Source organism: Comamonas avium, from assembly GCF_014836675.1.
Classification (GTDB): Bacteria; Pseudomonadota; Gammaproteobacteria; order Burkholderiales; family Burkholderiaceae_C; genus Comamonas; species Comamonas avium.
In genome coordinates, this window is sequence record NZ_JACSQK010000001.1 from 323,677 (window position 1) to 368,619 (window position 44,943).

Sequence of the window (44,943 nt, forward strand, 5' to 3'; positions counted from 1 at the left end):
TGCATCCTTGCGGTCCATTTCATCTTCCAATTCTTTGGACACGTCGTTCGGGCCCTTGGTGATGTAATGGAACAGGCTGCCGACAGCGGCTGCGCCCAAAGCTGCCATGGCCAGAGGCTTGGCAACACCCTTCCACAGAGAAACCATGGGGCTGATCTTGGGATCATCCGGCAGGCCCTTGTAGAGCGATGGCTTGTCAGCGTGGTGCAACACGTACATGACATGTGTACCGCCGACTGCAGCTGGGTCATACAAACCAGCATTGGCATAACCACGGTTTTGCAAATCGCCAATGCGGCGTTCTGCTTGCTCATGCATTGCTTTCTTGGTGCCAAACATGATGGCACCCGTTGGACAAGTCTTGACGCAAGCAGGCTCGCGGCCCACAGCCACGCGGTCAGAACACAAGGTGCACTTGTACGCCTTGTGGTCCTTCTTGGAGATGCGTGGAATGTTGAACGGACAGCCTGTTATGCAGTAACCGCAACCCACACACTGGTCTTGTTGAAAGTCCACGATGCCGTTGGCGTACTGCACGATCGCACCAGGCGATGGGCAGGCCTTCAGGCAACCGGGGTCTTCACAGTGCATACAGCCGTCCTTGCGGATCAGCCATTCCAGATTGCCTGTTGCTTCGTTTTCGTACTCGGCAAAGCGCATGACAGTCCAGGACTCGGCCGTGAGGTCGGTAGGATTGTCATAAACGCCAGCAGCCAAAGTGCCGACTTCGTCGCGCAGGTCGTTCCATTCCATGCACGCTGTTTGGCAAGCCTTGCAGCCAATGCATTTGGAGACGTCAATCAGCTTGGCCACTTCTCCACCATGCGCACCGCGTGCGCTGGGGGAAGGGGTAGTGGTCGCGGAGCGACGCTTGATATCGAGGGACATGGTTGAAGACATCAGCTATTTCTCCTTATGCCTTCTCGACCTTGACCAGGAAGGTCTTGGACTCAGGGGTGTAGCTGTTGCCGTCACCAATCGAGGCGGTCAGATTGTTCGCCAGGTAGCCCTTGCGTCCAGTTGACGAGAAGCCCCAGTGAATGGGCACACCCACGTGGTGGATGGTCTTGCCGTCAATCTGCATGGGCTTGATGCGCTTGGTAACTACAGCAGCGGCCTTTACAAAACCGCGTTTTGAGGAAACCTTGACCTTCTGACCCGTCTCGATGCCCAGCTCCTTGGCCAGCGCTTCACCAATTTCGACAAACTGCTCAGGCTGAACAATGTTGTTCAACTGAACGTGCTTGGTCCAATAGTGGAAGTGCTCAGTCAGGCGGTAAGTGGTGCCTACGTGTGGGTACTCCTTTGGATCGCCTGCAGTGCCCTTGGTTGATTCCAAGATACGTGCAGCAGGATTGATGACCGCCAGTTTGTTTTCTGGATACATCGGGTTGTAGCCCAATGGATTGTCAAACGCTTCGTAGTGCGTTGGGAACGGACCTTCGTTCATTCCCTTGCGAGCGAAGAAGCGGGCCACGCCTTCCGGATTCATCGTGAACGGGTTGCAGCTAGGCGGCAGTGTTGCACCAATGTCTGGTACGTCGGCGCCTGCCCACTTTGCACCATCCCACTTGACGAGCACGCGGTTCGGGTCGAAAGGCTTGCCTTGCGTGTCGCACGATGCACGGTTGTACAAAATGCGGCGGTTTGCAGGCCATGCCCATGCCCAGTTCAGCGTATTGCCGATGCCGGTTGGGTCGCTGTTGTCGCGGCGAGCCATCTGGTTGCCCGAAGACGTCCAGCAGCCCGACCAGACCCAGCATCCGCCCATGGTGGTGCCGTCTGCACGCATTTCACCAAAGCCTGCCAGCTGTTCACCCGCCTTGCGAATGACCTTGCCGTCAGCATCGGTCAAATCAACCAGTGCCTTGCCGTTGTATTCCTTGGCAATTTCCTCGGAAGTGGGGTGTGCAGCTTGCGCGTAAGGCCACCACAGGTTGACGATGGGGTCGGGGAACTTGCCGCCGTCCGTTTCGTACAACTTTTTCATGCGCAGGTGCAGCCCGGACATGATGGCGATGTCAGTCTTTGCTTCACCAGGGGCATCAGCCGCTTTCCAGTGCCACTGCAGTACACGCGAAGAGCTCACTACTGCGCCATCTTCTTCGGCAAAGCAGGTGGTGGGCAAGCGGAATACTTCAGTCTGGATAGACGCGGTATCTACATCATTGAACTCGCCGTGGTTCTTCCAGAACTCGGAGGTTTCAGTGACCAGCGGGTCCATGATCACCAAGAACTTCAGCTTCTTCAAGCCTTCACGTACGTTGTTCGAGTTCGCCAGCGCAGCCAATGGGTTAAAGCCCTGGGCAATGTAACCATTGACCTTGCCTTGCACCATCATGTCTGTGATCTGCAGCATGTCGTACTGCTTGTCCAGCTTGGGCAGGTAATCGAACGCCCAGTTGTTTTCAGCAGTTGCAGCAGGGCCGAACCATGCCTTCATCAGGTTGACGTGGAACTTGGGCGTGTTCTGCCAGAAGTTCATCTGACCCGGACGCAGCGTCTTGGGTGTGCGAGCACCGATGTACTTCTCGTACTCTTGTTCGCTTTCGTTGGGTAGCGTCAGGTAACCCGGCAACGAAGCAGACAAGATACCCAGGTCAGTCAGACCTTGGATGTTGGAGTGACCACGCAGCGCATTCATACCGCCGCCAGCAACCCCAATGTTGCCGCACAGCAGCTGAATCATGGCGCCGGTACGCAGCATCTGTGCACCGGTGGTGTGCTGTGTCCAGCCCAGGGCGTACATGATGGTGGCGACACGGCCTGCTTCAGCAGTCGATGCAAACTTCTCCGCTACGTGCAGGAACTTTGCCTTGGGTGTACCGCAGATGCTTTCCACTTTTTCAGGTGTATAGCCTGCGTAGTGGCGTTTGAGCCACTGGTACACGCAGCGTGGGTGCTGCAGTGAAGGATCGACCTTTACAAAGCCGTCTTCACCCATCTCGTAGTCCCACGACGATTTGTCGTAAGTACGAGTTTCGGGGTTGTAACCCGAGAAGATGCCTTCGTCGAACGCAAAGTCCTCACGCACGATAAACGAGAAGTCTGTGTAGTTCTTCACGTACTCGTGGTGGATCTTGTCGTTGGTCAACAAGTAATTAATGATGCCGCCGAGGAAAACGATGTCCGAACCCGAACGGATAGGGGCATAGAAATCGGCAACCGAGGCAGAGCGGTTAAAGCGCGGGTCGACCACCATGAAGTGGGCACCGTTGTGCTCTTTCGCTTCTGTAACCCATTTGAATCCGCAAGGGTGTGCTTCTGCTGCGTTACCACCCATCACCAAGATGACATCAGCATTTTTGATGTCTTCCCAATGATTGGTCATGGCTCCACGGCCAAACGTCGGGGCAAGACCTGCCACCGTCGGGCCGTGTCAGACACGTGCTTGGTTATCGAGCGCCAGCAGACCCCAGGAACGGGCTACCTTGTGTGTGACGTAACCGGCTTCATTGCTGGAGGCCGAGGCGGCCAGCATGCCAGTGGTGAGCCAGCGGTTAACCGTCTGACCCTTTTCGTTCTTCTCAACGAAGTTGGCATCGCGGTCATCTTTCAGATGCTTGGCGATGCGGTTCAGTGCTTCGTCCCAGGACATGCGCTTCCACTCATTGGAGCCTGGAGCGCGGTACTCGGGGTACTGAAGGCGGTGGGGACTGTGCACGAAGTCGAGCAGCGAAGCACCCTTGGGGCACAGTGTGCCGCGGTTGACAGGGTGATCGGGATCACCTTCAACGTGCATGACGGACAGCTTGGCATTTTTCACGCCGTCGCTGTACGAATACATCAATAGACCACAACCGACCGAGCAGTACGTACATGTCTGCCGTGTAACGGTGGCTGCGGCCAGCTTGAACTGGCGAACTTCAGCTAGTGCAGCGGTGGGCGAGAAGCCCATCACTGCCAAGCTGGATGCCGCCAGACTCGAACCAGTCACTTTCATGAACTGGCGTCTGGAGAATTGCACCATGGGGTTACCTTTTTTAAAACTTGACGCTTGTAGGCGGAATTCTAGTTATATGTCTCATACAAGACCCACTCACCTGCCTTTATCCGATGGCAGTGGCTGGTGAATGTGTGCATATGTTTGCATGGATCAAGTTTGCATATAGATGGGCAAACCCTTGGGAGCGGGTAAGACAACGTCTGAAATACAGCTGCTGCGCTTGCGGACAGCACAGTCAGACAAGAGCGGAGACAATTGCAGGCTGGTTATGAAGGTTCTCTGCAGCGCAGAGGGGTGTCGAGGCTCGACCAAGCTTTCTCTTGTCGTCCACACGGTTCTTGGATGCTTTGTTGAGCCTGAGCACCTTTTCTTTTTTGCACTGTTGAATTCTGATGTCCCACCGCCAACCCGTACGTGTCACTGAGATTGCACAGTACAGCGCCATCATTGATGCCCGCACACCTGCTGAATTTGAGCTGGACCACATTCCGGGGGCCATCAATTGCCCTGTGTTGAGCAATGAAGAGCGGGCCATCATTGGCACTATCTATAAGCAGGTCAGTCCGTTTGAAGCCAAGCGTTTGGGCGCATCCATGGTGGCGGCCAACCTTGCTTTGCATTTGAAAGAGACATTTGCAGACAAGCCTGCCAACTGGAAACCATTGGTTTACTGCTGGCGAGGCGGCTTGCGCAGTGGTTCCATGGTGACTTGGCTACGCTTGGTAGGCTGGGATGCCCAGCAACTGGCTGGTGGCTACAAATCTTTTCGCCACCAAGTGGTCGAGCAAATTGATGCCATCGTGCCGCAACTGCAGTTGCGTGTGCTGTGTGGTGCCACAGGAAGTGCCAAGACGAGTGTGTTGCTTGCGCTACAGCAGCAAGGTGCACAAGTGCTGGATTTGGAGGGGCTTGCACGGCACAAAGGCTCGCTGCTGGGTTCTCTGCCTGGGGTTGCCCAGCCCAGCCAAAAGAATTTTGAGACGTTGCTGGCACAGCAAATGCAGGCGCTGGATTTGAGCCTGCCAGTTTATATCGAGGGGGAGAGCCCCAAAATTGGCCGAGTGGGGTTGCCTGTATTGCTGGTGCAGCACATGCGTCAGTCTCCGGTGGTCGAAATCAAGGCCACCCCCGAAGCGCGCTTGGCATATTTGCTGCGTGACTACGCATATCTGGGCGACGACGTGGATACTTTGTGCGAGCGCCTGGGCTTTCTCAAAGAAATTCAAGGCGGCGAAACCATTGCACGCTGGCAGCAGTGGGCGCAGGAAGGCAATCTGCCAGCCTTGTTTGAAGAGCTGATGCGATTGCACTATGACCCACAGTATGAGCGCTCGCAGTCCAAGCATTTTGAGCAGTGGAGTCAGCGACCGAGCATTGCTGCGAATGACCTGTCTGAAACTTCTATCCAACAGCTCGCACAACGTATTGCTGGGTTAAATTCACCAGTATCTGTGACGTGATGACTGATTTCTTCCAAGCAGGAGCACCGTATGCCTGAACATGCATTTCCCCCCATCGATCGCATCCTTGCCAGAAAAGGCAGCTTGGGAGAGGGGATGGAGATTTCTCGTGCACTGCCCACACGCGGACGGCGCATGGTCGGTGCTTGGTGCTTTCTTGACCATCTCGGGCCTATCGCTTTTGATGAAGGTCAGGGCATGCATGTGGGGGCGCACCCGCATACGCGCTTGCAAACCTTTACCTGGATGATTGAAGGGGAAGTCATGCACCGCGATAGCTTGGGCTCAGAACAAGTTGTGAGGCCGGGGCAGGTCAATTTGATGACGGCCGGCTATGGCATATCGCACACTGAAGATTCAGTGGCGCCCGGTGTACGCTTGCATGCTGCGCAGCTGTGGATTGCGCTGCCCCGTGCGGTGGCGGATCAACCCCCCGCTTTTTCGCACTACGCTGACGTGCCGCAGTGGCAAGAGCAAGGCTGCCAATGGTCGTTGATGGCCGGTAGCTATCGCGCTTACACGGCACCCACCGATTTGCACTCGCCCATGCTGGGTCTGGAAGTGCTGAGTGCACAAGGTGCTGATTTCGTACTGGAAATGCGCCCAGATTTTGAATACGGGCTGTTTGCACTGACAGGTGGCTTTGCCCTCGAAGGCGAAACTTATGGGGTTGATGAGTTGGCCTACATAGCGCCGGGGCGCGTGTTTTTGAATGTACAAGTGCCCGCTGGTACGCGTCTGCTGGTGATCGGAGGAACTCCGTTTACCGACCCTATCACCATGTGGTGGAACTTTGTGGGTGCAGATATGGCCAGTATTCGTACATACCGCGCTGCCTGGGAGGCGGGCGATGCACGTTTTGGCAGTGTGCCTGGTGGTGAGCACCGCCGTTTGTCCGCACCTGCCTTGCCTTAGTCATACCAAGCTCTACTAAGAGCCTGCCTTTGACAGGCAGTGGCAGCGCTTCGTGGTAGAGGCCGCATACCCCTGCTGCGTTGATTTGATGAGGTTTGAAATAGATCTTTGTAAGCCATTTGGACGGGGAGAATTTCTTCAGTGCATTCTCAGAGCAACGCCGCGCGCCGGTCACTGTGGCGCATGCAGGCAGGCATGGCGATTTTTTGGATGGTGGTGCTGGGTGTGATGTATGTGGCCATGGACCGGTACTTGCAGCCCTCGGCCTCCGTGATCACTTCTGACGGAGGGCTGCAACTGCAGCGCCACCGGGATGGGCACTTTTATGTAGACGGCAGCATCAATGGTCAGCCTGTGCTGTTTATGGTGGACACGGGTGCTACGTCGATTTCCGTAACCGATGCCCTGGCTCAGCGCGCAGGTCTTGAAGGTGGAGAAGTAGTCCAGTTTCGCACCGCCAATGGCGTGCGCATGGGGCGTCTGGTGCGTGCGCAAAGCGTGACTGTAGGGCCGTTGCAAGCGCGCAATTTGACCGTGGGCACCGGCTATACCGGCACCAGCGAACAAGACGCTCTGCTGGGGCAGAACTTCTTGCGCCAGTTTGATGTGCTGATGCGTGGAGAAGTTATGGAGTTGCGGCCTCGCTAAATATTCATAGCTGTTAACGCACGCTTTAGATGTGCTAACAGCCATTTTTATTCCAGTTTTTGATGTGTGGTCACGCTGCAATGGCAAGCGTGGGTTCTTTGGTCTCCCGCAAAACCTCTACGGACACAAACCGCGATGGCATGGTGAACTGCTTGACCGCCTTGTCCAGCACGCTGGCCTGGTCGTGCAGCGACGATGAAGCCGCACTCGATTGCTCCACCAAGGCTGCGTTTTGCTGGGTCATCTGCTCCAGTTCATCGACTGAGCGCATCACATTGGCAATCTGGCGGTGCTGCACGTGTGTGGCTTCGGTGATTTCGGCAATCACCTGGGCCACGCGGTCAACGCTGCCCACAATGTCATCCATGGTGCTCCCCGCCTGGCGCACCAGCGATGTACCGCTGTCGACACATTCTGTGGATGCGGTAATCAGCGCCTTGATTTCGCGGGCCGCCTCGGCACTGCGTCCAGCAAGTGAGCGCACTTCGTTGGCCACCACGGCAAATCCCCGGCCTTGCTCGCCTGCGCGGGCGGCTTCCACTGCTGCATTCAGTGCCAGGATATTGGTTTGAAAGGCAATGCCGTCAATCACTCCGGTGATTTGGGCAATACGCTCAGAGCTGTGTGCAATTTGCTGCATGGTGTGCACCACGTTGGCGGTCACTTGCTTGCCACGCTGTGCCACATTGGTAGCAGCCTGCGCTTGCTGGTGGGCCATTTCGCTGGATTGGGCGCTGTGTTGGACGCCCTGACCCAACTCTTCCATCGCGCCTGCAGTGGTTTGCAAATGGGTGGCTGTGCCTTCGGTGCGCTCACTCAGGTGGTGGTTGCCACTGGCAATTTCTGCACTGGCGGTAGAGACCTGACCTGCCGCTGCCTGCACTTGCGCGACCAAGCTGCGCAGAGCGCTTTGCATCTCGGCCATGGATTGCACCAGCTGACCCACTTCGTCTCGGTTGAGCGGCACGATATCCTGCGATAAATCTCCTGCGGCCACCCGCTGGGCCATTTTGCGAGCCATTTGCAAGGACCGCATGATGTTGCGCACACTCAAGACTGTGATGGGCAGCATGACGAAAATGGAGGCCAAAACCACTGCTGCCATCAGCATTTTCATGTGCAGGGCTTGCTGTGCAATGGTGGCGCGGCCCGTTTCTAGCTCAGACTGGGCCTGCATGACCGCTGCGCCCAGCAGTGCATCGGCGTCATGGATGGCGCTGCGCACCACCTCAGCTTGCTCGGCGCCTTCCGCCGGGCTGACCAGACCTTTGCGCACTTGTTCCATGACAGGGGCGAGATCTTCACCGTAGCGCTCCAGTGAGGTGCTGACGACGTTGAGCTTTTGCGCATATTCGGAGGAGGGCGGTTGCAGCATCAGCAGCATCTGGACACGCTCTTTGAGGCTGGCAAGAGTGGTTTGCCAGCGTCCCAGCATTTCTGCGACCATGTCCGAGTTGTCGGAATTGACAATCGTGTTTTTTTCGGCCAATTGCACATTCCCTAAGTTGGTGCGCAGCTCGCTGATGTCTACCAATGTCTGCACCCGCGTGGTGAAGATATCTTCTACTGTCTTGCGCGTTTGCTCTAAGGCATAAAACCCTGCCCCGCCAATAATGACCAGCATGGCCAGGCAAAACAGGGTGCCGCAGTAAAGACGGCTTTTGATCGACAGGTTGGCTACAAACTTCATCCCAAATCCCTTCCATGTGCACCGCAACTTGTGGCTGCGATAGATGTAAGCATTCGTTGCAACATTCGCGCCAGCCATCGGGTTGTGGCGGTAAATGTTGAGAGTGGGCTTAGAGACCCAGAATTTTTGCAAGATAGTCGGCGTCTTTATCGCCACGACCAGACAGGCTGAACAGAATGTGATGTGCTCAGATCAGCGTGGAAGCCATTGCACATGGCCTATCCCACGGCGTGTGCGATTTTCAGTGCAGCAATGTTCAGCAATGGCCATTTTTTTCATGAATTTGGTCAGCAATGGTTCTCCCAGACAGTGGTTGTTTTTGTGCGCGCCTGCGCGTCTGTGTGGTTGAGGTCTTCACGCTTTAGGTGAATTTGCGCACCACCCAGCAGTGCAGACCGGCGTTTGGTGTGAAAAATGGGGCTGGGCCGTCTCACATAGCTGGCGAATAGCTCCACCAGCTCACCTTGAAAATTTTGCCGCTGGGCAATCTGTGCGTAGACAGGGTTGATGTCATCCATCGCCTGCTTCAGATGTGGCGTCACCAAGTGGTCACCGTAGGGGCCGAAAAACCCCTGATCATCGTGCATGGGAGCACTGTTGGAGGGTGTGTTCATGTTGGGGCTGTGTTCACAATAGGTGTAAGAGGTTCACCCATATTGATAGCACACGATGTTTGTTCTCCACCATGGGCGATTGCCCGGCTTGTCAGAGCTACGGTGGTGGGATGGTGGATTCTTTATCGTTGCTTGTGTGCGGTTTGATAGCCGATTGCGGCACTAGGTCAGCACACTGACACCAGTCAACATGCCGACTGCTCTACGCCAAATTGGCTGGAATGTCTGCTTCCACCAGCAAACTCAACAAATGCAGCGATTGCTGCCAGCCCAAATAGCAGGATTCCACGGGAATCATCTCAGGCAGGCCTTCTTGGACGATCTGTATTTCCGTGCCACAGGCAACTGCGCGCAGGTCGACTGTGGTGATCATGCTGCCGGGCAAACCGGGATCGTCAAATTGGTCACTGTTGCGAATGCGGGTGTTGGGTACCAGCTCTAGATAGACGCCACCAAAGCTGCTGCGCTCACCAGTGCTCAGGTTGATGAAGGCCATGCGAAAGTGCCCCCCGGGGCGTGCATCCATTTCCTGTACTTCGCAGACAAAGCCGTGTGGAGGCATCCATTTGACGAGGGCTGCAGCGATAGTAAAGGCGCGGTAGATGCGTTCGGGTGGCGCCTGAAGTACGCGGTGCAGCTGAATGGTGTGCGGCATGGCTGGATCTCCTGAACATTGAGCGAGCAGAACCAGCCTAGCTTCATCGTGGAAGCAAAGCGAGTCAAACCCATGGCGGCGAAATGGCAAAACAGGTACCACTGGTGCAGCCATCTGAGCGGTAGCGAACGAGCACTGGTTACTTCACTCAGGACGGGCCAGGGGTGCCCACGCAAAAGGTTGGAGAAGCGTGTGAGCGATATTTTTAGGACTGTTTCAATGAATGTGCGCAGGCCTGAGCACCCAGACGATAGGTTGTACCTGTCTATGCCGCAGGGTGTCACCAGCAGGGCTGTAAGGCTTGTCAGTGGTGCAGCAGGGTGGGGTGTCTTGTGCAGCTACACACGAGAGCGCCATGCTGCCTCCAGTCATGACGCTTATAGGTTGCAAGCTGCGCAGCGTTGTCTGCGCGGCCTGCCCTTGCGGAAGTCAAAAAGTATCAGAGCATTACTGCTTTTGCAGCAGCTTGATCACGCTGGAGAAGTCTTCTTTGCCATTCCCTGCAATGCTGTGCGCTGCATAAATGGCGCGTGCCATGCCGCCCAGCGGGGTGCTGGACTGGGTTTGGATAGCGTTTTCTTGTGCCAGCCCCAAGTCCTTGAGCATCAAGTCGGTGCCAAAGCCACCGACATAACCTTTGCTAGCCGGAGCGGCCTCGTGCACGCCTGGAAAAGGGTTGTACTTTTCCAGCGCCCAGTTTCCACCCGAGCTGCGGCGCATGATTTCGCTCAGCACTTTTGGGTCTAGTCCGTTGGCTACGCCCAGAGCGATGGCCTCGCTGGTGCCCACCATCAATATGCCCAGCAGCATGTTGTTGCAGATCTTGGCAGTCTGGCCTGCGCCGACGGTGCCAGCGTGGAAGATGTTGGCACCCATTTTTTCCAGATAAGGTTTCGCGCGCTCCAGTTGCGATGCAGTGGCACCCACCATGAACGTGAGCGTACCGGCAATTGCGCCGCCGGTGCCGCCAGAGACGGGAGCGTCAATAAAGTCGATACCTGCGGCATCAGCTGCTTTGGCCACTTTTTGGCTGGTGGCGGCCGCAATGGTGGAGCTGTCGATCACGAGGGTGTCTTTGGCAATGGCTGACAGCAGGCCGGGTGCCCCGTCTTTGCCTAGAAACAGCGCTTCTACGTGCTGACTGGCGGGCAGCATGGTGACCACCACTTTGGCACCTTGGACTGCATCTTGCGCGCTGAAAGCCGCGGTAGCCCCTTCGGCCACCAGCTTTGCGACGGCATCTTTGGACAGGTCAAACACGCGCACGTCGTGCCCGGCTTTTTTCAGATTGATGGCCATCGGGCCGCCCATATTGCCCAAACCGATGAATGCAATCGTTGTCATGTGTTGTCTCCTTGGGGTGGTTGTAATTGCGGTTTCAATAGCTGTCAGTGCTAGATGTGTACGCCTTAGACGGCTCAAAGTCTTTGTTCTTATGCATTGCAAATGTTTGCGCTACGTGCTGCCAGCAGACTGCGCAAAATGCTGCGGTGACAGTGCGCCTCGTCTTTGCAGTAACAGCCCACGGAGAAGTTGGTCTGGTGTGACAGCGCGGCCAGCAATTGCAAGGTGCGCTCGGCAGGCGGGTGGGCCAGTTGTTTGTGAAATTGTCTGGCAAACAGTGCCCACTGCTTGTTAGCCTCTGCGGTCTGGCCAGCGTCGTATAGGCGGTGCGACTCTTGTGCCAAGGCCATTGTTTCCGGCTCGGGCGACAGTTCTGGGTACCACACATCGTAGAAATCGCGACTTGCAAACGCGGTTTTTGGCACGCCACGCGGTGGGCGGCGCACAGTGCCAATACGCAAGCCTTCGTCGGGCGTGCGTGGGGTACCGAGCTGGACGATGCGAAGTGCCATGGTGTGTTTCCTGCGTGAGTCGAGCTTTTAAATACGGTGAAGGGCCTTGTTACAGCACATCGTCGTCATCAAACACCGAGTGCTTGCGCGCAGGTGCGGCGGCGCTGGAATGGTGGGCAGCATCGCTGCCCCTTGCTTTGACAGTGCGTTGGCCTGGTAACGTGGGCTGAGCTGCGGTGGCAGACGTCTTGCGTACTTTTTTGGGTGATGCCTTGGCCAGCGGGTTGTAAGTCAGAGCGGCATCTATCCAGTGCTGCCATTGCTCACGCGTGGCATAGGCAGTTGGGCTGATGTAGAAGTAACCGTCCATCAATCCCCTGCTGGAAAGAGGGCGCACGCCCGGTGTTTCTGCCACTTCAGCATGGGTAACTGGCAGCAGACGCACCAATACCTCGTCACCTTCAACACCTAGACACAGCTTGCCATTGACCATGAAGACATGGCAACCAAACATGCGCTTTTCCTGCACATCACTGCAGTCTTGCAACGCACTGCGTACGGCGTCGATCAGGTGCAGGGTTTCGTCAGACAGTGGCTTGGCAGGCATTTTGAGTTGCAGTCAAATCGGTATTTTTTTTGGTGGCGTAAGCGTGTACAGCTATGGTTGTTGAGTTTAGCGAATGGCCTCAGGTGCATCGCCTTCCAGCATGCGTCGCGCAATGATGACGCGCATGATTTCATTGGTACCCTCCAGAATCTGGTGTACGCGTGCGTCGCGCACCAGTCGTTCCAGCGGGAAGTCGCGCAGATAGCCGTAGCCCCCGTGCAGTTGCAGTGCTTCGTTGCAGACCATAAAGCCAGTGTCGGTGGCAAAGCGTTTGGCCATGGCGCAATAGGTGGACGCATCGGGTGCTCCCGCATCCAGCTTGCTGGCAGCCAGACGCACCATCTGGCGTGCAGCGACAAGTTCGGTCGCCATGTCGGCCAGCTTGAACTGCAGTGCCTGAAAGCTGGCAATTGCCTTGCCGAACTGTTTGCGCTCTTGCATGTACTGCTGTGCTTGTGTCAGAGCCCCTTGGGCTGCACCCACCGAGCAGGTGGCGATGTTGATGCGCCCGCCATCCAGCCCCTTCATCGCAATCTTGAAGCCTTCACCCTCGTGGCCCAGCAAGTGGTTGGACGGAATGCGCACATTATCAAAATTGATAACACGCGTGGGTTGGCTGTTCCAGCCCATTTTTTCTTCTTTTTTACCGTAGCTGATGCCGGGCAGGTTTGCAGGAACCGCAAATGCGCTGATACCTGCTGAGCCTGAGGCAGCTTCTCCTGTGCGTGCCATAAGCACCAGTACATCGGTGCTGCCCGCGCCGCTGATAAAGGCTTTGGCTCCATTAATCACATATTCGTGGCCCACTAACTCAGCCCGTGTCTTGAGCGAAGCCGCATCGGAGCCTGCACCTGGCTCAGTGAGGGCATAACTTGCCAGTTTCTGGCCGCTGGTCAGTGCCTCACCCCATTCAGCGCGCACGACATCGGTGGCCCAGGTGCCCAGCATCCATGTGGCCATATTGTGAATGGTAATGAAGGCGGTCGTGCTGGGGTCTACAGCAGCCATTTCTTCAAATATCAGGGTGGCATCCAGGCGGGGCAGGGCCAGACCACCAGCATTTTCGGGGGCGTACAGACCGCAAAAACCCAGTTCGCCAGCTTGAGCAATCGCTTCGCGCGGGAAGATAGCTTCTGCATCCCAGTTCGCTGCGTGCGGTGCCAGGGCGGTTTGCGCAAACTGGCGCGCTGTGTTGGCAAAGGCGCGCTGGTCTTCGGTGAGTTCAAAGTCCATGGCATTGTCTCCTGGTCGATTGTTGTTGTTCTAGCTTGGGGCAGCCTTGAGTGCTAATGTGCTGCGCGCCCGTTGTGCAGCCAGTGCAGCAGGGTGGTGCGGCGGGTTTGCGTCTCTGTGTTCAAACAGTCATGCAAGAGCTGTGGCCATTCGGCGCGCTGTTCATCGGTAGCGTGGCGGGCCTTGCAGGTCTGACTGCGCTGGCGGCTCCAAGCGTTCTGGTCTTTGCGCAACGCTGGGCGCTCGTTGGCCGATAGTGCCAGCATCACATCGCCGTAGAGAATGTTCTGCGCAGTATCGGTTTGCTGAAAACGCTGGACAGCACAGGCATTGCGGCTGGCGATACTGTCTGACTGAGGGTCGCAGGCTGCGCCCGCTTGGGCAAAGCTTGTACACGGCAGCAGCAATCCCGCCAGCACGGCCAAGGAAGAGAGGTTCAAACGCATGCGTTCAATCATCTCAAATCCTTGGCAATGCGCGTGCGTTTTACTTGAGGCTGATGGTGGTGTTCACGCCGTGACTGGTGGTGCTGTCATCAAACCAGCGGGCTGTAATGGTCTTGGTCTGGGTGTAGAACATCACCACTTGCTTGCCGTAGGGACCAAGATCACCCAGTTTGGAAGCGCGGCTGCCGGTGAACGAGAACAAAGGTACAGGCACAGGGATTGGCACGTTGATGCCCACTTGGCCCACATCAATGTCTTCCTGGAACTTGCGCGCGGCTGCACCCGACTGCGTAAAGATAGCTGTGCCGTTGCCGTTGGGGTTTGCGTTGATAAATTCAATGGCCTGATCGATGTTGTCGGCCGACACAATGCACAGCACGGGGCCAAAAATCTCCTGGTCATACACGCTCATGCCGGGTTTGACGCCGCTGAAAATGGTGGGGCCAACAAAGTTGCCCTTGTCGTAGCCAGCCACTTGGGGCTTGCGGCCATCCAGCTCCAGCACCGCACCATCGGCAATGCCGCGCTCGATAAGGCTTTCTACGCGTGAAAGCGCAGCGCAGCTGACCACAGGGCCTACATCGGTTGCAGCTTCGGTGCCGCCAGACACTTTCAGGGTCTTGGCCTTGGCTACCAGATCAGGAATCCATTTCTGGCTTTCGCCCACCAGTACCACCACTGACAGAGCCATGCAGCGCTGGCCTGCTGCACCAAAAGCTGCTCCGGCCAAGGCGTTCAGTGACTGCTCTTTGTTGGCATCAGGCATGACGATGGCGTGGTTTTTAGCACCCATCATGCACTGCACGCGCTTGCCATTCAGGCTGGCGCGGTTGTAGACGTGTGTGCCGACCTTGGTGGAACCCACAAAGCTGATGGCCTTGATGTCTGGATGGTCGCAAATTGCGTTGACTGCATCTTCACCACCGTGGATGACATTCAATACGCCCGGTGGAACGCCCGCTTGCAGCGCCAGCTCGCACAGGCGCATGGTGACCATGGGGTCTTGCTCTGAGGGCTTGAGCACAAAAGTGTTGCCAGTGGCAATTGCCATTGGGAACATCCACAGCGGAATCATGGCCGGGAAGTTGAAGGGTGTAATGCCGGCACATACCCCCAATGGCTGGTTCAGGGTGTAAGTGTCAACGCCATTGGCCACATTATTGGCCAGCTCGCCCAGCTGCAGGCTGCCAATGTTGGCAGCGTGCTCCACCACTTCCAGGCCGCGGAAAATGTCACCTTCTGCGTCGGGCAGCGTTTTGCCTTGCTCGGCGGTCAGAGTGGCCGCCAGCTCTTTCATGTTCTCGCGAATGAGCTGCTGCAGCTTCAAGAAAATGCGGGCACGGGTGCCAATCGGGGTTTTCTTCCAGCTCTTGAACGCTTCTTTGGCGTTGCTCACTGCCAGATTGATTTCTTCAGGCGTGGCAAAAGGCACGCGGGCCAGCACCTCTTGCGTGGCGGGGTTGACCACATCACGCCATTGCGTGGTTTTGGATTCCACCAGCTCGCCGTTGATCAGCAGCTTGACGGTGGGGGCCAGCACATTCGAAGAAGTAGGTGCGTTCATTGGGCTTGTCTCCTTGTTTATAGGGTTGGGCTGGCCTTGTAAGCCATTCGTCGCATGGTAGATGTGCAAATCTGCTTGGGCAATACGCGTTTACGCACCTTGGCTTTGCAAAAAAGCACAGGCAAACTGCGAGCATGGACTGGGATCACTTGCGTTTTTTTGCGGCTCTGGCTCAAACAGGTACTCTGGCGGGTGCTGCGCGTGCTCTGGAGGTTGAGCACACCACGGTAGCGCGCCGCATTCAGGCGCTGGAGCAGCAACTGGGCCATCCACTGTTTGTGCGAGAAGCCTCGGGGCACAAACTCAGTGAGGCTGGGCGCCAGCTATTGCCTGTGGCCCAAAGCATGGAAAAAGCCGTGCGTGGCATTGAGTATCAGACGCAGCAGACCGCCTCGCAGCCAACCTCGGTGTCTGGATTGGTGCGTGTAGGAGTGACGGAGGGCTTTGGCGTTCAGCTTCTGGCCGCTCCCTTGGCGCTGATGGCCCAGCAATATCCGAAACTGTCTGTCGATCTACTGGCTTTGCCACGTTTAATGCAGTTATCACGACGTGAAGCCGATATCGTAATTTCACTCGAACGGCCCAAACGTGGCACGGTGGTGGTCAGCAAGCTGGCCGACTATCACCTCTACTTGTATGGCGAGCGGCAATATCTGGCGCGCAAACCACTGGTACGCACCAGCGAAGATTTGCGTCACCACCAGTTCATTCATTACGTGGACGACATGCTTTTTTCTAAAGAACTGCAATTGCTGGCGCAGCTGTATAAGCCCACGCAGTTTGTTTTTCGCAGTACCAGTATTGCCGCACAGTACGAGGCAGTACGCGCAGGTGCTGGTTTGGCAGTGCTGCCCGCGTTCATGGCTGACCGTGATCCTTTGCTGCAGCGGGTGTTGCCAGAAGCAGCAAAATTTGAACGCACGTTTTGGATGTCTATGCCGCAAGAGGCCAAGGGTGTGGTGCGTATTCAGACGGTGTGGCGCATGCTCAAGCAGCTGGCACTGGAGCGCCTTGCGCAGTTAAGGCCGATTTGACCCGGGTTTAGTTCTTTCATTAAACGACTGAGATTGTTGTAGCACGTGCTGTAGCAGGGTTATGCTTGAACGCTGGTTAATCTTTGTTAGCAATCGCTGGCAAGCCTCACCGTCTTTCTTCTTTTTTGTGCTTTGCTAATGAAATCACGCTCCAAACTCCAACAGCGGCTGCAAATGTGGTGGCCTACCGTTGCTGTGCTGGCTTTTGGCTGCGCGTTGAGCGTAGGTCTATGGCAGAGCCTTGAAGAGCGGCAAGCGCACACCGTGCAGCTGCGACTGGATCAGCAAGCTGAGATGTTCAGCGCTTCAGTGGCGCAAAGGTTCTATGCCTATGGCGACATCGTCCATGGGATGAAGTCTGTTCTGGAGATGAGCACAGTGCCTGCCCATGAGGTGTTTGCAGCCTCCAAGCTCACGCAGGACGCTGCTTTTCGTTACCCGGGTCTAGAGGCATTGAGCCTGATAAGGCGAATGGATGCGGCCCCCTATGCAGAACATAGGGAGCGCTTGCTGCGGGATATATCCGCGCAGCAGCGCGTTGATGAAAGTCAAATGCCTTCGCTGCCTTTGGTGCAGCCCGATTACTACATCGTGGACGATGTATGGCCTCTGGGCGCGCGGCGTGCTTTGCGGGGCATGGATGCTGAACGTTACCCGCCAATCAAAGCGTTGATTGCAAGTGTGCAGCACGTGTCCGGGCCTGTCATGAGTGCGCCGTTGGTACTGTCGCCAACGAACAATGCAACCACAGGGGTTCTGATCAGTGTGCCCTTGCGTACGGCTGGACAGGGAGGCGAGCTGGGTGCCCTGACGGGTGTCTTGAATCTCAGTGTGAATTTGGAGCGCATGATGGAGCGCTTTCTCGCACGAGGCATGCTTCCGCATACGGTGGTGTCCATTGAGGATGTAGGCGTTGTACCTGAGGGAATTCCTACCACGCAAGCAGACCAGGTGGTCTATGTCTCAGAGGGATGGGCTGATGTACCAGCTTCTGCGCCAAGGGCCAAAAAAGCGATTGTGATCTGGGGACGCATGTGGTCTCTGGAGTTTGCCTCCAATGGCTCGGTTCTGTCGGATGTAGAGCGCTCGTTCCCGGTGATTATTGCCAGCAGTACTTTGGGTGCCACATTGCTCCTGGCGGCCGTTGTGCTGCTGCTTTCGCTGCAGCGAATGCGTGCGCAAATTCAGGCAGAGGCCAAACACAATTTATTGAGCGAGCGTACGGACAGGCTCAAAGCCTTGTTCAACCAAACTGCGGTGGGTGTGGCTGAGATAGAGCCAGCTAGCGGCCGCTATCTCAGCGTCAACGCGCGTTTCGCAGATGTCGTAGGGTTTGGCTTGGAAGCGCTTGAATCAATGACGATTTATGAGCGTATTCACCCGGACGACCGTGCTGAGTGCGAGAGGCTGGAGCGACAGCTGACCAGTGGCCGGCTTCCGCACTTTGTGAGCACACAGCGGATGCTGCGTGCAGACGGCGGGGTTATTTGGACCGAAGTCTGGGTTTCTCCACTGTTGAATGCGGGCGGCAGGGCTGTTGGCCGCCATATTGTCTTGCTGATGGATGTGACCGAGCGCCGTTTGCTGCAAGAGCAATTGCAGGCGCGTGAAGCTTATTCCAGCGAAATGCTGCGTTATATGCCGGTGGGTCTGGTGGTCGTCGGACCTGTAGGCAATATCGAGTTTGTGAACCACCAGTTTGAGGTCATGACGGGCTGGGAACAAAGCGATGTGCAGGATGAATCTGCTTTGTGGCGGCATTTGTGTGTTGATGCGCAGCAGCATGCAACGCTGTTGCAGCGTTTGAATATGGGCCGCTGTGAAGTGGTTCCAACAGGTGTGAACATGCCAGCCATGGAATACCTGTTGCGCAGCAAGAGTGGGCAAGAGCTGACGATGGAAGTCTCTGGCCGTTTCTTGGGTGGGCGCATCCTCTTGAGCTTTGTTGATGTGACGCAGCGCAAGGCAGCCGAGGCCGAGATTCGCTGGCTGGGCTTTTACGACAACTTGACGCAGTTGCCCAACCGTCGCCTGCTGCTGGACCGTTTGAGCGAGGCCCTGACACGCAGCCAGCGTGGCCATGCGGGGCGTGGTGCATTGCTGCTCTTGGATATTGATAACTTCAAGTCGCTCAACGAAACCCTGGGACACCAGCACGGTGACGCATTGCTGCGTCTGGTGGCAACGCGGTTAAGCAACTGTATTGCAGGGCGGCACACTCTGGCGCGGCAAGGGGGCGATGAGTTTGCGGTGGTTCTGGAAGATTTGCCAACTGACGCTTTGGAGGCGGGGCGTTACACCGAGCAAATGGGGCGCTCTATATTGGAGGCCTTGAGAACGCCTTTCTATTTAGGCAACCAGGATTTCCACGTCACCGTCAGCATGGGCGCTGTCATGTTTTGTGGTGCAGGCGATTCGGTGGAGGAGTTGCTCAAGCGGGCGGATCTGGCCCTGTATCAGGCCAAGAGCGCCGGACGCGATACTTTGCAGTTTTTTGATCCCAGCATGCAAAAAGCGGTCAGTGCGCGTGTTGAGATGGAAAAGGACATGCGCCTGGCTTTGGAGCGCCATGAGTTTGATCTGTTCTTTCAACCTCAGGTTCAGAGGGACAAGGTCATTGGCGCGGAAGCCTTGCTGCGCTGGAAGCATCCCACCAAGGGATTCATTCCACCAGGGGTATTTGTTCCAACGGCAGAAGAGTCCGGCCTGATTTTGCCTTTGGGCGAATGGGTGCTGTACGCTGCATGCCGGCAGTTGGCGCATTGGGCGCAAAACCCGGCGTTGGCCGAGTTGACCATGTCGGTGAATGTCAGTCCACGCCAGTTCTATCAGCCCAATTTTGTTGAGCAAGTGCAGCAAGCTTTGCAAGTTACAGGCGCCAAGCCGGGCTTGCTGGAGCTGGAGCTCACGGAGGGCATGCTGCTGACCGATGTGGAAGACACGATTCAGAAGATGGTGCAGCTCAAGGCCATCGGCGTCATGTTCTCGCTGGATGATTTCGGCACGGGCTACTCGTCGCTGAGTTACCTCAAGCGTTTGCCGTTGGACAAACTCAAAATCGACCAAAGCTTTGTGCGTGAAGTAGTCACAAGCACCAATGATGCGGCGATTGCACGCTCCATTATTGCCTTGGGTAACAGTCTGGGGCTGCAGGTGATTGCTGAAGGTGTGGAGACTGAAGCGCAACGGGTATTTCTGGCCAAAAATGGCTGCAGCTACTGGCAGGGCTTTTACTTCAGTCGTCCGCAACCAGCAGCTGAGTTTGAGGCGTGGGCCCATGCGTATGGTGCCGAGGGTAAGGCGCTGAGCGAAGCAGGTTGAAACTCAGTCTGTACTGAATGGTGTAGCACTCAGGCTGTAGTCTGCGTCAGATCTGCAGCGTGTGCTTTGTTTCTACTCCTGAATGTAGAGCTGCAAGCGCTTATTGTGTAAGCGTAAAAGCCTATTTTTGTTACAAACTCGCTGCTATCGCGTTCTCAGTATCTGTAACCGGGGGCGTTATCATCCCTGTTCATCTTCCCCCGTTGCATCGTCTGCTGCTGATTTCAAACCTCTGTGCGCCTTAACTCCATCAAGCTTTCTGGCTTTAAGTCTTTTGCCGAACCCACCAATTTTCTGCTGCCCGGCCAGCTGGTTGGCGTGGTGGGGCCCAATGGCTGTGGCAAGTCCAACATCATGGACGCCGTACGCTGGGTGCTGGGTGAAAGCAAGGCCAGTGAGCTGCGCGGCGAGAGCATGCAGGACGTTATCTTCAATGGGACCACGCACCGTAAACCCGCCAGCCGCTCCAGTGTAGAGCTGGTGTTTGATAACAGCGATCACCGAGCTGGTGGTCAGTGGGGGCAGTTCACCGAGATCGCCGTCAAGCGCGTGCTCACGCGTGACGGCAACAGCTCTTACTTCATCAACAACCAGCCAGTGCGCCGACGTGACGTGCAGGATGTGTTTTTGGGTACGGGTTTGGGACCGCGTGCCTACGCCATCATTGGTCAAGGCACGATCAGTCGCATTATCGAATCGCGCCCTGAAGAGTTGCGCCTTTTTCTGGAAGAGGCTGCCGGTGTTTCCAAATACAAGGAGCGCCGTCGCGAAACTGAGAACCGGCTCTCTGATACGCGTGAGAACCTGACACGTGTAGAAGACATCTTGCGCGAGTTGAATGCCAACCTCGACAAGCTGGAAAAACAGGCCGTGGTTGCTGCCCAGTACAACGCACTGCAAGGCAGCGTCACCCTCAAGCAGCACCAGTTGTGGTTCTTGAAAAAGCAAGATGCGGAAGGCGATCTGTCAAGAATTCGCCAAGAAGGCATGCAAGCCGTCAATGACCTGGAAAGCCGGATGGCAGAAATCCGCCATATCGAGGCTGATCTGGAAGCCATTCGCCAGGCGCACTACGAAGCGGGTGACAAAGTCAACCAAGCACAAGGCCGCCTGTACGAAGCAACTGCTGAAGTCGGTAAGTTGGAGGCGGAAATCCGCTATGTGGTGGAAGGTCGCCAGCGCGTTGAGCAGCGCATGCAGCAACTGGCCGAGCAAATTACCCAGTGGGCGCAGCGCAAGGACGATGCAGACATGGAGCTGGAGAGCCTGGCCTCCAGCGGCATGGATGCCGAAGAGCAGGCTGAAATGCTGGCAGCGCAACTGGAGGAGCAAAGCCTGCGTTTGCCTGACCTGGAAGACGCATTGCGCGTCACCCAGAACAAGGCCAATACCCAGCGCCAGCAAGTGGTGCAGGTGCAGCAGCAAATTCAGGTACTGGCTGCCGAGCAGCGCAGCATCAACGAACAAAATCGTCAGCATGAAAGCCGCTTGGAGCGACTGCGTAACGATCGCAATGCTTTGGCAACCCCCGACGAGGCACGGTTGCAGCAAATTACGGAGCAGTACTCCGATGCCGCTGAGATGGCAGAGATGGCGGAAGCGGCCTTGGTGGAGCTGCAAGACAGCGTTCCACAGCTTGATGATGGGCGCCGTAGTCGCCAACACACACTGAATGCAGAAACAGCCAAGCAAGCAGAGCTGGCCGCGCGCATGGAAGCGCTTAAGGCGCTGCAGGAAAAGGTCAAAACCGACGGCAAGCTTCAGCCCTGGCTGGCCAAGCACGGCCTAGATGGCTTGCAGGGTCTGTGGACACGGATTGCTGTGGAAAGTGGTTGGGAAAATGCGCTGGAAGCCGCCTTGCGCGAGCGTATGGGCGCGCTGGAAGTGAGCCGCTTGGACATGGTGCGGGGGTTTTTGGGCGCATCGGCCAAAGATGCTCCTCCCGCTCGCTTGGCCTTCTATTGCAAACCCGATGCCAGTATCAACCTGAGTGGAAATGGCTTGCCGCTGATGGCGGAGTTGTTGCGTGTCAGCGATGCCAGCCTGAAGGCGTTGCTGACCGAGTGGCTCACTGGCTGCTACACCGCCCAGAGTTTGGATGAAGCGCTGAACCACCGTGCCCAGCTTAAAGCCGGTGACACCATTTATGTACCGACAGGCCATGCGGTCACCGCGTACAGCGTGAGCTTTTATGCCCAGGATTCTGAACAATCAGGCTTGCTGGCGCGAGCGCAGGAAATTGAACATCTGGAAAAAGAGCTGCGGGCACAGGCGCTGATCAGCGAGGAAGCGCGCAGCGCCTTGGTGAAGGCTGAGGCTGCCTATGCCGATGCCTCGCAGCGTTTGGTCAGTGCGCGCCGTGAAGCAACGGAGGCCAAGCAATCTGCCCACGAATTGCAGGTAGACATGCTGCGCCTGACACAGCAAGCAGAGCAAGCACGTGCACGCACCGCGCAGATTGAGGCCGACGTGGCCGAAGTGCAAGCTGCACTGGATGATTTACAAGAGCGCGCGGTGGCTGCAGAAGCGCGGTTTGAAGAGCTGGATATGCAGCTGGCCGACAGCCAGGAGCTGCACGCCCAGCTGGATGACAAAGTTATTGAGTCTGAGCGCAAGCTGGCAGAAAGCCGCGAACAGCTTCGCACTTTGGAGCGCCGTGCGCAAGAGGCAACCTTCAGCCAGCGCAGCATGCAAGCGCGGCAAGGAGAGTTGCAGCGCACGCTGGAAACCGCTGAGCAGCAAACCAAGTCACTGCTCGAAGAGCGCGAACGAGCCCAGGTGGAGCAAGGGCGTTTGAACGACGCCGCCGCCCAAGGCGGTCTGCAGGATGCGTTGAACCTCAAGATGGAGCGTGAGCAGGCCGTGTCTGCTGCGCGCAGTGAATATGAAGACCTGACCAACAAGCTGCGTGCCAGTGATGAGCGCCGCGTCCAGATTGAACGGGCTTTGGAGCCCATGCGATCGCGTATTACGGAGTTTCAGCTCAAAGAGCAGGCCGCTTCGCTGGGCAGTGCGCAGTATGAGCAGCAGTTGGCGGAAGCGGGGGCTGATCTGGCCGCTGTGGCGCAATCCATTTTGGAAGGCAACGTCAAGCTGCATGGATTGCAAAGCGAAATTGATCGTTTGCAACGCGACATTGTGGCGCTGGGCGCGGTGAACTTGGCGGCTCTGGAAGAGCTGCAATTGGCCAAGGAGCGCAAGACCTTTCTGGATGCCCAGATGGCTGATTTGACGGAAGCCATGAGCACGCTGGAAAACGCGATCAAGAAGATTGACAACGAAACGCGCGAGTTGCTCTCGGGGACCTTCAACACCGTCAATGAGCACTTTGGCCGCATGTTCCCTGAGCTGTTTGGTGGAGGGCAGGCCAAACTGGTGATTACCGGTGACGAAATTCTGGATTCTGGTGTCCAGGTGATTGCGCAGCCCCCGGGCAAAAAGAACCAGACCATTCATTTGCTCTCGGGTGGCGAAAAGGCGTTGACCGCAATTGCGCTGGTGTTTGCCATCTTCCAGTTGAATCCAGCGCCTTTTTGTCTGCTCGATGAGGTGGATGCCCCCTTGGACGATGCGAATACAGAGCGCTATGCCAAACTTGTGGCCAGCATGAGCAAGGGAACCCAGTTCCTGTTCATCAGTCACAACAAAATTGCCATGGAAATGGCGCAACAATTGATTGGCGTGACGATGCAAGAGCAAGGTGTCTCGCGCATCGTGGCCGTGGATATGGAATCTGCCCTGTCCATGGCCCACGCCTGAGTATGGATAACGGGACAAAGCACTTTCATGAGTACCCTTCAAATCAGTTTGGCCGTGGCGGGCGTGATCCTGCTGGGTCTGATCGTTGCCTACAACACATGGCTGTACCGTCGCAATGCACCCAAGCGGGCAGATGCGGATACCCGCGTCAGTGATGGCCACTCTCGCTTTGACCCTGCGCTGGATGGCGTGGATGTGACCAATCTTCCAGAGCACGCACATGTATCAGCGGCAGATCCGCTGTTTGACAGTACCCCCGCATCTGCGGAGAGCAGCGGGCACACATGGGGCGCAGATACCGCTTTGGATGCATCGCCTGCTGCCGATGCTGCCGAGGGCATGTTGACCGCAACGCCTGAATCTGCTGCACGTGTTGCACAGCAAAATGCGGAACGCAAGCAAGCGCTAGACGGGTTGATTGATGCGATTGCTCCTATCCGTATAGAAAATGTGGTGACGGGTGATGCCGCGTTGATGGTGCAGCCCACCACGCGGCGCGCGGGTAGCAAGCAGTTTCGGATTGAAGGCTTGAATGCAGCGTCTGGCGAATGGGAAACCGTGCGTGCCGGGCAGCGTTATTCGGCTTTTCAGGGCGGTGTGCAATTGGCCAATCGTCTGGGTGCACTCAACGAGATTGAATTTTCTGAGTTTGTGGCCAAAGTGCAGGGCTTTGGCGATGCACTGAACGCTGCAGTGGACTTGCCAGACATGCTGCATGAAGTGAGCCGCGCACGCGAGCTGGATCAGTTTGCCGGGGAACACGATGCCCAACTGAGCTTTATGCTGCGGCCCCGTCGTGCAGCCTGGAGCCCAGGCTATATCGAGCAGCATGCTGCAGCGGCGGGTTTTGTCTCTGCGGCGATGCCAGGACGTATGCAATTGCCCTCAGTAACATCGGCCCATGCGCCTCTGCTGACGTTGGTCTATGACGCACAAGCTGCGCAGGCTGACAATCTGGACCAGACTGCAGTGCACGAAGTGTGGCTGAGTTTGGATGTACCGCAAGTGCCGCGCACTGAAGAGCCATTTACGCGCTTGCGTGAAGTCGTTCAACAACTGTGCGAAGGCATGGATGGCATGCTGTGTGATCAAAATGGCTACCAGCTGCTGCCTCAGGTGCTGGATCCGATTGCTGCGGATCTGGACAAGCTGTACGACAAGCTCGACAGCCGTGAGCTTTCTGCAGGCTCCATGCTGGCGCGTCGTTTGTTTAACTAAGATGGTCAACGTGTGAATTTGGATCTTTTTGGCGATGCAACGCCTGAACAGCCTGCTCCTGCAGCGCCCAAAGCTGTGGTGGAAAAGGTGCAGGCGCTGCGCAGTCAATTGCAGCAGTGGGCACATGAATACTATGTGCAGGACGCCCCGACAGTTCCTGATGGTGAGTACGACCGTGTTTTTCAGCAATTACAGGCTTTGGAAGATGCCTACCCCGCATTGCGTACAGCGGAGTCACCCACCCAGCGCGTGATTGGTGCGGTGCTAGATGGTCTGAAACCTGTGCGCCATGTGGTGCCGATGCTTTCCATTCGTACTGAAACCGACAACGAGGCAACGGGCGCACAGGCATTTGATGCGCGCATTCGCCGCGAGTTGGAACTTAGTGACAGTGCCCCCGCGGTGGAGTACGTGGCTGAACCCAAGTTTGATGGCTTGGCCATGAGCTTGCGCTACGAAAATGGCCGCCTTGTGCATGCAGTCACTCGCGGCGACGGTGAGGTGGGTGAGGATGTCACTCACAACGTTCGTACCATTCGCCAAATCCCCTTGGTGCTGGGGGCATCCAACGTGCCTGCGGTGCTGGAAGTGCGTGGCGAGGTCTATATGCGCCGTGCAGATTTCGCCCAGCTCAATGCCAGGCAGCAAGCCGCGGGCGGCAAGCAGTTTGCCAACCCACGCAATGCCGCTGCGGGTTCGGTGCGTCAGCTCGATTCCAGCATTGCCATGCAGCGACCCTTGTCGTTCTTTGCCTATGGTGTGGGCGAGGTGACTGCTTCTGCTCAGGGTGGGCCAGCTTTTGCGACGCATTACGACATGCTGCAGCAGCTGAAGGTTTGGGGCTTTCCGGTTGCTGAGCAAGTACGGATTGCGCATGGCGCTCCTGACCTGATTGCGTTTCATGCTCAATTGGGCGCGCAGCGCGCTGCATTGCCTTACGAAATTGATGGAGCGGTCTATAAGGTCAACAGTCTGGCTTTACAGCGGCAACTGGGTTTTGTGACGCGCGAACCCCGTTGGGCGGTGGCGCACAAGTACCCGGCTGAAGAGATGCCAACAGTGATGGAAGGTATAGACGTACAGGTGGGGCGCACCGGTAAGCTCACCCCCGTGGCGCGGCTGGCTCCGGTCAGCGTGGGGGGCGTGACCGTCACCAACGCCACGTTGCACAACCTGTTTGAAATTCGCAAGAAGCGCGTGCGTGTGGGCGATACCGTTATCGTGCGCCGCGCTGGCGATGTGATTCCAGAAGTAGTAGGCAAAGTGCCTGGTGAGCGCCCCGCTTATGTGCCCAACTTTCAGATGCCCAAGAAATGTCCCATTTGCGGCTCTGAAGTGGTGCGTGAAAAAGGCGAGGCCAACCACCGTTGTACAGGGGGGCTGTTCTGCCCCGCACAGCGCAAAGAGGCGATTTTGCATTTTGCAGCGCGCCGGGCTCTGGATATTGAAGGCTTGGGCGGAAAACTGGTAGACCAGCTGGTCGATAGCGGTGTAGTGCGTACCTTGCCTGACTTGTATCGCCTTGGTTTGTCTGGGCTGGCTGCGCTGGACCGCATGGCCGAGAAATCTGCCCAGAACCTGCTGGATGCGCTGGAACAATCCAAATCAACGACGCTGAACCGTTTCTTGTTTGGTTTGGGAATTCGCAACGTAGGCGAGGCAACGGCTAAGGATCTGGCGCGTCACTTTGGCCTGCTGGACGCCATCATGGATGCAAGTCTCGAGCAGTTGATGGAAGTGCGCGATGTAGGGCCTGTCGTGGCTGAAAGCATTCACACCTTTTTTGCCCAGCCGCACAACCGCGAAGTGGTAGAGCAATTGCGCGCTTGTGGCGTGCAGTGGGCAGAAGGCGCACCCGCTGAGAAGTCCCCGCAAATTCTGGCGGGCAAAACCGTGGTGCTGACTGGCACGTTGCCCACCATGGGGCGCGATGAGGCCAAAGAATTGCTGGAAGCAGCAGGGGCCAAGGTCAGCGGATCGGTCAGCAAAAAAACTAGTTATGTCGTCGCTGGCGCTGAAGCGGGCAGCAAGCTGGCCAAAGCACAGGAACTGGGCGTGCCAGTGCTGGACGAAGCTGGCTTGCTTGCATTGCTTCAAGGCAAGGAACTCTAAATGGCACTGACCCCGCGCGCACCGAAGATTGGTTTAGCGCTGGGCAGTGGTTCTGCCCGTGGCTGGGCGCACATTGGCGTGCTCAAGGCGCTGGATGATGCAGGCATCAAGCCCGATGTGGTGTGTGGCGCTTCAATTGGTGCGCTGGTTGGCGCCGCCTATGCCGCAGGGGAGATAGAGCGGTTTGCTGATTGGGCGCAGAGTCTGGGCATGCGCGATGTGTTTGGCTTTATGGATTTCAACCTCTCGGGCGGCATGCTCAAGGGGGAGAAGCTGATTGATTTTTGGCGCCGCAATTTCGCTGACTTTGACATCGAAGACTCTGCGATCCCATTCGGATCGGTGGCGACCGACCTGCATTCAGGCGCTGAGGTGTGGTTGCGCCATGGCTCGATTGCCAGGGCCGTGCGTGCCTCTATTGCCTTACCAGGTTTGTTCACGCCTGTGGTTCGCGATGGCCGGTTGCTGGTGGACGGTGGTCTGGTCAATCCCGTGCCGTCTTCGTTGGCCCGTGCCATGGGGGCCGACATTGTGATTGCCGTGGATCTGAATGCGGATCTGGTACATCGGCACATGCGCCCTCTGGCGGTAGTCCCAGCTATTCCTGGCGGCCAGCTGCCCGAAGTGGTGGAGGCGCAAAGTGCCGCATGGATCAGCCGCCTTCAGCAGGGTCTTCGAAGCTGGATGCCCGGGCAATCGCCAGCAGACTTGGCACCAGAGGAAACGATGCAAGTGCCCTCGTTGCTGGATGTGGTTATGACCAGTGTGAACATCATGCAAATGCGGATCACGCGCAGCCGCATGGCAGGTGACCCTCCAGAGCTGGTGATTGCACCACGCCTAGCACACATGGGTTTGCTGGACTTTCACCGTGCCAAAGAAGCCATGGCTGCTGGTTATGCAGCAGCGCAGGCCGCTTTGCCCGGTTTGCAACACTTTGGCTGGAAACCGGTCGATCAGAAAAAATAGCTGTTAACGCTTGTGCAATAAGCGATTACGTTGATTTTCGTTATTGCAGCGTTTGCTTATCGGCGGCGTACAGCACCCGCACGGCCTGCTTTGCTCCAGTCGTACACTTCGCCATCCGGGGTTCGGCCATTCTCAACCGCTGAAACGCCCATGATGCCGACCATCTCGCGCAGCTCTGAGGAGATGCACACATGCGCATTGCGTGGGTCCATGCGCAGGCTCTGGCAGTGTGCAAGGGCCTGACTCATCTCGCTGTCGCTGTAGGCATGGGATTGGGGTAACCACTCGGGTGTCTGGCCTTCAGGCTGGAGGTTGTACATGTGGAAGACAACAATGCTCATGGCAACTCATTTACGTGGGTCGAAAAAATACTTTGTAACGCAAGCGCGGCTTGGTTGCAGTGCTATAGACCTACTGACCCCAATGTTGGCAGTGCAAAAGTAAACTGCGGGGTTAGATTTTTCGCACAAATCCCCCGATGAACGCACCGATTGATGTTTCCTTTTTTCAGCGTGATGCCAAGCCGCTGACCAGCTATCGTCCCTACTGGGCGAAGCGCTTTGGTACGGCACCGTTTTTGCCAATGAGCAGGGCAGAGATGGATCAGCTGGGCTGGGACAGCTGCGACATCATCTTGGTCACGGGCGATGCCTATGTGGATCATCCCAGCTTTGGTATGTCTGTCATTGGCCGTGTGCTGGAGTCTCAAGGCTTTCGCGTCGGCATCATTGCCCAGCCCGATTGGCAAAGCGCTGAAGCCTTCAAGGCTTTGGGCAAGCCCAATCTGTTTTGGGGTGTGACTGCAGGCAACATGGACTCCATGATCAATCGTTACACAGCGGATCGCAAAATCCGCAGTGACGATGCCTACACTCCTGGAGACGTGGGCGGCAAGCGTCCAGACCGTGCTGCCATTGTGTATTGCCAGCGCTGTCGCGAAGCCTTCAAGGATGTGCCCATCGTGCTGGGTGGTATCGAAGGCTCGCTGCGCCGCATTGCGCACTATGACTATTGGAGCGACAAGGTCCGCCGCTCTATTGTGGTAGACAGCAAGTGCGACATTTTGCTGTATGGCAATGCTGAACGTGCGCTGGTAGAGGTTGCCCACCGTATTTCACGCCGTGAGCAGGTGGAGCAAATTACCGACGTGCGCGGTACCGCCTTTGTGCGTCGTGCCTCTGAAGAAGGCTGGTTTGAGGTGGACTCCACCGAGGTGGATGAGCCTGGTGTGGTGGAAGCCCACATCAATCCGTACATGACAACCAGCGAGCAGGCAGCGGCACAAGGCCAAAGCTGCTCCAAAGAAGATGCACCAAACACAGTAGCTGTTAACGCAGGTACAGATTGCGCTACGGGCCAAAAAGATACTGTATCTGCAATGCCTTCGGTACAGCCCATTCAGTTTGTGCCTAACCTGTCTTTGCGCAGCAAGAGCAAGATGCCGCCCCGTGACAAGACGGTACTGCGCTTGCCCAGCTATGAACAGGTCAAAAGCGACCCCATTTTGTATGCGCACGCCAACCGCGTTCTGCACCTGGAAACCAATCCTGGCAATGCCCGCGCCATGGTGCAGGCCCATGGCGACGGTGCCACGGCGCGTGATGTCTGGTTGAACCCGCCGCCCATTCCGTTGACCACCGCGGAGATGGACTGGGTGTTTGGCTTGCCGTATGCGCGGGGACCGCACCCTAGCTACGCCGACGCAAACGGCAGCCATGAGGGCGAGACCAAGATTCCTGCGTGGGAGATGATTCGCACTTCGGTGAACATCATGCGTGGTTGTTTTGGTGGCTGCACTTTCTGCTCGATTACTGAGCACGAAGGCCGCATCATTCAAAGCCGCTCCGAAGACTCCATCATTCAAGAGATTGAGGACATCCGCGACAAGGTCACCGGTTTTACCGGCACCATCTCTGACCTGGGCGGCCCCACGGCCAATATGTACCGTCTGGGCTGCTCCAGCCCCGAGATTGAAAAGCACTGCCGCAAGCCCAGCTGCGTGTTCCCCGGCATCTGCCCGAACCTGCACACTGACCACGGCCCGCTGATCAATATCTACCGCCGTGCCCGCAAGCTCTCGGGCATCAAGAAGATCTTGATTGGCTCTGGCCTGCGCTATGACCTGGCGGTGAAATCACCCGAATACGTCAAGGAGCTGGTGCAGCACCACGTGGGCGGCTACCTGAAGATTGCCCCTGAGCACACCGAAGCTGGCCCGCTCAATAAGATGATGAAGCCGGGCATTGGCAGCTACGACAAGTTCAAGCAGCTGTTTGAAAAGTACAGCGAAGAAGCAGGTAAGAAGCAATTTCTGATTCCATACTTCATTGCTGCGCACCCCGGCACCAGCGATGAAGACATGATGAATCTGGCCATCTGGCTCAAGAAGAATGGTTTCCGTGCTGACCAGGTGCAAACCTTCTACCCCAGCCCCATGGCTACGGCGACAGCCATGTACCACAGCGGCCGCAACACCTTGACCAAGGTGCGCAGAGAAATGCGGGACGAGGATGAAGAGCGCGTAGACATCGTGCGCGGTGAAAAGCGCCGTCGTCTGCACAAGGCCTTTTTGCGCTACCACGATGCAAACAACTGGCCGCTGCTGCGCGAAGCGCTCAAGGCCATGGGGCGTGCTGACCTGATTGGCAATAGCAAGCAGCATTTGATTCCTACGTTCCAGCCTTTGGTGGATGGCAGTTACCAAAGTGCCCGCAAGAAGAACAGCACGCAGACCAAGGCGACAACGTCAGGTCTGGGCTATACGGTGAACAAGGACGGAAAGGCTGTTGCCATGCGTCCACGGCCTATCGACGAGAACGCCGCCAAAGAACCCAAGGGTGATGTGCGATTCCGCGGCAATGATGCCGGTGGACAACCGCGCCCCGGCAGGTTGCTCACCCAGCACACAGGCCTGCCTCCACGTGCAGGTGTGAAAGCACGCCCTCAGGCGGGTAAAAAGCCGCAGCGCTAAAGCGGTGTTGCAAAAAAGGGCTGGTACAAATTGTGCCGGCCCTTTTTTTATGTACGCGGGATGCCTGCAGGCGTGCTGTTTTTTCTGGCCGGTCTTAGCTGTGGCGGTGGGCGCGATGCCTGCGTGAAAAAAGCAGCATCCAGCAAGACGGGGGGCGCAATGTAATAGCCCTGTGCGTAGTCGATGCCCATGGCCTGCAAGGCTTCGAAGGTGGCTTGATCGCCGACAAATTCTGCGACGGTTTGCTTGCCCATTACATGGCCAATGTGGTTGATGACTTCCACCATGGCGAAATTGTTGGGGTTTTTGAGCATGTCGCGCACAAAACTGCCGTCTATCTTCAGATAGTCAACGGGGAGCTGTTGCAGGTATTTGAAGCTGGCCATGCCGGAGCCGAAGTCATCCAGCGAGAAGCGGCATCCCAGTTGGCGCAATTCATTGATCATGGATGTTGCGCTGTCCATGCTGGCAATCGCACTGGTTTCCGTGATTTCAAAACACAGTTTTTCTGCAGCAACACCTTGGCTCAAAATGTTGTGGCGAATGAATTCGAGCAACTCGCTGTCGCCCAAACTGGTGCCAGAAAGATTGATGGAGCAGGTGCTGATATTCGCACCCTGGGCAAGGTGCATTTTCAGCAGCTTGAGGGTATTGCGCACGACCCAGCGATCAATCAGCGTCATCAGGTCATAGCGTTCAGCAACCGGAATGAATTCGGCAGGAGATAGCGGTTGCCCGGGCTTGTCAAATAGACGCAGCAGCACTTCAAAATGAATGCCGTCCATGCCCTTTCCCTGGGGTGTCAGGGGGTACACGGTTTGTGCATACAAGGTGAACTTGTCCTCTTCCAGGCTGGTGCGCAGGCGCTGCACCCAATCCATGTCGCCCTGATAGCGTTGAAATACACGGTTGTAGGGGTTGTAGACGGTGATACGGTTGCGGCCACTGTCTTTGGCGTGCTTGCAGGCACTGTCTGCCATGCCCAGAAGGTTTTGCGGATCGTTGTTCTGGCTGGGGTCAATGTGAACGACACCAATGCTCACCCCGGTGTGCAGGTTGTGCTGTCGCCACTGCACATTGAGCTCATGCACGGACTTGCGTAAACGCTCGGCAGTTTGCATGGCTGCATGGGGCTGGCAATGGTTGAGCAGGACGGCGAATTCGTCACCACCGACACGCGCCATTACGTCGCTTTCCCGCAAGGCCAAACGCAGCTGCTGGCACACCTGGCGCAAGATTTCATCACCTGCGGCGTGACCGTAGCTGGCATTGATCATCTTGAAATGATCCAGGTTCAGATGCAGCAGGCTGGCTTGGTATTTGCCAACGGCTTGAAGCAGATACTTTTCAAAGGCTGCGCGATTGTCCAGGCCGGTGAGCAGGTCGTGGCTTTGTTGCCATGCCAGCATGCGCATGTAGTTTTGCTCTTGAGAAACATCGTGCAAGACCATCACCGAGCCGGAGTGCACGTCGTCTTGCTCCAGCGAAGTGATGGAAACACGCACAGCCACACTGTCTTGCTCTGCCCGGGTAAGCCAATGTACGCTTTCATCTCGGTGCTGGTGAATGCCTGGTGGCTGCAGCATTTCTGCGGAAAATGGCAAGACTTCAATCACGCTGCGACCCAGCAAGCGGCCAAGAGGCATATCCAGCAGGCGTGATACCGCTGGGTTGGCATATCGAATGCGTTGCTGCGTGTCCAGGGTGAGTACACCATCGCCTAGCGCCGCTAAGGTGACGTTGCTGCGCAGACGCTCCACCTCCAGTTCGCTGTTGGCTTTAATGCTTTCAGCAATGGCGCGCTGTACAGATAGCCAATACAAAATGCTCAAGACGAGCGCAGTCAGCAAGTTCACCAAAAGCAGCATATTGCCCAGACTGCGAGAGTTTTCGCCCAGCGATGCGCTGAACTGCTTGGCCAGCGGCATGACGGTGCTGTCTATGGCCGCAATCTGCTGGTGCCATGCGGCGATTTCTCTGGGAGAAACTGGCTTGTCTGAGGAGCGGCGGATAAAAATCTGTTCACCCAGTTCACGGATGGACTGAACGTGTGCATCTCCCTGGCGCCATAGCGCTATGGTCGGCTGCAATATCTTCATGTTCCAAAACCATGGCAACACACGCAGCAGGCTGTCGATGTCTGCGGGGTGGTTTTCGCCTTGCAGCAGCCCCTCCCGCATAGCGTGCGTATCTTGCTGGCCTGCATCTAATGCTTCTCGGGCCTTGCCAACGCCCAGCGGAATGGAGAGTGCTTCTTGAAAGCTGATGTAGTCTTGCGCTGCCCCGCTGTCTGCATATTGGTGAAGGTTGGAGAAAGCGACATACAGCCCTTTGCTCCACAGACTTTCACCACTGACCACGACACGGACAGAGGACATCAGCACAATGCTTGCACTGGCGACCAAGAGCTGTACGGCCACAGCGCTGATGAATAACCAGCGCCGCCATTTGTAATGTTTACTGGTGAGAAGGCGGTTGGACATACAAGTCAGCTTTAAAGGGTTAAGAGGCGACTTGCTCTGGCGCTAGGGGAGTATGTCTCTCACACAAAACAGGTGGCAGGTGGCTTGCGTGCGGTTTGCGTGTCTCAGTGCAGCGCGCTGCATCTGTTAGTGGCTTGCTAGCTGCGACGCCATGGTGTGGCATGCATTGCTTCAGTGGCAGCGTTGTCAAAGGCACCATGGCCCTTGGTTGCTGGGCCTTGCCGGTGGTTAGGCGTACAACTTGAACTTGCAAACGACTGGCGGCGCACAGCGCTGAAAGCTGAACCATCTGAACCTTTCAAACAAGGCAATACACAGGGTGAGCAGTAAAGATTTAACGCGGTATGCCAATGCTGTGAACGCACCGTACTTGACGGTGGGTGCCTGATGTAATTATTTGTGCTTGACAGGGGTTAAATGTAGGGGGATGCCGCTTTGTCCTGCCATCGCCGCCAGTTCGTTGCATGTATGGCGCGCAAAAAAGCGTTTAAACGCTTGGTGCGTAGCGTGTTCGCGCATGTGTTCAATGCTGCCGTCCGCGCTCGGCAGCCCTGCGACGACGCACAAGCGCTGTGCAAAATGGGGCTCCAGCGCAGCCAGTGCGACCCAGCCGTCAGCACAGCGGTACATGCCATAGCCTGCATGCGCGCCACCGACATCGCCTTGTGGTGTGGTCATCTGCCACTGGCGGGGCAGGGCCGTCCAATGGGCGGCCTGGGCCAGGCCAATGTCCACACAGTGACCGGAGCCGCTGTGCGCTCGTGCCAGCAGGGTCTGCATGATGGCTTCACTGGCCATGACTGCGCCGGTCATGTCTGCAAATAAGCTTGCGGGCATATGTCCGCTATCGAGCAAGCCTGCCTCAGCTTGGTAGGTCAGATCGTGGCCGGCATGCCCCGCTTCTTGGGGGTCAGTGCTGCCAAAAATGCGCACCATGCACAGGCGGGGGTACTGTGCTTGAAGCTCGCTCCAATCCAAGCCCAGCTTGTGCAGAGCGTTTGGGCGAAAGGAGGTGAGCAGTACATCAGCTTGGTTGAGCTGCTCGTGCAGCAGTGCCTGTCCTTCAGGGGTTTTCAGGTTGGCCTGCAGCAGCTCAATGCCCTGATGCAGTTGCGTATATGCTGGCGGACTGTAGGCCTGCATGGGGTCTGCACTGAGCTGGCCCTGCGCGGCCACGGGCTCGAGCTTGAAGCACTGCGCGCCCATTTGGTGGCAGCGCATGAGGGCTGCAGGGCCGGGCAGATTCAGTGCCAGACTCAGAATGCGAGTGCCCTGCAAAGGCTGCAAAGTGGTAGAAGCTGATGGTGCGTGCATGCTGCTTTGTATGCTCAGCCGAGTGAAAAGTCTGCCGCTTTGGCGTCAATTTATTTATTGATAGCTGTCAGCGCTTATGGGCTATGACTTTCAAATAGTTTTATATTTGAAACTGTTTTACAGTAAGCGTTAGTAGCTATTCTTTATGAAAAATGTGAACAACAAAAAACCGCCCGAAGGCGGTTGATTGCGCACAGGCGTAGCGCTTTAGATCACGGCAGCAATCGACTTGCAGACGTGCTCGATGTTCTTGCTGTTCAGTGCTGCCACGCACATGCGGCCAGTGTCTGTGCCGTACACGCCGAACTCGGAGCGCAGGCGAATCATCTGTTCTTTGCTCAGGCCGGAGTACGAGAACATGCCGATTTGCGTGGTAATGAAGGACATGTCTTGCGTCACGCCAGCAGCCTTCAGGCCGTCAACCAGCTTTTGGCGCATGGCCTTGATGCGCACGCGCATTTCGCCCAGTTCTGCTTCCCACTGCGCACGCAGTTCGGGGTTGTTGAGCACTGCGGCAACCACGGCACCACCGTGTGTAGGTGGGTTGGAGTAGTTGGTGCGAATGACAATCTTCAGTTGCGACAGCACGCGTGCCGCTTCTTCCTTGTCGTTGGCCACCACAGACAATGCACCTACGCGCTCGCCGTAGAGGCTGAAGCTCTTGGAGAACGAGGTGGACACAAAAATATTCAGGCCAGCGGCCACGAACTTGCCGATCACGGCGCCGTCCTCGGCAATGCCATGTCCAAAGCCTTGGTAAGCCATGTCCAGGAACGCCACCAGATTCTTGGCCTTGACCACTTCAATGACCTGGTCCCATTGCGCGGCCGTGATGTCGTAGCCAGTAGGGTTGTGGCAGCAGGCGTGCAGCACAACCACGGTGCCAGCGGGGGCTGCGTTCAGGTCAGCCAGCATGCCGGCAAAGTCGATGGAGCGGGTGGCTGCATCGTAGTAAGCGTAGTTGACCACTTCAAAACCGGCATTTTGAAAAATGGCGCGGTGGTTTTCCCAGCTGGGGTTGGAGATCATCACCTTGGCGTTGGGGTTGAGCTTCTTCAGGAAGTCAGCGCCAATCTTCAGGCCGCCCGTGCCGCCAATGGCTTGCACTGTGGAGACGCGGCCAGACTTGACCACATCGGAATCGGCACCAAACACCAGCGCCTTGACGCCGTTGTCATAAGCGGCAATGCCATCGATTGGCAGATAACCGCGGGGTGTGGGCTTGTCCATCATGGCTTTTTCAGCGGCCTGCACGCATTGCAGCAGGGGCAGCTTGCCGTTGTCGTCGAAGTACACGCCCACGCCCAAATTCACCTTGCTGGGGTTGGTATCGGCAGCGAATTGATCATTCAAACCCAAGATAGGGTCGCGGGGGGCCATTTCGACGGCAGTAAACAGAGACATGAATCGTCCTTGAGGGTAGAAAAATTGCAGCTCGCCCCCAACTGACTCCTGCGTTAGGCTTGAGGGTTAGCGCGCCATTTTACCCCGGCATCTGCCTATGCGCTGAAGACATAAAACCATGCAAGAAGAAACAAAAGCTGCGGTGCTGCCTGGCACCTTTGTCACTTATCCAGACTCGCCGTTTGAGTTGTTCCAGCCGTACCCGCCGGCAGGCGATCAGCCTGCGGCCATCGAAAAGCTGGTGGAGGGGGTGCAGGACGGCGAGGCTTTTCAGACGTTGCTCGGGGTTACGGGTTCGGGCAAAACCTTCACCATGGCCAATGTGATTGCGCGCTTGGGTCGGCCCGCCATCATTTTTGCGCCCAACAAAACGCTGGCAGCGCAGCTGTACAGTGAATTCCGCGAGTTTTTCCCCAAAAACGCCGTGGAGTACTTTGTCAGTTACTACGACTACTACCAGCCTGAAGCCTATGTGCCGCAGCGCGATCTTTTCATTGAAAAAGACAGCGCGATCAACGAGCACATTGAGCAGATGCGCCTGTCGTGCACCAAAAGCTTGATGGAGCGGCGCGACGTGGTGATTGTGGCCACGGTCTCGGCCATCTACGGTATTGGTGAACCAGAGAGCTACCACCGCATGGTGATGACGGTGCGCACTGGCGATCGCATGAATCAGCGCGATGTGATCGCGCAGCTGATTCGCATGCAGTACCAGCGCAATGATCAGGATTTCTCGCGTGGCACGTTCCGCGTGCGCGGCGACACGATTGACGTGTTCCCGGCAGAGCACTCAGAGCTGGCGCTGCGCATTGAGCTGTTTGACGATGAGGTGGACAGCTTGCAGCTGTTTGACCCGCTCACTGGGCGTATCAAACAAAGCATTCCACGCTTTACGGTCTACCCGCGCAGCCACTATGTAACGCCCCGCGACAAAGTGCTGGCGGCGGTGGAAACCATCAAGCTGGAATTGGCAGAGCGCAGCAAGCAACTGGTGGGCATGGGCAAGCTGGTGGAGGCGCAACGCTTGGAGCAGCGCACGCGCTTTGATCTGGAAATGCTCAGCGAAGTGGGCCACTGCAAAGGGATTGAGAACTACACGCGCCACCTGTCGGGTGCTGTGCCAGGTGAGCCACCCAGCACGTTGACCGATTACATGCCCAAAGACTCCATCATGTTTTTGGACGAGAGCCACCAGATGATTGGTCAGCTCAACGCGATGTACAGCGGTGACCGCTCTCGCAAGACCACCTTGGTGGAGTACGGCTTTCGTTTGCCCTCTGCCATGGATAACCGGCCACTCAAGTTTGAAGAATTTGAGCAGCGCATGCGGCAGGTGATTTTTGTTTCGGCCACGCCGGCCGATTACGAAAAGACCCATTCCGGGCAGGTGGTCGATCAGGTCGTGCGACCCACAGGCTTGGTAGACCCCGAAATTGAAGTTCGCCCAGCTACGCACCAGGTGGACGATGTGCTGCAGGAAATCCGTCTTCGTACGGAGCGTGAAGAGCGGGTGCTGATCACCACTTTGACCAAGCGCATGGCCGAGCAATTGACAGACTATCTGACTGAAAACGGCGTGAAAGTGCGCTACCTGCACTCGGATATCGATACGGTAGAGCGTGTCGAGATCATTCGTGATTTGCGTCTGGGTGTGTTTGATGTCTTGGTCGGCATTAACCTGCTGCGCGAAGGTCTGGACATTCCCGAGGTGGCTTTGGTGGCCATCTTGGATGCGGATAAAGAAGGTTTCCTGCGTGCTGAGCGCAGCTTGATTCAGACCATTGGCCGTGCGGCGCGCAATTTGAACGGCAAAGCCATTTTGTATGCAGACCGTATCACCGACTCCATGCGCAAAGCCATGGATGAGACCGAGCGCCGTCGTGCCAAGCAAATTGCGCACAACGAAGCCAATGGCATCCAGCCGCAGGCCATTGTCAAGAGAGTGAAAGACCTAATTGATGGCGTGTATAGCGAGAAAAGTGTGCGGGCATCCGATGAGCAAAGTCGGGCAATGGTTCGCCATGGCGCTTTTGAGCACATGTCCGACGCCGAGCTGGCCAAAGAAATCAAGAGAATGGAAAAAGAGATGCTGGAGCGAGCCAAGAATCTGGAGTTCGAAGCCGCAGCGCGCTTGCGAGATCAGTTGGCAGTTCTTAAACAAAAACTGTTTGGGGCTTGATTTCAAAGCTTTTTTTCTGCGGCAATAGTCTGAGTTAATGGCGTTGATTGCGTGTATCCGACAAAATTGATGGGGTTTCTGATATACTTCGTTTCAACATTCAACAACAACAAAAGACTTCTTAGAAGAAGGGCTCTGTGCCTTGACGAGGTGGCAGAGTAAGGGCGGAGACGGTAGTCAATCCGGTTGCCGCGATTGATGTTTCTGTAACTAACAGCCTGACTGAAGGAGCTCACGATGCGTCTTACTACCAAAGGCCGCTTTGCGGTCACAGCCATGATCGATTTGGCACTGCGCCAGAACAACGGTCCTGTCACGTTGGCTGCTATCAGTCAGCGTCAGCAAATTTCCCTGTCTTACCTTGAGCAGCTGTTCGGTAAGCTGCGCCGCCACGAGTTGGTTGAATCCACACGTGGTCCTGGAGGTGGTTATACCTTGGCACGCAAGGCTTCTGAAATCACTGTCGCAGACATCATTGTCTCGGTTGACGAGCCAATCGACGCTACCCAGTGTGGCGGCAAGGAAAACTGCATGGGTGAAGCAGGTCGTTGCATGACCCACGAACTGTGGTCTGCACTGAATCAGCGCATGGTGGAGTTCTTGGACTCTGTCACCCTGCAAAAGCTGGTGGATGAGCAACTGGCAAAGGGTATCCAGATCGAGGATAAGCCTGTTGTGCGTCGCGCCATCTCCACAGCTCCTGTGGTCAAGCCGATTCGTGTGAATGCGCCCAACTCAGTCTTTGCACTGGGCAACGTATTCGCCAAGTCTTGAGCGCATGAGTAGACCCGCCGAACGTATTCGGCAGGTGTTATGAGTTTTCAATAGGCAGCTTGGTGCTTGCCAGACAGATATCAGTAGAGCCAGCCATGGACATGACCCCACATTTCCCCATCTATCTTGACTACGGTGCAACAACGCCTTGCGATCCTCGCGTGGTGGATGCCATGATTCCGTGGTTGCGCGAGCACTTTGGTAATGCGGCTTCCCGCAGCCATGCTTGGGGCTGGGAGGCGGAAGAGGCTATTGAGAAGGCGCGCACACAAGTTGCAGACCTGATCGGCGCTGATCCCCGCGAGATCGTGTGGACCAGTGGTGCCACAGAATCTGATAATTTGGCCATCAAGGGCGCTGCACACTTTTACCAAGGTAAAGGTAAGCACCTGATTACTGTCAAGACCGAGCATAAGGCAGTGCTGGACACCATGCGCGAGCTGGAGCGTCAGGGTTTTGAGGTGACCTATCTGGATGTGCAAGAAAATGGCTTGCTCGATCTGGAAGTATTCAAGGCGGCTGTTCGTCCTGACACTATCTTGGCCAGCGTGATGGCCGTTAATAACGAAACTGGTGTGATTCAGGATCTGAATGCCATTGGTGCCTTCTGCCGTGAAAAAGGCGTTATTTTCCACGTGGATGCTGCGCAGGCAACGGGCAAGATGCCTTTGGACATGTCCAGCATGCCGATTGACTTGATGAGCCTGGCCTCGCACAAGTCATACGGCCCCAAGGGGATTGGTGCGCTGTACGTGCGTCGTAAACCTCGTGTGCGTTTGGAAGCGCAGATGCATGGCGGTGGTCACGAGCGTGGTATGCGCTCTGGTACGTTGCCCACCCATCAAATTGTGGGTATGGGTGAGGCCTTCCGCATTGCCAAAGACGAGATGCAGCAGGACTACGCGCATGCACAACGCTTGCAGCAACGCTTGTTAGATGGTCTCAAAGACATCGAGCAAGTGTTTGTGAATGGTGATCTTGAGCACCGTGTGCCGCACAACCTGAATATCAGCTTCAACTATGTTGAAGGTGAGTCGCTCATCATGGGTATCAAAGGCTTGGCGGTTTCTTCGGGGTCTGCCTGTACATCGGCTAGCTTGGAACCTAGCTACGTATTGCGCGCCTTGGGCCGCAGCGATGAATTGGCACACAGTTCGCTGCGCATGACGATTGGCCGATTCACCACGGAAGAAGAGATCGATTACGCCATCTCGACGATTCGACAAAATGTGGCCAAGCTGCGTGAGTTGAGTCCTCTGTGGGAAATGTACAAAGATGGTATTGATCTGAGCACCATCCAGTGGGCTGAGCACTAAGCACACTGACGAACAGATTTTTTGAATTTGAAGAGGTAAACACCATGGCTTACTCCGACAAGGTTATTGACCACTACGAAAACCCCCGCAACGTTGGCTCCTTCGAAAAGGGTGACGACACGGTTGGTACCGGTATGGTTGGCGCTCCTGCTTGCGGTGACGTAATGAAGCTGCAAATCAAGGTCAATCCTGAGACTGGTGTGATCGAAGATGCACGCTTTAAGACTTACGGCTGTGGCTCTGCGATCGCCTCTTCGTCTCTGGTGACTGAATGGGTCAAGGGCAAGACGCTGGATGAAGCAGCTGCGTTGAAAAACAGTGTGATTGCTGAAGAGCTGGCTTTGCCTCCAGTGAAGGTGCATTGCTCCATCTTGGCTGAAGACGCAATCAAGGCGGCAGTGAATGACTACCGAGCCAAGCGCGGTGAAGCGGTTGTTGCTGAATAAAAATGGCAATTACGCTCTCTGACGCAGCAGCGCGCCACGTGAATCGCTATTTGACGAAGCGTGGCAAGGGGGTTGGGGTTCGCTTGGGGGTAAAGACCACGGGCTGCTCAGGCCTTGCCTATAAGCTGGAATACGTGGATGAACAAGATCCGGATGACGTTGTCTTTGAAAGCAATGGCGTAAGGGTGATGATTGATCCAAAAAGTCTGGCGTACATCGACGGCACAGAACTGGATTTTGTGCGCGAAGGTCTGAACGAGGGTTTTAAATTTCACAACCCGAATGAACGTGACCGTTGCGGTTGCGGTGAAAGCTTCCGCATTTAATTGCTAACGGGCTAGAGCCTTTAAAACAGAACCGCCAATGCTCCCGTGCTGGCGGTTTTTTATTGACATGAATCTGCAGTCTGATGATTTTGAGTTGATGGGTTTGCCCAGGCAGTTTGCGCTGGATCGTGTGCTGCTGGATGAGCGCTGGAAAGCGCTGCAAAAACAGGCTCACCCCGATCGCTTTGCAGGTGAGGGTGGGGTGGCTCAGCGTGTGGCCATGCAATGGTCAGTGCGTATCAATGAGGCATACCAGCGCCTTAAGCACCCCCTCAAGCGTGCAGCCTACCTGTGCGAGCTGTATGGCGTGCCGGTGCGTGCGGAGGACAACACGGCCATGCCTGCTGCATTTTTGATGCAGCAAATGGAGTGGCGCGAAGCGCTGGACGATGCGGTCAGCGAAGAGGGCATCAATTCTTTAGCGCTGGAGGTGGCATCAGCCAAGCGTGAGATGCTTGAAGAATGCGAGCAATTGTTGACATCTTCAGAGGGCGCTAAGGCGGCGGTTCAAACGGTGAGATCCCTCATGTTTGTTGAGCGCTTTGCGCAAGACATCGAACGTCGTCGCGAGCAACTGGAACAATAGTTGGCTACATCGACCTGCAGCTTGTGCTCAGGGTATTGGGACGGAGTGCCGTTCATTCAGAGACAGATTTACCATGGCTTTATTGCAAATTTCCGAACCCGGTCAATCGCCCAATCCGCACCAGCGTCGCATCGCGCTGGGTATTGATTTGGGAACAACGCACTCCCTGGTAGCTGCTGTACGCAATGGTGTTGCAGAGTGTCTGCCGGATGATCAGGGTCGTATCTTGCTGCCTTCGGTAGTGCGCTATGCGCCTGAAGGCAAACGCCAGATTGGATATGACGCGCGCGTGCATGAAGTGGATGACGCTGCCAACACCATCGTGTCCGTCAAGCGCTTCATGGGGCGCAGTCTCTCTGACCTGGGTGATCAGGTGCAGCATTTGCCGTACGCATTGGCGCAGGTGGCCGAAAACGCAATGGTTGCGGTGCAAACCCGCGCAGGTCTTAAAAGTCCGGTAGAGATCAGTGCGGAAATTTTGGCCACTTTGCGCTACCGTGCAGAAGATACGTTTGACGACGATATTCACGGCGTTGTCATTACGGTGCCTGCATATTTTGATGATGCACAGCGCCAAGCTACCAAAGATGCAGCGCAATTGGCTGGACTGAATTTGCTGCGATTGATCAATGAACCAACCGCAGCAGCTATCGCCTATGGTCTGGATAATGGCAGTGAAGGTATTTATGCTGTCTATGACCTGGGCGGAGGTACGTTTGATATTTCAATATTGCGGCTGACAAAGGGCGTCTTTGAGGTGATTGCAACCGGTGGTGATTCCGCCCTGGGCGGGGATGACTATGACGCAGCTTTGGGTCAATGGTTGCAGGAGCAGGCTGGCGTTGCTTTGGTGGCGGCAGAAGATCGAGCGGCGTTGCGGGTGGCTTCAAAAGCCTGCAAAGAGCGCCTGACGCAGGCTGCGAGTACGCGGTTTGTTGTGACTTTGCCAAGTGGCCCCACTATCGATCAGATGGTGTCGCGTGAAGACTTTGTGCAATCTACCGCTGCCTTGACAAAACGATCACTGCAGGCCGTGCGACGTGCATTGCGCGATGCAGATTTGGCGGTGAAAGACGTCAAGGGTGTCGTCATGGTGGGGGGAGCTACTCGCATGCCTCAGGTGCAGGATGCAGTGGCGCAGTTGTTTGGGCAGCCTCCCTTGACGAACTTGAATCCAGATGAAGTGGTGGCGCTGGGTGCATCGATTCAAGCCAACCAGCTGGCAGGCAATAATTCAGCCGGTGAGCTGCTGTTGCTGGACGTGATTCCGCTGTCATTGGGTGTTGAAACCATGGGCGGTTTGGTGGAGCGCATTATTTCGCGCAACGAAACCATTCCCACGGCACGTGCACAAAACTTCACCACCTACAAAGATGGTCAAACCGCAATGGCAATCCATGTCGTGCAAGGTGAGCGTGACCTGGTGCAAGACTGCCGCAGCTTGGCACGCTTTGAGCTGCGCGGTATTCCTCCGATGGCGGCTGGTGCAGCCCGTATTCGCGTGAGCTTTACGGTGGATGCAGATGGCTTGCTTGCTGTGCATGCCAAAGAAGAAATCAGTGGCGTTGAGGCGCAGGTGGATGTCAAACCATCTTATGGCTTGTCGGATGAGCAAGTTGCCCAGATGCTGCAGGACGGATTTAGTACAGCGCAAGAAGATATGAAAGCGCGTGCACTGGTTGAAGCCCGTGTGGATGCGGATCGCATGTTAATGGCAACGCAAAGTGCGCTGGATGCGGATGGAGATGTCCTGACAGCGCAGCAGCGTGACGACATTTTTGCGCTGATGCAAGCCTTGCGCCAAGCTGTAACTTCTGAGGACGCTGCGCACATTGAAGCTTCGACGCAGGCGCTGGCTAAGGGTACTGAGGCATTTGCTGCAGAGCGTATGAACCGCGGCATTCGTGAAGCCTTGGCGGGCAAGAGTATTCAATCTATTTCGTGAGCGATATAAAACATGGCTGTTATTAAAATTCTTCCCCACCCAGAATACTGCCCTGAAGGCAAGCAACTGGAAGTGCCTGCCGGCACTTCAATTTGTGAGGCACTGCTGGACAACAATATCAAAATTGAACATGCATGTGACATGAGCTGTGCATGCACGACCTGTCATGTGATCGTGCGTGAAGGTTTTAACTCGCTCAATGCAGCAGAAGAAGAGGAAGAAGACTTGCTCGATCGTGCATGGGGCCTGGAGCCGCAATCGCGTTTGAGCTGCCAAGCCATCGTTGCTCAAAAAGATCTGGTGGTCGAAATTCCAAAGTACTCGATCAATCACGCTAAAGAAAATCACTGATCTATGTCGCGTCTCATCGTTCTGGATACGGAAACAACAGGCTTGTCTGCTGAGGGTGGTGATCGCATCATCGAGCTGGGCTGTGTAGAGCTGGTAAATCGCAAGCTCACTGGCAATAATTTGCACCTGTATTTCAATCCAGGGCGTGACAGCCACCCTGATGCGCTGCGTGTGCACGGCTTGACCACTGCTTTTTTGAGTGACAAAGCCAAGTTTGCTGAAAAAGCGCAAGAAATTTTGGCTTATCTGCAGGGTGCAGAACTCATTATTCACAACGCACCATTTGACGTGGGCTTTCTGAATAAGGAGTTTTCGCTTCTGGGGCTAAAGCCTTTGAGCCATTACGTGGATGGTGTGACCGACACGCTGGCCATGGCCAAGGATCTGTTCCCAGGCAAGCGAAATTCTCTCGATGCGCTTTGCTCGCGCCTTGAGGTGGATAACAGCGGGCGAACGTTGCACGGGGCTTTGCTGGATGCGGAGCTGCTTGCGGATGTCTACATCAATATGACGCGCGGGCAAAACGCTCTAGTCATGCCTGATGACGATGATGTCAGTGAGCAGCAATCGGGTGCAGATGTCCCGCAGGGCATTGATTTGCGTTCCATTCGCTTGCCTGTTTTGCAGGCGAATGAGCAGGAGCTTGTTGCTCACGAAGCGGCGCTCAGCGAGCTTGACAAGGCTTCTGGCGGCAAAACAATTTGGCGTATTTGAAAAAAGCATAAGTCAAGCTGTGCAATAATCTAAGTCTTGTCGAAATACAGGCAAGGGTGATTAGCTCAGCGGTAGAGCACTGCCTTCACACGGCAGGGGTCACATGTTCGATCCATGTATCACCCACCATTTTTAAGTCTGCAGCAA

The 44,943-nt window shown here is 56.1% G+C and carries 33 protein-coding genes, 1 tRNA gene and 1 pseudogene (1 of these 35 only partly in view); 20 read left to right on the top strand and 15 right to left on the bottom strand.

Annotation, left to right across the window (positions count from 1 at the left end; genetic code table 11):
• Window positions 1-900: the 5' portion of a formate dehydrogenase subunit beta gene (fdxH, locus tag H9646_RS01460; RefSeq protein ID WP_191721550.1), read on the bottom strand. It extends 30 nt beyond the left edge of the window; only the first 900 of its 930 coding nucleotides appear in the window; the start codon lies at window positions 898-900; the stop codon falls past the left edge of the window.
• A 13-nt stretch (window positions 901-913) separates the two neighbouring features.
• A complete protein-coding gene (gene fdnG / locus H9646_RS01465) occupies window positions 914-3,970 on the bottom strand; it encodes a formate dehydrogenase-N subunit alpha (RefSeq protein ID WP_191721551.1) in 3,057 nt (1,018 codons plus the stop codon).
• A 368-nt stretch (window positions 3,971-4,338) separates the two neighbouring features.
• On the opposite strand from fdnG, the gene mnmH reads away from it, so the two are divergent.
• From mnmH to H9646_RS01480, 3 genes are all read left to right on the top strand, one after another.
• The gene (gene mnmH / locus H9646_RS01470; RefSeq protein ID WP_191721552.1) at window positions 4,339-5,406 is read left to right on the top strand and encodes a tRNA 2-selenouridine(34) synthase MnmH; all 1,068 of its coding nucleotides are present in this window, start codon (window positions 4,339-4,341) and stop codon (window positions 5,404-5,406) included.
• 30 nt (window positions 5,407-5,436) lie between these two features.
• Window positions 5,437-6,321, top strand: a complete 885-nt coding sequence (locus H9646_RS01475; RefSeq protein ID WP_191721553.1) for a pirin family protein — start codon at window positions 5,437-5,439, stop codon at window positions 6,319-6,321.
• Window positions 6,322-6,516: 195 nt separating this feature from the next.
• The gene (locus H9646_RS01480) at window positions 6,517-6,969 is read left to right on the top strand and encodes a retropepsin-like aspartic protease family protein (RefSeq protein ID WP_225213914.1); all 453 of its coding nucleotides are present in this window, start codon (window positions 6,517-6,519) and stop codon (window positions 6,967-6,969) included.
• A 70-nt stretch (window positions 6,970-7,039) separates the two neighbouring features.
• Here H9646_RS01480 and H9646_RS01485 read toward each other — a convergent pair whose 3' ends face one another.
• From H9646_RS01485 to H9646_RS01525, 9 genes and pseudogenes are all read right to left on the bottom strand, one after another.
• Complete coding sequence (locus tag H9646_RS01485) at window positions 7,040-8,659, bottom strand: methyl-accepting chemotaxis protein (RefSeq protein WP_191721554.1); 1,620 nt, start codon at window positions 8,657-8,659, stop codon at window positions 7,040-7,042.
• 255 nt (window positions 8,660-8,914) lie between these two features.
• A pseudogene (locus tag H9646_RS01490) lies at window positions 8,915-9,273 on the bottom strand (tryptophan synthase subunit beta); the annotation flags it as partial.
• A 202-nt stretch (window positions 9,274-9,475) separates the two neighbouring features.
• Window positions 9,476-9,928 (bottom strand): SRPBCC family protein, encoded by a 453-nt coding sequence (locus H9646_RS01495; protein ID WP_191721555.1) that lies wholly within the window; start codon window positions 9,926-9,928, stop codon window positions 9,476-9,478.
• 447 nt (window positions 9,929-10,375) lie between these two features.
• Window positions 10,376-11,272 (bottom strand): 3-hydroxyisobutyrate dehydrogenase, encoded by an 897-nt coding sequence (mmsB, locus tag H9646_RS01500; RefSeq protein WP_191721556.1) that lies wholly within the window; start codon window positions 11,270-11,272, stop codon window positions 10,376-10,378.
• A gap of 89 nt (window positions 11,273-11,361) precedes the next feature.
• Window positions 11,362-11,784 carry a DUF488 domain-containing protein gene (locus tag H9646_RS01505; protein WP_191721557.1) on the bottom strand — a complete coding sequence of 141 codons (423 nt, stop codon included), beginning with the start codon at window positions 11,782-11,784 and terminating at the stop codon, window positions 11,362-11,364.
• A 49-nt stretch (window positions 11,785-11,833) separates the two neighbouring features.
• Window positions 11,834-12,331 carry a TfoX/Sxy family protein gene (locus tag H9646_RS01510; RefSeq protein ID WP_191721558.1) on the bottom strand — a complete coding sequence of 166 codons (498 nt, stop codon included), beginning with the start codon at window positions 12,329-12,331 and terminating at the stop codon, window positions 11,834-11,836.
• A gap of 66 nt (window positions 12,332-12,397) precedes the next feature.
• Window positions 12,398-13,564: an acyl-CoA dehydrogenase family protein gene (locus H9646_RS01515; protein ID WP_191721559.1), complete on the bottom strand. Its 1,167-nt coding sequence runs from the start codon at window positions 13,562-13,564 to the stop codon at window positions 12,398-12,400.
• A 53-nt stretch (window positions 13,565-13,617) separates the two neighbouring features.
• Complete coding sequence (locus tag H9646_RS01520; RefSeq protein ID WP_191721560.1) at window positions 13,618-14,022, bottom strand: lysozyme inhibitor LprI family protein; 405 nt, start codon at window positions 14,020-14,022, stop codon at window positions 13,618-13,620.
• 28 nt (window positions 14,023-14,050) lie between these two features.
• Window positions 14,051-15,574, bottom strand: coding sequence for a CoA-acylating methylmalonate-semialdehyde dehydrogenase (locus tag H9646_RS01525; RefSeq protein ID WP_191721561.1), 1,524 nt, complete (start codon window positions 15,572-15,574; stop codon window positions 14,051-14,053).
• 134 nt (window positions 15,575-15,708) lie between these two features.
• Here H9646_RS01525 and H9646_RS01530 point away from each other — a divergent pair, with 134 nt between their 5' ends.
• The 6 genes from H9646_RS01530 to rssA all read left to right on the top strand — a co-directional run bounded on the left by H9646_RS01530 (window position 15,709) and on the right by rssA (window position 27,987).
• Entirely contained in the window at window positions 15,709-16,608 is a 900-nt protein-coding gene (locus H9646_RS01530) for a LysR family transcriptional regulator (protein ID WP_191721562.1), read from the top strand.
• Between the two features lie 138 nt (window positions 16,609-16,746).
• Window positions 16,747-19,929, top strand: coding sequence for a bifunctional diguanylate cyclase/phosphodiesterase (locus tag H9646_RS01535; RefSeq protein ID WP_191721563.1), 3,183 nt, complete (start codon window positions 16,747-16,749; stop codon window positions 19,927-19,929).
• A gap of 234 nt (window positions 19,930-20,163) precedes the next feature.
• The gene (smc, locus tag H9646_RS01540; RefSeq protein WP_191721564.1) at window positions 20,164-23,688 is read left to right on the top strand and encodes a chromosome segregation protein SMC; all 3,525 of its coding nucleotides are present in this window, start codon (window positions 20,164-20,166) and stop codon (window positions 23,686-23,688) included.
• A 27-nt stretch (window positions 23,689-23,715) separates the two neighbouring features.
• Window positions 23,716-24,906 (top strand): cell division protein ZipA C-terminal FtsZ-binding domain-containing protein, encoded by a 1,191-nt coding sequence (locus H9646_RS01545; RefSeq protein WP_191721565.1) that lies wholly within the window; start codon window positions 23,716-23,718, stop codon window positions 24,904-24,906.
• A 12-nt stretch (window positions 24,907-24,918) separates the two neighbouring features.
• Window positions 24,919-27,018, top strand: coding sequence for an NAD-dependent DNA ligase LigA (gene ligA / locus H9646_RS01550; protein WP_191721566.1), 2,100 nt, complete (start codon window positions 24,919-24,921; stop codon window positions 27,016-27,018).
• Window positions 27,019-27,987, top strand: a complete 969-nt coding sequence (rssA, locus tag H9646_RS01555; protein ID WP_191721567.1) for a patatin-like phospholipase RssA — start codon at window positions 27,019-27,021, stop codon at window positions 27,985-27,987.
• A 56-nt stretch (window positions 27,988-28,043) separates the two neighbouring features.
• Here rssA and H9646_RS01560 read toward each other — a convergent pair whose 3' ends face one another.
• Complete coding sequence (locus H9646_RS01560) at window positions 28,044-28,328, bottom strand: hypothetical protein (protein ID WP_191721568.1); 285 nt, start codon at window positions 28,326-28,328, stop codon at window positions 28,044-28,046.
• Window positions 28,329-28,465: 137 nt separating this feature from the next.
• Between H9646_RS01560 and H9646_RS01565 the strand changes: the two genes are divergently transcribed.
• Window positions 28,466-30,958: a YgiQ family radical SAM protein gene (locus H9646_RS01565; RefSeq protein WP_191721569.1), complete on the top strand. Its 2,493-nt coding sequence runs from the start codon at window positions 28,466-28,468 to the stop codon at window positions 30,956-30,958.
• 47 nt (window positions 30,959-31,005) lie between these two features.
• On the opposite strand, the gene H9646_RS01570 is transcribed toward H9646_RS01565, so the two are convergent.
• The 3 genes from H9646_RS01570 to H9646_RS01580 all read right to left on the bottom strand — a co-directional run bounded on the left by H9646_RS01570 (window position 31,006) and on the right by H9646_RS01580 (window position 36,159).
• Window positions 31,006-33,441: a putative bifunctional diguanylate cyclase/phosphodiesterase gene (locus tag H9646_RS01570; protein ID WP_191721570.1), complete on the bottom strand. Its 2,436-nt coding sequence runs from the start codon at window positions 33,439-33,441 to the stop codon at window positions 31,006-31,008.
• A gap of 393 nt (window positions 33,442-33,834) precedes the next feature.
• Window positions 33,835-34,755, bottom strand: a complete 921-nt coding sequence (locus H9646_RS01575) for a CoA transferase (RefSeq protein WP_191721571.1) — start codon at window positions 34,753-34,755, stop codon at window positions 33,835-33,837.
• Window positions 34,756-34,962: 207 nt separating this feature from the next.
• Window positions 34,963-36,159, bottom strand: a complete 1,197-nt coding sequence (locus tag H9646_RS01580) for an amino acid aminotransferase (protein WP_191721572.1) — start codon at window positions 36,157-36,159, stop codon at window positions 34,963-34,965.
• 118 nt (window positions 36,160-36,277) lie between these two features.
• On the opposite strand from H9646_RS01580, the gene uvrB reads away from it, so the two are divergent.
• From uvrB to H9646_RS01630, 10 genes are all read left to right on the top strand, one after another.
• Window positions 36,278-38,338, top strand: a complete 2,061-nt coding sequence (gene uvrB, locus H9646_RS01585; protein ID WP_191721573.1) for an excinuclease ABC subunit UvrB — start codon at window positions 36,278-36,280, stop codon at window positions 38,336-38,338.
• Window positions 38,339-38,575: 237 nt separating this feature from the next.
• Window positions 38,576-39,112, top strand: coding sequence for a Fe-S cluster assembly transcriptional regulator IscR (gene iscR, locus H9646_RS01590; protein ID WP_191721574.1), 537 nt, complete (start codon window positions 38,576-38,578; stop codon window positions 39,110-39,112).
• A 95-nt stretch (window positions 39,113-39,207) separates the two neighbouring features.
• Entirely contained in the window at window positions 39,208-40,428 is a 1,221-nt protein-coding gene (locus H9646_RS01595) for an IscS subfamily cysteine desulfurase (RefSeq protein WP_191721575.1), read from the top strand.
• Window positions 40,429-40,472: 44 nt separating this feature from the next.
• A complete protein-coding gene (gene iscU / locus H9646_RS01600) occupies window positions 40,473-40,874 on the top strand; it encodes a Fe-S cluster assembly scaffold IscU (protein WP_191721576.1) in 402 nt (133 codons plus the stop codon).
• A 2-nt stretch (window positions 40,875-40,876) separates the two neighbouring features.
• The gene (gene iscA / locus H9646_RS01605) at window positions 40,877-41,200 is read left to right on the top strand and encodes an iron-sulfur cluster assembly protein IscA (protein WP_191721577.1); all 324 of its coding nucleotides are present in this window, start codon (window positions 40,877-40,879) and stop codon (window positions 41,198-41,200) included.
• Between the two features lie 67 nt (window positions 41,201-41,267).
• Window positions 41,268-41,786, top strand: coding sequence for a Fe-S protein assembly co-chaperone HscB (gene hscB, locus H9646_RS01610; protein ID WP_191721578.1), 519 nt, complete (start codon window positions 41,268-41,270; stop codon window positions 41,784-41,786).
• 73 nt (window positions 41,787-41,859) lie between these two features.
• A complete protein-coding gene (gene hscA / locus H9646_RS01615) occupies window positions 41,860-43,731 on the top strand; it encodes a Fe-S protein assembly chaperone HscA (protein ID WP_191721579.1) in 1,872 nt (623 codons plus the stop codon).
• Window positions 43,732-43,743: 12 nt separating this feature from the next.
• Entirely contained in the window at window positions 43,744-44,082 is a 339-nt protein-coding gene (gene fdx / locus H9646_RS01620) for an ISC system 2Fe-2S type ferredoxin (protein WP_191721580.1), read from the top strand.
• 3 nt (window positions 44,083-44,085) lie between these two features.
• Entirely contained in the window at window positions 44,086-44,796 is a 711-nt protein-coding gene (gene dnaQ, locus H9646_RS01625) for a DNA polymerase III subunit epsilon (protein WP_191721581.1), read from the top strand.
• A 54-nt stretch (window positions 44,797-44,850) separates the two neighbouring features.
• Window positions 44,851-44,925: transfer RNA gene (locus tag H9646_RS01630), tRNA-Val, on the top strand.
• The last annotated feature ends 18 nt before the right edge of the window (window positions 44,926-44,943 follow it).

Bases quoted from the DNA above. Each gene is read 5' to 3' on its own strand.
- mnmH (WP_191721552.1), top strand. From the start codon at position 4,339: ATGTCCCACCGCCAACCCGTACGTGTCACTGAGATTGCACAGTACAGC.
- H9646_RS01475 (WP_191721553.1), top strand. From the start codon at position 5,437: ATGCCTGAACATGCATTTCCCCCCATCGATCGCATCCTTGCCAGAAAA.
- H9646_RS01480 (WP_225213914.1), top strand. From the start codon at position 6,517: ATGGCGATTTTTTGGATGGTGGTGCTGGGTGTGATGTATGTGGCCATG.
- H9646_RS01485 (WP_191721554.1), bottom strand. From the start codon at position 8,659: ATGAAGTTTGTAGCCAACCTGTCGATCAAAAGCCGTCTTTACTGCGGC.
- H9646_RS01495 (WP_191721555.1), bottom strand. From the start codon at position 9,928: ATGCCGCACACCATTCAGCTGCACCGCGTACTTCAGGCGCCACCCGAA.
- mmsB (WP_191721556.1), bottom strand. From the start codon at position 11,272: ATGACAACGATTGCATTCATCGGTTTGGGCAATATGGGCGGCCCGATG.
- H9646_RS01505 (WP_191721557.1), bottom strand. From the start codon at position 11,784: ATGGCACTTCGCATCGTCCAGCTCGGTACCCCACGCACGCCCGACGAA.
- H9646_RS01510 (WP_191721558.1), bottom strand. From the start codon at position 12,331: ATGCCTGCCAAGCCACTGTCTGACGAAACCCTGCACCTGATCGACGCC.
- H9646_RS01515 (WP_191721559.1), bottom strand. From the start codon at position 13,564: ATGGACTTTGAACTCACCGAAGACCAGCGCGCCTTTGCCAACACAGCG.
- H9646_RS01520 (WP_191721560.1), bottom strand. From the start codon at position 14,022: ATGATTGAACGCATGCGTTTGAACCTCTCTTCCTTGGCCGTGCTGGCG.
- H9646_RS01525 (WP_191721561.1), bottom strand. From the start codon at position 15,574: ATGAACGCACCTACTTCTTCGAATGTGCTGGCCCCCACCGTCAAGCTG.
- H9646_RS01530 (WP_191721562.1), top strand. From the start codon at position 15,709: ATGGACTGGGATCACTTGCGTTTTTTTGCGGCTCTGGCTCAAACAGGT.
- H9646_RS01535 (WP_191721563.1), top strand. From the start codon at position 16,747: ATGAAATCACGCTCCAAACTCCAACAGCGGCTGCAAATGTGGTGGCCT.
- H9646_RS01545 (WP_191721565.1), top strand. From the start codon at position 23,716: ATGAGTACCCTTCAAATCAGTTTGGCCGTGGCGGGCGTGATCCTGCTG.
- rssA (WP_191721567.1), top strand. From the start codon at position 27,019: ATGGCACTGACCCCGCGCGCACCGAAGATTGGTTTAGCGCTGGGCAGT.
- H9646_RS01560 (WP_191721568.1), bottom strand. From the start codon at position 28,328: ATGAGCATTGTTGTCTTCCACATGTACAACCTCCAGCCTGAAGGCCAG.
- H9646_RS01565 (WP_191721569.1), top strand. From the start codon at position 28,466: ATGAACGCACCGATTGATGTTTCCTTTTTTCAGCGTGATGCCAAGCCG.
- H9646_RS01570 (WP_191721570.1), bottom strand. From the start codon at position 33,441: ATGTCCAACCGCCTTCTCACCAGTAAACATTACAAATGGCGGCGCTGG.
- H9646_RS01575 (WP_191721571.1), bottom strand. From the start codon at position 34,755: ATGCACGCACCATCAGCTTCTACCACTTTGCAGCCTTTGCAGGGCACT.
- H9646_RS01580 (WP_191721572.1), bottom strand. From the start codon at position 36,159: ATGTCTCTGTTTACTGCCGTCGAAATGGCCCCCCGCGACCCTATCTTG.
- uvrB (WP_191721573.1), top strand. From the start codon at position 36,278: ATGCAAGAAGAAACAAAAGCTGCGGTGCTGCCTGGCACCTTTGTCACT.
- iscR (WP_191721574.1), top strand. From the start codon at position 38,576: ATGCGTCTTACTACCAAAGGCCGCTTTGCGGTCACAGCCATGATCGAT.
- H9646_RS01595 (WP_191721575.1), top strand. From the start codon at position 39,208: ATGGACATGACCCCACATTTCCCCATCTATCTTGACTACGGTGCAACA.
- iscU (WP_191721576.1), top strand. From the start codon at position 40,473: ATGGCTTACTCCGACAAGGTTATTGACCACTACGAAAACCCCCGCAAC.
- iscA (WP_191721577.1), top strand. From the start codon at position 40,877: ATGGCAATTACGCTCTCTGACGCAGCAGCGCGCCACGTGAATCGCTAT.
- hscB (WP_191721578.1), top strand. From the start codon at position 41,268: ATGAATCTGCAGTCTGATGATTTTGAGTTGATGGGTTTGCCCAGGCAG.
- hscA (WP_191721579.1), top strand. From the start codon at position 41,860: ATGGCTTTATTGCAAATTTCCGAACCCGGTCAATCGCCCAATCCGCAC.
- fdx (WP_191721580.1), top strand. From the start codon at position 43,744: ATGGCTGTTATTAAAATTCTTCCCCACCCAGAATACTGCCCTGAAGGC.
- dnaQ (WP_191721581.1), top strand. From the start codon at position 44,086: ATGTCGCGTCTCATCGTTCTGGATACGGAAACAACAGGCTTGTCTGCT.